The 57671-nt window shown below is 43.6% G+C and carries 56 protein-coding genes and 1 pseudogene; 30 read left to right on the top strand and 27 right to left on the bottom strand.

Features of this window, described 5'->3' with window-relative positions; translation table 11 throughout:
• The first annotated feature begins 101 nt into the window (after positions 1-101).
• The 3 genes from LNL84_RS09500 (at position 102) to LNL84_RS09490 (ending at position 2062) form a co-directional block, all read left to right on the top strand.
• A complete protein-coding gene (locus LNL84_RS09500; RefSeq protein WP_244357002.1) occupies positions 102-620 on the top strand; it encodes an NUDIX hydrolase in 519 nt (172 codons plus the stop codon).
• Positions 621-628: 8 nt separating this feature from the next.
• Positions 629-1633: a low-specificity L-threonine aldolase gene (gene ltaE, locus LNL84_RS09495; protein ID WP_244357001.1), complete on the top strand. Its 1005-nt coding sequence runs from the start codon at positions 629-631 to the stop codon at positions 1631-1633.
• Positions 1634-1795: 162 nt separating this feature from the next.
• Positions 1796-2062, top strand: coding sequence for a c-type cytochrome (locus tag LNL84_RS09490; RefSeq protein ID WP_244357138.1), 267 nt, complete (start codon positions 1796-1798; stop codon positions 2060-2062).
• Positions 2063-2074: 12 nt separating this feature from the next.
• On the opposite strand, the gene LNL84_RS09485 is transcribed toward LNL84_RS09490, so the two are convergent.
• Both LNL84_RS09485 and LNL84_RS09480 read right to left on the bottom strand, forming a co-directional pair.
• Positions 2075-3352: a DEAD/DEAH box helicase gene (locus LNL84_RS09485; RefSeq protein WP_244357000.1), complete on the bottom strand. Its 1278-nt coding sequence runs from the start codon at positions 3350-3352 to the stop codon at positions 2075-2077.
• A 71-nt stretch (positions 3353-3423) separates the two neighbouring features.
• Positions 3424-4011, bottom strand: a complete 588-nt coding sequence (locus LNL84_RS09480; protein ID WP_244356999.1) for an acyl carrier protein phosphodiesterase — start codon at positions 4009-4011, stop codon at positions 3424-3426.
• Between the two features lie 533 nt (positions 4012-4544).
• Between LNL84_RS09480 and LNL84_RS09475 the strand changes: the two genes are divergently transcribed.
• Both LNL84_RS09475 and LNL84_RS09470 read left to right on the top strand, forming a co-directional pair.
• Positions 4545-5777, top strand: coding sequence for an aromatic amino acid transport family protein (locus LNL84_RS09475; protein WP_244356998.1), 1233 nt, complete (start codon positions 4545-4547; stop codon positions 5775-5777).
• Positions 5778-5972: 195 nt separating this feature from the next.
• A complete protein-coding gene (locus tag LNL84_RS09470; RefSeq protein ID WP_244356997.1) occupies positions 5973-7409 on the top strand; it encodes a methyl-accepting chemotaxis protein in 1437 nt (478 codons plus the stop codon).
• Positions 7410-7775: 366 nt separating this feature from the next.
• On the opposite strand, the gene LNL84_RS09465 is transcribed toward LNL84_RS09470, so the two are convergent.
• Together LNL84_RS09465 and LNL84_RS09460 are read right to left on the bottom strand one after the other, a co-directional pair.
• Positions 7776-8468 (bottom strand): HAD-IA family hydrolase, encoded by a 693-nt coding sequence (locus LNL84_RS09465; RefSeq protein ID WP_244356996.1) that lies wholly within the window; start codon positions 8466-8468, stop codon positions 7776-7778.
• A 120-nt stretch (positions 8469-8588) separates the two neighbouring features.
• Entirely contained in the window at positions 8589-9107 is a 519-nt protein-coding gene (locus LNL84_RS09460) for a hypothetical protein (RefSeq protein WP_244356995.1), read from the bottom strand.
• Between the two features lie 75 nt (positions 9108-9182).
• Here LNL84_RS09460 and LNL84_RS09455 point away from each other — a divergent pair, with 75 nt between their 5' ends.
• From LNL84_RS09455 to LNL84_RS09445, 3 genes are all read left to right on the top strand, one after another.
• Positions 9183-9650, top strand: a complete 468-nt coding sequence (locus tag LNL84_RS09455) for a CreA family protein (RefSeq protein WP_244356994.1) — start codon at positions 9183-9185, stop codon at positions 9648-9650.
• 104 nt (positions 9651-9754) lie between these two features.
• Complete coding sequence (locus LNL84_RS09450) at positions 9755-11059, top strand: inosine/guanosine kinase (RefSeq protein WP_244356993.1); 1305 nt, start codon at positions 9755-9757, stop codon at positions 11057-11059.
• 173 nt (positions 11060-11232) lie between these two features.
• The gene (locus tag LNL84_RS09445) at positions 11233-12981 is read left to right on the top strand and encodes a formate--tetrahydrofolate ligase (protein WP_244356992.1); all 1749 of its coding nucleotides are present in this window, start codon (positions 11233-11235) and stop codon (positions 12979-12981) included.
• Positions 12982-13085: 104 nt separating this feature from the next.
• Here the strand turns inward: LNL84_RS09445 and LNL84_RS09440 are convergent, their stop codons facing one another.
• Positions 13086-13706, bottom strand: coding sequence for an OmpA family protein (locus tag LNL84_RS09440; RefSeq protein WP_244356991.1), 621 nt, complete (start codon positions 13704-13706; stop codon positions 13086-13088).
• A gap of 167 nt (positions 13707-13873) precedes the next feature.
• On the opposite strand from LNL84_RS09440, the gene LNL84_RS09435 reads away from it, so the two are divergent.
• Positions 13874-14497 (top strand): thioredoxin domain-containing protein, encoded by a 624-nt coding sequence (locus LNL84_RS09435; RefSeq protein ID WP_244356990.1) that lies wholly within the window; start codon positions 13874-13876, stop codon positions 14495-14497.
• 14 nt (positions 14498-14511) lie between these two features.
• A complete protein-coding gene (gene bamJ / locus LNL84_RS09430) occupies positions 14512-14985 on the top strand; it encodes a BamJ family beta-barrel-assembly machinery protein (protein ID WP_244356989.1) in 474 nt (157 codons plus the stop codon).
• A 31-nt stretch (positions 14986-15016) separates the two neighbouring features.
• Here the strand turns inward: bamJ and LNL84_RS09425 are convergent, their stop codons facing one another.
• Positions 15017-15613: a beta-phosphoglucomutase family hydrolase gene (locus LNL84_RS09425; RefSeq protein ID WP_244356988.1), complete on the bottom strand. Its 597-nt coding sequence runs from the start codon at positions 15611-15613 to the stop codon at positions 15017-15019.
• A 129-nt stretch (positions 15614-15742) separates the two neighbouring features.
• Here LNL84_RS09425 and LNL84_RS09420 point away from each other — a divergent pair.
• Positions 15743-15970 (top strand): annotated as a pseudogene (locus LNL84_RS09420) (methyl-accepting chemotaxis protein); the annotation flags it as partial.
• Positions 15971-15997: 27 nt separating this feature from the next.
• Here the strand turns inward: LNL84_RS09420 and helD are convergent.
• Complete coding sequence (helD, locus tag LNL84_RS09415; protein ID WP_244356987.1) at positions 15998-18073, bottom strand: DNA helicase IV; 2076 nt, start codon at positions 18071-18073, stop codon at positions 15998-16000.
• A gap of 109 nt (positions 18074-18182) precedes the next feature.
• Here helD and yccS point away from each other — a divergent pair, with 109 nt between their 5' ends.
• The 3 genes from yccS (at position 18183) to LNL84_RS09400 (ending at position 22239) form a co-directional block, all read left to right on the top strand.
• A complete protein-coding gene (gene yccS, locus LNL84_RS09410) occupies positions 18183-20366 on the top strand; it encodes a YccS family putative transporter (RefSeq protein WP_244356985.1) in 2184 nt (727 codons plus the stop codon).
• 185 nt (positions 20367-20551) lie between these two features.
• On the top strand, positions 20552-20767 hold the full coding sequence (locus LNL84_RS09405) for a hypothetical protein (protein ID WP_244357144.1): 216 nt from the start codon (positions 20552-20554) through the stop codon (positions 20765-20767).
• Between the two features lie 212 nt (positions 20768-20979).
• Entirely contained in the window at positions 20980-22239 is a 1260-nt protein-coding gene (locus tag LNL84_RS09400; RefSeq protein ID WP_244356984.1) for a hydroxymethylglutaryl-CoA reductase, read from the top strand.
• A gap of 91 nt (positions 22240-22330) precedes the next feature.
• On the opposite strand, the gene luxQ is transcribed toward LNL84_RS09400, so the two are convergent.
• The 5 genes from luxQ to LNL84_RS09375 form a co-directional block, all read right to left on the bottom strand.
• A complete protein-coding gene (gene luxQ, locus LNL84_RS09395; protein ID WP_244357137.1) occupies positions 22331-24901 on the bottom strand; it encodes a quorum-sensing autoinducer 2 sensor kinase/phosphatase LuxQ in 2571 nt (856 codons plus the stop codon).
• Between the two features lie 2 nt (positions 24902-24903).
• Positions 24904-26007 carry a substrate-binding domain-containing protein gene (locus LNL84_RS09390; RefSeq protein ID WP_244356983.1) on the bottom strand — a complete coding sequence of 368 codons (1104 nt, stop codon included), beginning with the start codon at positions 26005-26007 and terminating at the stop codon, positions 24904-24906.
• Positions 26008-26080: 73 nt separating this feature from the next.
• A complete protein-coding gene (locus tag LNL84_RS09385; protein WP_244356981.1) occupies positions 26081-26356 on the bottom strand; it encodes a GIY-YIG nuclease family protein in 276 nt (91 codons plus the stop codon).
• 88 nt (positions 26357-26444) lie between these two features.
• Complete coding sequence (locus LNL84_RS09380; protein ID WP_244356979.1) at positions 26445-27104, bottom strand: YceH family protein; 660 nt, start codon at positions 27102-27104, stop codon at positions 26445-26447.
• 61 nt (positions 27105-27165) lie between these two features.
• Positions 27166-27372 (bottom strand): hypothetical protein, encoded by a 207-nt coding sequence (locus LNL84_RS09375; protein WP_244356978.1) that lies wholly within the window; start codon positions 27370-27372, stop codon positions 27166-27168.
• A 185-nt stretch (positions 27373-27557) separates the two neighbouring features.
• On the opposite strand from LNL84_RS09375, the gene LNL84_RS09370 reads away from it, so the two are divergent.
• Both LNL84_RS09370 and LNL84_RS09365 read left to right on the top strand, forming a co-directional pair.
• The gene (locus LNL84_RS09370; protein ID WP_341829456.1) at positions 27558-27875 is read left to right on the top strand and encodes a DUF496 family protein; all 318 of its coding nucleotides are present in this window, start codon (positions 27558-27560) and stop codon (positions 27873-27875) included.
• Positions 27876-28119: 244 nt separating this feature from the next.
• Entirely contained in the window at positions 28120-28374 is a 255-nt protein-coding gene (locus LNL84_RS09365) for a YgjV family protein (RefSeq protein WP_244356975.1), read from the top strand.
• A 113-nt stretch (positions 28375-28487) separates the two neighbouring features.
• Here the strand turns inward: LNL84_RS09365 and LNL84_RS09360 are convergent, their stop codons facing one another.
• Together LNL84_RS09360 and LNL84_RS09355 are read right to left on the bottom strand one after the other, a co-directional pair.
• Positions 28488-28637 (bottom strand): hypothetical protein, encoded by a 150-nt coding sequence (locus LNL84_RS09360; protein ID WP_244356973.1) that lies wholly within the window; start codon positions 28635-28637, stop codon positions 28488-28490.
• Positions 28638-28808: 171 nt separating this feature from the next.
• Positions 28809-29717, bottom strand: coding sequence for an aldo/keto reductase (locus tag LNL84_RS09355; protein WP_244356971.1), 909 nt, complete (start codon positions 29715-29717; stop codon positions 28809-28811).
• 509 nt (positions 29718-30226) lie between these two features.
• On the opposite strand from LNL84_RS09355, the gene LNL84_RS09350 reads away from it, so the two are divergent.
• Positions 30227-31432 carry a porin gene (locus LNL84_RS09350; RefSeq protein WP_244356970.1) on the top strand — a complete coding sequence of 402 codons (1206 nt, stop codon included), beginning with the start codon at positions 30227-30229 and terminating at the stop codon, positions 31430-31432.
• A 393-nt stretch (positions 31433-31825) separates the two neighbouring features.
• Here LNL84_RS09350 and LNL84_RS09345 read toward each other — a convergent pair whose 3' ends face one another.
• Complete coding sequence (locus tag LNL84_RS09345; protein WP_244356969.1) at positions 31826-32458, bottom strand: hypothetical protein; 633 nt, start codon at positions 32456-32458, stop codon at positions 31826-31828.
• Positions 32459-32567: 109 nt separating this feature from the next.
• Between LNL84_RS09345 and LNL84_RS09340 the strand changes: the two genes are divergently transcribed.
• Entirely contained in the window at positions 32568-33461 is an 894-nt protein-coding gene (locus LNL84_RS09340; RefSeq protein ID WP_244356968.1) for a hypothetical protein, read from the top strand.
• Between the two features lie 94 nt (positions 33462-33555).
• Here the strand turns inward: LNL84_RS09340 and LNL84_RS09335 are convergent, their stop codons facing one another.
• Positions 33556-34440, bottom strand: a complete 885-nt coding sequence (locus LNL84_RS09335; protein ID WP_244356967.1) for a LysR substrate-binding domain-containing protein — start codon at positions 34438-34440, stop codon at positions 33556-33558.
• A 90-nt stretch (positions 34441-34530) separates the two neighbouring features.
• Here LNL84_RS09335 and LNL84_RS09330 point away from each other — a divergent pair, with 90 nt between their 5' ends.
• Positions 34531-35388 carry a DMT family transporter gene (locus LNL84_RS09330; RefSeq protein WP_244356966.1) on the top strand — a complete coding sequence of 286 codons (858 nt, stop codon included), beginning with the start codon at positions 34531-34533 and terminating at the stop codon, positions 35386-35388.
• Between the two features lie 576 nt (positions 35389-35964).
• On the opposite strand, the gene LNL84_RS09325 is transcribed toward LNL84_RS09330, so the two are convergent.
• Complete coding sequence (locus LNL84_RS09325) at positions 35965-37221, bottom strand: OmpP1/FadL family transporter (RefSeq protein WP_244356965.1); 1257 nt, start codon at positions 37219-37221, stop codon at positions 35965-35967.
• A gap of 446 nt (positions 37222-37667) precedes the next feature.
• On the opposite strand from LNL84_RS09325, the gene LNL84_RS09320 reads away from it, so the two are divergent.
• A complete protein-coding gene (locus tag LNL84_RS09320) occupies positions 37668-38165 on the top strand; it encodes a hypothetical protein (RefSeq protein ID WP_244356964.1) in 498 nt (165 codons plus the stop codon).
• A 72-nt stretch (positions 38166-38237) separates the two neighbouring features.
• Here the strand turns inward: LNL84_RS09320 and LNL84_RS09315 are convergent, their stop codons facing one another.
• The gene (locus tag LNL84_RS09315) at positions 38238-38732 is read right to left on the bottom strand and encodes a peptidylprolyl isomerase (RefSeq protein ID WP_244356963.1); all 495 of its coding nucleotides are present in this window, start codon (positions 38730-38732) and stop codon (positions 38238-38240) included.
• A 441-nt stretch (positions 38733-39173) separates the two neighbouring features.
• Here LNL84_RS09315 and LNL84_RS09310 point away from each other — a divergent pair, with 441 nt between their 5' ends.
• The 10 genes from LNL84_RS09310 (at position 39174) to LNL84_RS09265 (ending at position 48235) form a co-directional block, all read left to right on the top strand.
• Entirely contained in the window at positions 39174-39521 is a 348-nt protein-coding gene (locus tag LNL84_RS09310) for a phasin family protein (RefSeq protein ID WP_244356962.1), read from the top strand.
• A gap of 65 nt (positions 39522-39586) precedes the next feature.
• Positions 39587-41347, top strand: a complete 1761-nt coding sequence (phaC, locus tag LNL84_RS09305; protein ID WP_244356961.1) for a class I poly(R)-hydroxyalkanoic acid synthase — start codon at positions 39587-39589, stop codon at positions 41345-41347.
• Positions 41337-41732, top strand: coding sequence for a MaoC family dehydratase (locus LNL84_RS09300; protein ID WP_244356960.1), 396 nt, complete (start codon positions 41337-41339; stop codon positions 41730-41732). Before phaC ends, LNL84_RS09300 begins: the two co-directional genes overlap by 11 nt.
• A 272-nt stretch (positions 41733-42004) precedes the next feature.
• Positions 42005-43021, top strand: a complete 1017-nt coding sequence (locus LNL84_RS09295) for a TRAP transporter substrate-binding protein (protein ID WP_244356959.1) — start codon at positions 42005-42007, stop codon at positions 43019-43021.
• A gap of 52 nt (positions 43022-43073) precedes the next feature.
• Positions 43074-43622: a TRAP transporter small permease subunit gene (locus tag LNL84_RS09290; protein ID WP_244356958.1), complete on the top strand. Its 549-nt coding sequence runs from the start codon at positions 43074-43076 to the stop codon at positions 43620-43622.
• Positions 43622-44935, top strand: a complete 1314-nt coding sequence (locus tag LNL84_RS09285) for a TRAP transporter large permease (protein ID WP_244356957.1) — start codon at positions 43622-43624, stop codon at positions 44933-44935. Before LNL84_RS09290 ends, LNL84_RS09285 begins: the two co-directional genes overlap by 1 nt.
• A 2-nt stretch (positions 44936-44937) precedes the next feature.
• Positions 44938-45471, top strand: a complete 534-nt coding sequence (locus tag LNL84_RS09280) for a gluconokinase (protein WP_244356956.1) — start codon at positions 44938-44940, stop codon at positions 45469-45471.
• A 188-nt stretch (positions 45472-45659) separates the two neighbouring features.
• A complete protein-coding gene (locus LNL84_RS09275; protein WP_244356955.1) occupies positions 45660-46832 on the top strand; it encodes an MFS transporter in 1173 nt (390 codons plus the stop codon).
• Between the two features lie 181 nt (positions 46833-47013).
• Positions 47014-47175 carry a hypothetical protein gene (locus LNL84_RS09270; RefSeq protein ID WP_244356954.1) on the top strand — a complete coding sequence of 54 codons (162 nt, stop codon included), beginning with the start codon at positions 47014-47016 and terminating at the stop codon, positions 47173-47175.
• A 412-nt stretch (positions 47176-47587) separates the two neighbouring features.
• Positions 47588-48235 (top strand): MarC family NAAT transporter, encoded by a 648-nt coding sequence (locus LNL84_RS09265; protein WP_244356953.1) that lies wholly within the window; start codon positions 47588-47590, stop codon positions 48233-48235.
• 91 nt (positions 48236-48326) lie between these two features.
• Here the strand turns inward: LNL84_RS09265 and LNL84_RS09260 are convergent, their stop codons facing one another.
• The 9 genes from LNL84_RS09260 to LNL84_RS09220 are packed head-to-tail and all read right to left on the bottom strand — an operon-like array spanning position 48327 to position 57489.
• On the bottom strand, positions 48327-49562 hold the full coding sequence (locus LNL84_RS09260; RefSeq protein ID WP_244356952.1) for a BatD family protein: 1236 nt from the start codon (positions 49560-49562) through the stop codon (positions 48327-48329).
• Positions 49563-51185: a vWA domain-containing protein gene (locus LNL84_RS09255; protein WP_244356951.1), complete on the bottom strand. Its 1623-nt coding sequence runs from the start codon at positions 51183-51185 to the stop codon at positions 49563-49565. It abuts the gene before it with no gap.
• Positions 51182-52201, bottom strand: a complete 1020-nt coding sequence (locus LNL84_RS09250) for a VWA domain-containing protein (RefSeq protein ID WP_244356950.1) — start codon at positions 52199-52201, stop codon at positions 51182-51184. Before LNL84_RS09250 ends, LNL84_RS09255 begins: the two co-directional genes overlap by 4 nt.
• Before the next feature lie 8 nt (positions 52202-52209).
• Complete coding sequence (locus LNL84_RS09245; RefSeq protein WP_244356949.1) at positions 52210-52686, bottom strand: DUF4381 domain-containing protein; 477 nt, start codon at positions 52684-52686, stop codon at positions 52210-52212.
• A complete protein-coding gene (locus LNL84_RS09240; protein ID WP_244356948.1) occupies positions 52673-53623 on the bottom strand; it encodes a DUF58 domain-containing protein in 951 nt (316 codons plus the stop codon). The genes LNL84_RS09245 and LNL84_RS09240 overlap by 14 nt, the downstream gene beginning before the upstream one ends.
• Positions 53624-53629: 6 nt before the next feature.
• On the bottom strand, positions 53630-54640 hold the full coding sequence (locus tag LNL84_RS09235; RefSeq protein ID WP_244356947.1) for an AAA family ATPase: 1011 nt from the start codon (positions 54638-54640) through the stop codon (positions 53630-53632).
• Positions 54641-54644: 4 nt separating this feature from the next.
• Positions 54645-55646 (bottom strand): tetratricopeptide repeat protein, encoded by a 1002-nt coding sequence (locus LNL84_RS09230; RefSeq protein WP_244356946.1) that lies wholly within the window; start codon positions 55644-55646, stop codon positions 54645-54647.
• Positions 55643-56173, bottom strand: coding sequence for a hypothetical protein (locus LNL84_RS09225; RefSeq protein WP_244356945.1), 531 nt, complete (start codon positions 56171-56173; stop codon positions 55643-55645). The genes LNL84_RS09230 and LNL84_RS09225 overlap by 4 nt, the downstream gene beginning before the upstream one ends.
• 11 nt (positions 56174-56184) lie before the next feature.
• Entirely contained in the window at positions 56185-57489 is a 1305-nt protein-coding gene (locus LNL84_RS09220; RefSeq protein ID WP_244356944.1) for an anaerobic sulfatase maturase, read from the bottom strand.
• Between the last annotated feature and the right edge of the window lie 182 nt (positions 57490-57671).

The raw sequence follows: 57671 nt of genomic DNA, 5'->3' as shown, positions 1-57671 counted from the left end.
TAATACCGCGATAGCACCAACAGGCCTATAAGCATTACTACAGAATAAAGCGATAACAGCGCAACGCTATTGCCAGCATGCGCTTGATTAAGGAAAGCCCAATGTCATCACGACAGATACACCAATGGAAAAATATCGCTTTAACCGAGCAAGACATCACACTTCCAAACGGAAAGTCCATTTGTCACACCACGATCCAGCATCCCGGCGCAGCCGTCATATTACCAATCGATCCCAATGGTAATATCGTCTTGATTAATCAGTTTCGCCCTTCTTTACAAAAGTGGCTTATCGAGTTGCCTGCCGGCACCATTGAGCCCAACGAGTCTCCGATGTCTTGTGCACAAAGAGAGCTTATTGAGGAAACTGGATTTCAAGCCAAAGAGTTTATTTCACTTGGCCAGGTTACCCCGTTAGCGGGTTTTTGTGATGAGATACAACATCTCTTTATCGCTAAACAACTAACAACAAACCAGCAGTTAGACTGTGACGAAGATGAAATCATAGAAGTAGTGACAATGTCACGCAATGAACTAGAACAACAAATTATTGACGGCAACATCAGCGACGCCAAAACAATTGCGTGCTTGAGCAAAGCCAAACTGTGCGGATATATATAGGAGTTTATATGGATTTTCGTTCTGACACCGTGACCCAACCAACCCAAGCGATGAGAGAAGCAATGGCCACTGCCATTGTGGGTGATGACGTTTACGGAGATGATCCGACAGTCAACGATTTAGAGGTCTGGGCCGCAGAGCGACACGGATTTGAAGACGCTTTGTTCACCACATCGGGCACGCAAGCCAACTTATTAGGCTTAATGGCTCACTGTGAACGTGGTGACGAATATCTTTGTGGTCAACAGGCGCACAATTACAAATATGAGGCGGGTGGCGCGGCAGTGCTCGGCTCGATCCAACCGCAGCCGATAGAAAATAATCCAGATGGCACAATCGACTTTGCCAAATTAAAAGCAGCCATTAAAGAGGACGACTGTCATTTTGCTCGTACTCGATTACTGAGTCTGGAAAATACAATTGGCGGTAAAGTGTTACCAATGAACTATCTCGCACAAGCACGCCAGTTTGTTGATGAACATGGTTTATCCCTGCATCTCGATGGCGCAAGAGTTTATAATGCCGCGGTTGCCCTCAACGTTGATGTAAAGGAAATAGCTAACTATTTCGACTCGATGACCATTTGTCTTTCAAAAGGCCTCGCAGCGCCTGTCGGCTCATTGTTGTTAGGTTCACGTGAGTATATTGCTAAAGCACGCCGTTTACGCAAAATGGTCGGTGGTGGAATGCGTCAAGCGGGCATTTTGGCTGCAGCGGGTAAACTGGCACTCACCGAACAAGTATCACAGTTGGCAGTGGATCATGACAATGCAGAGCATCTTGCGAATCAGCTAGCTCAGTTACCTGGTTTTAGCGTTGTTATTGAGCAAGTCCATACCAATATCGTTTTCGCGTCGGCCAACGACGATATCGATATTGCACACATCTCAAACCAATTAGCAAAAGAAGGCATCACTATGCCTTCCAATAACTCAATGCGATTTGTTACGCACAAAGACATCACCAAGTCAGACATTGATCGCTTTATAAGCAGGCTCAAAACTTTTTTGTAGATTGATTTGACCGGCATCGCAAAAACACAACACGATTGCTTGAGCTTCCCCTAAGGGGAAGCTTTATGTTGTTTCTTTAATTGCAATTGGGCGAACGAGATGCGAGCGACCATCAAATATACAGCGCTGTTTTTTTTACTATCCCTAACAGCTCCGCAATCAATGGCAACTGGAATTGGTAACGCCGAGCTTGGAAAGATGAAAGCACCGAGTTGTGTCTTTTGCCACACTGTTAACTCAGAAGATACACAAGATCATTATCCAATTTTAAATGGCCAGGATACGGGCTACTTGTTCAATTCGATGCAGGCGTATAAAAAAGGAGACCGTATTGGTCCCCTTGCAGAAATGATGCGTGCTCAGCTTCAGAATCTCAACGATGACGATATGAGAGACGTCGCTGCGTTTTACTCAGAGCTTAGCAAATAGCCACTATTTGCATTAGCGAGAGCGCCTTTGACCACGCTGGGCGTGAATTTTCATCTTCGCTTTCATTCTTCGCTTCTCTGACGAACGACTTTGCCTTCCAGGTGCTTTGTCTGGCTCTATTTCAGAAATTGCACTCGGTTCAAAGCCCGCGAGCCACTCCTGAGGAAGTCGCGTATCTAATAAACGTTCTATTGCCTCTAAAAGATAGTGTTCATCATGGCTCATCAATGACACAGCAAGCCCCGAATGACCAGCTCTGCCCGTACGTCCGATTCGATGTACATAGTCTTCGGCCTTGAAAGGCATCTCGTAATTGACAACCTGTTCGAGCTGTTGGATATCTAAGCCACGAGCAGCAACGTCGGTTGCGATAAGAGCGCGTACTTTGCCCGTTTTAAAGTCATCCAGTGCTTTTTGCCTCGCACCCTGGCTTTTATCCCCATTTATAGAGGCCGCTTTAATCCCGTCTAACTTTAGCTCTTTTGCTAGTGCATCACTGCCCTGCTTTGTTTTGGTAAACACAAGTACTTGTTGCCAGTTTCTTGAGCCAATAAGATAAGCAAGCAGTTGGCTCTTTCGCTTCTTATCTACAGGGTAAATAATCTGCTTTACTGTATCTGCCGATGAGTTTTGAGGCGAAGCCTGAACTTCTTTAGGCTCATTCATGATCGCATAAGCCATTTTTTTAATACGGGGTTCAAACGTCGCTGAAAACAACATGGTTTGGCGATTGTCACTAACTCGTTTAAGTATGCGTTTAATGTCAGGCATGAATCCCATATCAAGCATACGGTCAGCCTCATCAAACACCAAAAACTCGCATTTATTAAGCGCGATATTACCGACAAACAAATGGTCTAGAAGTCGACCCGGCGTCGCAACAAGAATATCTGTTCCGCCTCTTAGATTGCGAGTTTGCACATTCATACTAGTACCGCCATAAGCAACATCGACTTTGACACCTGTCTCTTTGGCAATACCAGTCAAACTGTCGAAAACCTGCTGTGCCAATTCTCTAGTCGGTGTTAGCACCAAACATCTCACATGCTTAGTTTGCTCGTTGCGTGCTAAAGGAGAGCTCAGTAATTTCTGAACAATCGGTAAACCAAAGGCCGCTGTTTTCCCCGTCCCGGTTTGAGCTCCTGCCAATACATCACTTTGTGCCATGATCGGCGGAATCGCTAATGTCTGAACTGGCGTTGGCGTCGTATAACCAAGTTGCTCTATATTTTTTAGGATTTGCTCATCAAAACCAAATTGTTGAAATGAGTGGGGGGTATTTTCTGACATTACTAAGACTCAGGAATAAAACAGGTCGCAGAGTTTAGCAGAAAAGCAACAAACAGGGATACCGTTATCCGCTACTTGTCCTTGGGGCTATATGACGAAGCCGCATGGAGTAGTTCTGGATAGAATTGGGCAAATAGGTCATAAAAACAAGAATAGTGCTTTTTAAGGTCAACAGCGCAAGTCGCTAACGGAGCCATTCTTAAACTGCGTGTCGACATTCTTTCTAGAGCATAGAGCACAGTATCAAAGTCCCTATAGGACTCTAACCAATGCTGTTGCCACATTTTTTCACTGACCAGTTGAAAGCGTTGAGGGACCTCAACCGAACTCTGTTGGACACGAGTCTTAGCTAAGTGGCAAAATTCAGCGAGTTCTTTATCATGGTAGTGCTGCCACGAATCTGCTAAACAGTGGTCCCAAAACATATCAAGTGCGATAAATGCATAGCGACGACGCTCAGATGCAAACTGACTTTTGCAATGCCGCATGACATCATGTGAGTCGGTATAACTGTCGACAAAGCGATGCATTAAGATCCCACTAGCAACATCGTGTGGATATTTGTCGTATGGGTTACCTTTTACGAAATCCCCGAGCAAGTTTCCCAGTAGGTCACTTTGACAATGCTCGGCAATATGCAGATGGGCAAGAAAATTCATTCAGGCTAAAGACCACAAGTAAGACTGTATGGTAAGAGTATACTGGCTATTTAACGATTGCTCTAACGTACCTTTCTAGTCAGCCGCCTATTGTTCTTCAATGTAGTCAAGCTGCTCACTATAATCGGAAAGATCAAAGCCGATCTCCATTGCATCTAACCACTCTAGCATTTCATCATCATTTCGCTTATCCATAACCTATCCTTCTGGTTTGTAAAAACATATTTTTCATGCACGATATTTAAACAGTAACTGTATATGAGACTCAACGTCACCCCTATCTTTTTGTTGCCAAAATTAGCACAACATCATTGTTAAACGTTTGCGTCTTCACTGTCCGCAATCCAAAATTAAAACCGTAAACTTTAATAAACACCGTATTACATTAAAGTTTACAAATCAATTGCCAGACGAAGTTATCCACTGCATAATTAGCAAATAATTAGCCTTTAACTCTACAAAGACATCAATACACCAAGATTCTTTGCTAGTAAGTAAAGGTTACCACTCAAGTTGTAAAGTAAGTTATACATATGAATTCTAAAGTTATTGGTAGCACTTTGATCATCGCTGGTACCACCATCGGTGCAGGTATGCTGGCACTTCCTCTAGCCTCTGCTGGCATTGGTTTTATCCCCTCTCTTACCATCATGATCGCACTATGGGCCATGATGGCCTATACCGCGCTATTAATGATTGAATTACACCAACACGCTTCACCTAAAGCGACACTTCATACTATCGCGACTCAAATCCTTGGAACCAAAGGAAAATGGATCGCAAGTATCGCAATGCTGTTTCTGTTTTACGCGCTGTGCGCTGCCTACATTGCCGGTGGTGGTGGCCAATTTACGGAGCGATTAGAAAGCCTTGCTAATATTAAGCTAGATCAAGCGTGGGGCACGACGCTGTTTACCGTTGTTATTGCGCTTACTGTCACCATAGGCACACACGCCGTAGATAAGCTCAACCGCGTGTTATTCACCGTGAAGCTATTAGCCATGGCATCGGTATTGTTTGTACTAGCTCCTAGTGTTTCCCAACCAAACTTACTCAGCATGCCGATTCAACAAGGCTTGATTGTCGCTTCTATCCCAGTGATTTTTACTTCATTTGGATTTCATGGGAGTATCCCAGCGATTGTTAACTACCTTGACGGTGATACCCGTTCATTACGAAAAGCCATCATCATTGGGTCAAGTATCCCATTGGGAATCTATGTCCTTTGGCAAATTGTCACTCTGGGAGTCGTGCCACAACAGCACATGATTGACAGTGCTGGTTTATCTTCTTTGATCTCATTGTTGAGTAACACTGTACACAAACAACACCTCAGTAATGTTATAGGGGTTTTTGCTGACCTAGCACTTGTGACATCATTTCTAGGTGTCAGTCTTGGCTTATTTGAATTTCTTAAAGACCTTACTAAACGAAAAAGTACTCTAAATGAAGACTCAGAAGTCAGCCTGTCGTTTTCAACTCGCGTGGTTGCTGCTTTAATCACCTTCATTCCGCCGCTGTGCTTCGCACTTTTTTACCCACAAGGATTTATTATGGCTTTAGGGTACGCTGCTATCGCTTTAGCCGTACTTGCCGTTTTTTTACCTACGATCATGGTGAGAAAAGTTCGCAAGCAGCACTTAGAAGGCCAGTACTACCAAGTAAAGGGCGGTACAACCGCATTGGTTACTACTTTTACTCTAGGTGGATTAATCGTTACAGCTCAATTACTTATCACATTCAATTTCCTTCCCTCCCTAGGCTAATTAGGACAATTGCGTGACCCAAGTCACGCAATTGGTGAAATCATCTCAAATAGTTTCACTTTCAGTCGATACTACGGTCACAAGTAGAGCAGCTCAAAGAGGTTGCTAGAGCCATTGAGCATCACTCATCGATGCTCAAGCTTTTAAACATTCATTGCGATATCAGATTGCCACCGTAGTAAAAATGGAGAGTCTATGAGAGAAGTTAAATTTAGGACTATCGACAGTATCTTTATAAAGATGTCGATCAGCGACAAAGTCTGGGTGTTATTTATCCTATTTGTGCTGGCCTTATCCACATCTGCCGTTGGCCGATATCATTCCGAAATCAACGCCATAGAGCGTAATGCAATCACACAATCTCAAACTCGACTCAATGCCTTTTTAGAACTTGCCCAGTCGACAAACAACTATGCTACTTTAAAGAAGTTTGGTGTTTCTGAATCGCAAAGCAATACCAACCTCATTAATGATGGCCAAGTCGTTGTTAGTACTAAAGCAACTAATGGCCGAACATACCGGTTATCGTCAGATTTCTCCGCCAGTATCAACGAACTGAAAGCTCGGGCACTAAAGACTCTGCTACTGACCTCTTTATGGGTCCTTCCTTTTGCAGTGTTTTGTTATTGGCTAGCAACATTTCTCGGTGGCGCTCTTTGGACACTCTTCAATACGACAAAGAAAATTGCTGAAGGCGATTTGTCTTCACGTCTAAATTTTGTGGCTGGTCGTGATGAGTTTGGAACCATTGGCTGCGCGCTTGATGATGCAATGGACACTCTGACAGAGCTTATCTCTGTTGTTAAAACATCCGCTACGACGCTTGAAGAGACCTCGATCTCCTTTCAACAAGAAATTGCGCAGAGTACCGCACAAATTGGTCGTCAAGATTCTTCTTTAGATTCGGTTGCAACTGCGATGGAAGAAATGACGGCATCAGCGCAAGAAGTATCGAGTATTTCTAATCAATCAACTCAAAAAGTCGAAGACGATAGCAAACAGGTAGAAACCAGTTATCTGGGCGTTAAGCAAGCCATTGGGCAGATACGAGAACTCTCAGATTACATCGAACAAGCATCAAGTTCTGTCGCAACACTCAACGAAAATGCGACTCAAATTAATGAGGTGATTACCACCATAAACGCAATTTCTGAACAAACTAACCTACTTGCTCTTAACGCAGCGATCGAAGCGGCGCGCGCTGGAGAACAAGGACGTGGTTTTGCGGTAGTTGCAGACGAAGTGAGAACGCTCGCTAGCAGGACACAAGCCGCTACCGTTGAAATCCAAGCGATGATCGAAGGATTGCAATCAGAAAGTAAAAGTATTGCATCGATTACCGAACAGACGGTTCTCCAAGCCGAGTCAAGCAGCCAATTAATTTCTCAAATTGGTCAGAACGTCAACGCAATCTCTGAGTCTTCTAGAGCCGTCAAAGAAATGAGCATTCACATTTCAACATCTGCAAACGAACAAAGCGCTGTTGCTAATAGTATTGCCGCTGAATTAAGTGACATTCGTGGTCAGTCTTCTGCTATACGAGATGCGGCCCAAAACAGTGAACAAGGTGTCACCAATATCGCCAACGCGACTCGTAGTCTAGGGGAAGTGTTGAGTCGCTACAAACTCTAATGTCAGAAAAGGCAGCAGCGGACGCCTACCGCTGCTTTTTTGTTTTAATTCGTTGGCGTTAGTGGGCGAGCCATTCGAAATAGTCGGCAATAGTTAGAGTTGAGTCGCATTAAGACTTTTGTATCAACCTTTTTACAAACCGAAGTCCGACAAAAACGCTATCATTATCAACTGATGAGTGAATACTCAATACAATCCGAGCATAGGATCTTTTAATGACAAGTAAGAAATCAACTGTCGAGGCCACACCCTCATGCCCAGAATGTGACGATCATGAATATCTTCTCTCTGATGATGGCGAAACGTTCTTATGTTGTGCGTGTGGTTTCCATACCAGTGAGTACTCAAAATTCATTGCCTTTGAGCTTACTCTTCGCTTTCATTCAGTAAAACGCCCCCACAACGAGCACTTACTTCACTAATATAGTGCCCTACATCATCGAGTGAACTACAGACCACACACAACTCACTCTCTGGTATCTCTTTGTTTAGCGTAAAATGTACCGTTCTAATACCAACGTTAAGTCCCATTTCGACACCTTTTTTGGTGTCATCAACATAAATACATTCGTCGGGAACAAATCCTAAGATCATTATCGCGTACTTGAGTAAATCAGGCTCTGGCTTCCAACTATTCGCATCAAAGGCAGAAACAATTTTTCCTCTAAATTTATCCAGTAGCCCGACCATAGAAAGTAAAGATTCTGTTTTGGAGGTCGGACCGTTTGTTACCAACGCATACTCTATACCCTGTTTCGTCAACGAATCTAGTAACGACGAAGCACCTGGCATTGGTTTTAGGTAATGGGCGAATAAATGTGCCGTTTCATTTCGATAGATTGGCTCTAACATATCTAGAGAGACCTGACAGCCTGAGAATGACTTATAGTGACTGAGTATGTCAGCCACTTTTCCACCCACAAACTGCCTCTGAACCTCATCAAACTCTAATTCGATTCCGACCTGTTTGAAGGTATTAACAACCGCTCTGCAACATAGCTTTTCACTGTCAATTAGAGTGCCGTCACAATCAAAAATTACGCAATTAATCAAACCCATACTCACTAACACTATTTCACTTATGAAATTGGAATATAGAGCACTCTTGCATAACGTTAGTAGACACAAGTGGGAATTTAACGAATTAACGATGGTAAATGATCAAAACTTACGAGGTGGTCACCGTTTTTCCACCCATATCGTCGAATTATCAGGCAGTGCCAAATGACTCAGCAAAGAGTTGATAACATCATTCTCATTACATTGAGGCAAGAGCTTGGACTTATTGGACAACACAATGTCAGACAGTAAAACATCGTTGTCTTGTGATGATATTATCGCAGCAGCGCAGGGCGTGTTTTCGCAAAAACCCAGATAGAGCTGATGAGCCGGTTCTAAGATAATTTGAGTCAGAAATTCGACGATCAGTTGCTGATGCTCTTCGATAGGCCAGCGTTCAGACTGAAGCATAGCAAACATAATGGTCAATCGATGAAAATCGACTAAATACCAATCCTCAACCAGCGTTGCAGCATCACCAAGATCACCCAGAGAATACTTCTCGATATACGCTTGACTCAGAGATGATTCATAAAGAGCCTTTCCCTTTAAGCTCTCTGCAGTTGGAAATTTCACTTCGACTTGTTGAGCCAGCCACTTGTTTTTTCTTTCGAATAGAGCCCATCCGGCGTCATTCATAGTAATTCCTGTTCGATCTTTGTCTAAAGCTTAGTTATTGTATAGATAATTCGCCTAAAAAAGGATTCGCGACATATGTTGAAAAAGCTCTTGATTGTCCCTGTTATCGCACTTTCAGTCAGTGCCTGTGGAGATAAGGAAGTGGGAGATGTTTCACTTGGCATGTTTACATTAAAAGACATTAAACTCAACACCCTTACTGATCCAATCGTCACTGGTGTCACCTGCCACATTGCCAGTATTGAAGCCGACTTAAGTTTTTCAGATCCCAGCGATAGTTCAATATCCTGTCGTCAAACTGGCGAAATTACCCCCGAGATGATCGCTCAGGTTGACAAGTCAAAATCGGGCGAAGTGGTATTCAAAAAATCAAAAAGCGTTTTCTTTAAATCGATGAAAGTTCGTCGTATCTATGATCCGGATAACCAAACACTAATGTACCTATCCTATTCTACAAAGGAAACATCAGGAAGCTTTAAGCATAGCCTTTCGACTGTGCCATTGTGGGGAACACAAGCATACAGTGTGTCAACCCAACCGTAGTGTCATTGGAGTTTAAACGAGCTTTCATTTTTATGTAATAAAATGAAAGCTCACTTCAAATATTGTGATATTATGCGGGAAATTTTCATCCCTTAGTCCTAGTCATGAAATTTCCCGGTCAACGTAAATCGAAACACTATTTCCCCACTAGCACCAAAGATCCAGTGCTTCACCAAGCGCGATCTCTGCCTAGACTCCATAGACCCACCATCGTCGGCGTAGGTCAAACGATTGTCGACATTGAAGCGCGTGTAGATGACGACTTCTTAGATCGCCATTCTTTGAGTAAAGGACACTCACTGGTTTTAGAGGAAAGTAAAGCTGATGCGCTCTATAAAGAGCTTGTTGAAAAGCAACTTATCAGCCACCAATTCCCTGGGGATACCGTTGGCAATACGCTTCATAACTACTCAGTACTCGCAGACAGCAAATCTGTCCTATTGGGTGTTATGTCGAAAAACATCGAAGTTGGTTCATACGGCTATCGATACTTATGCCGAACCTCTTCTAGAATGAACCTTAACCATCTTCAAACTGTAGATGGTCCAATCGGCCGCTGTTATACGCTGATCACCGAAGATGGCGAACGTACGTTTGCGATCAATGAAGGTGACATGAACAAGCTGTTTCCTGAAAGCATTCCAGAGACCGTATTTGATAAAGCGGCAGCCCTTGTTGTTTCATCTTACCTGATGCGCGGACAGCCCGAAGATCCAATGCCAAAGGCCGTAGCTCGCGCTGTTGACATTGCCAAACAAAAAGGCGTTCCGGTCGTGCTCACCCTTGGCACCAAATGGGTAATCGAAGGTAACGAATCTTTTTGGCAAAATTACATAAAAGACAACATTACTGTTGTTGCTATGAACGAAGAAGAAGGTCAAGCCTTAACAGGGGAAAGTGACCCAATTCTGGCTGCCGATAAAGCATTAGAGTGGGTTGATCTCGTTCTGTGTACAGCAGGGCCTGAAGGTCTATACATGGCAGGTTATTGCGATAACGTTGCGTTACGTGAAACCACTCACGACCTGTTATCCGGCAATATCGGCAATTTCAATCAATATGAATTTAGCCGCTCCATGCGCAAAGCTGACTGTAACGAACCAATCAAAGTATATTCACACATTGGTCCTTACTTGGGCGGCCCGCTTGAAATCAAAAATACTAATGGCGCTGGTGATGGTGCACTGTCAGCATTACTTCATGATATGGCAGCGAATGCTTTCCACCACAAAAACGTACCACTTTCGGATAAACACGATTTACCTTGCCTGACTTACTCGTCGCTATCACAAATATGTAAATATGCAAACCGCGTTAGCTACGAAGTCTTGACCCAGCATTCCCCTAGGCTTTCTAGAGCGCTACCAGAACGCGAAGAGAGCTTAGAAGAAACTTACTGGGATAGATAACATGAAAAGAGGACCAAATGGTCTTCTTTTTTTATCAACGATAACTGCCTATTGACAGCTAACACATCAACAGTAAAGATAACCACACTTTTAACTTTACAAAGTGGATTTAACTAGTATTATCTCGACGCAAACGATTACCTTACTACTTCCATGGCAATAAGGGCTGTTTAATGCTATCCGATATAGAAATTTGTCGTGCCACTTATCTACAACCTATCACGCACATAGCACGTGATGCCGGCCTCCTAAACGAAGAGTATCACCCTCAAGGAAAGTACAAAGCCAAGATTAGCCTGAAAGCCATTGAGCGCTTAAGAGATCAAAAAAGTGGCAAACTTATTGTCGTGACGGCCATTACTCCGACTCCATTGGGTGAAGGGAAAACAGTGACCACCATCGGGCTTTCTCAGGGCCTCAAAAAACTCAACCAATCCGTTATGGCGTGTATTCGCCAACCGTCAATGGGTCCGATTTTCGGAGTTAAAGGCGGCGCGGCGGGGGGTGGTTTTTCACAAGTCGCTCCGATGGAAGAGCTAAACCTGCACTTAACTGGCGATATCCACGCCGTTACCGCTGCGCATAATCTTGCCGCTGCTGCTATCGACGCAAGGATCTATCACGAACAACGTCAAGGTTATGATGCCTTTGAAAAACGCACTGGATTAAAGGCGCTAAGAATCGACAATCAACAAGTCGTATGGAAGCGTGTTATGGATCACAATGATCGCGCTCTCCGTATGGTTTCCGTTGGTCAAAATGAGCCAAATAAGACGATTAACGGCTACGAACGTGAGGATGGTTTTGATATCTCTGCCGCTTCTGAGTTGATGGCCATCCTTGCGTTGTCCAAAGACCTTAAGGACCTAAGGCAGCGCATTGGAAAAATTGTACTCGCTTATGGTTTAAACGGATTGCCGATTACCACTGAAGATCTTCAAGTTGCTGGTGCAATGGCTGTTAGCATGAAAGAGGCTATCGAGCCAACTATGATGCAAACTCTTGAAGGCGTACCGACGCTTATTCATGCCGGACCTTTTGCCAACATCGCTCATGGTAATTCATCGATTATTGCTGACAGTATTGCAACAAAACTCTGCGACTACACAGTCACTGAAGGTGGATTTGGTTCTGATATGGGCTTTGAAAAAGCTTGTAACATTAAAGCCTCTGCCACAGATACTAAACCAGACTGTGCTGTTATTGTGGCAACTTTGCGCGGCCTAAAGGTCAATTCAGGTCTCTACGATTTGAAACCTGGAGCCGCCATACCTGACAGCCTTTTCGAGCCAGATAACGACGCGCTATTGGCAGGCTTTGAAAACCTAAAGTGGCACATTAATAATGTGGCCAAATACGGTGTACCAGCAGTTGTCGCTATCAATCGCTTCCCCCAAGATTCACAGCAAGAACTTGAGCTATTACAACAATGGGTTAACGAATTGGAGTTGCCGTGTGGCGTTGCAATAAGCGAAAGTTTTGCCAAAGGCGGTGAAGGTGCAATGGAACTTGGAAAGCAGGTCATAGAAGCTTGTCAGTTACCAAGTTGTTTCAAACCATTGTATTCCCTTGACCAGTCCATTGAAGAAAAGCTGATGGCTGTGACAGAAGTGGGGTATGGCGCGGCAAATGTCACCTTGTCTTATCAAGCTCAAAAGCAGCTTAAGCTATATGAAAAGCATGGTTTAAACCACCTTGCTGTCTGCCTCGCCAAAACACCACTTTCTATCTCTACGGACGGCAGCGTAAAAGGTGCTCCTAAAGGTTTTGAGGTCAATATTAGAGAGCTACGCTTATGTGCAGGTGCTGGATTCATCTATGCCTTGTGTGGCAACGTTATGACCATGCCAGGTTTACCTGATATACCGGCTTTCATGGCACTTGATTTAGATGACGACGGTAATATTGTGGGCTTGAGCTAAGTTGCTCTTGAGCTAAGTTGTTCTTGAGCTAAACGGCTATCGAAAGCTAAATACTAGTAAGGCGACCAATGGTCGCCTTACTTATGTCTTGTTCATTCTTTTATCTACTTTTCAACAATCAGCATTAATTCAACTCGTCGATTACACGCTTTGCCAAAGTGAGTTTTATTGGTGCACGCTGGCACCCACTCTCCATACCCTCTGGTGTAGATAGTTTGACTCGGTACCTGAGTTTGAACCAATGCCTGTTTAACCCTTTTAGCTCGTTTTTCTGACAGAGAGTCGTTAAGTTTTACATTTCCAGTGTTATCGGTATGACCACCAATCACCACATCAATACCTTCTTGCTTGGATAAGAAGTATCCCAATTGGCTAAGCCATTGCGCCGACTGAGAAGAGACTTTGGACGAGGCTGTATTAAAGTGAATTTTGTGCTTTAGGCGGATCATCACGTAATCACCCGGCAATAACTCGTAATCCAACCCATTGGCGAGTAGGTAAGACTCCAGTGAATCGTAGGAACGAGTTCGATATTGGCCATGAGGACCTTCTACACGAGCAGTGTCACTAACGGTATCTCCCCATTCAGGATATAAAACATCAGATTCTGAACGAGGAGCTGTTTCCAGCATAGACCCGAAAACCCCCGTTGAAACCGAGGAGTTTGAGCTGCATCCAGCCAAGGCGAGAACAACAACCGCAAACACTAACCTTTGGATAAACATCTAACTCTCTCCACATAAATCACGACTAATATTTATATCGGAACAATCAAGGAAAACTTTAGTCCGTTTTAGTTATCTGTGACAACCGTAAGCGTAAGAGAGTACTTGTACTCATTCATAGTAAAACGTTACACTCAAACCCTACTTCATCCACCCTATTGATTAAAATGCTTAAAAAACTTTTTTCTGTTTTAACTGTTCTTATTGCCGTTATCACTCTTTCAGCATGCAGCGAGTCAAATGAGCCAATCGAAGGCAAACAATACAAAACTCTGACGGTAAACCTTAGTACACACAAGCTTCCACCAGTTGTTGAAGTATTTTCTCTTGGGTGTGGTCACTGCCGTAACTTAGAATCTGTACTTCCTAATATCGAAAGTCTTATTAATGATAAAATTGGCAAAGTTCATGTCACCTTTAATGAGAGTGCTCAAATCAGCGCCATGATTTTCTACGCGGCGGCAATGCAGTCTGATGACGGCGCTGTGCCCCCAGTAATGAAAGTTAAGTTGTTCGAACTCATGCAAAACCATGAGCTGAGCGGTGCAGATAAAAAAAACCAGCTTGATGCTCTATTTCTTGAAAACGCTATGACAAGCCCATACGATTTGAACGATCAGCAACAAAAAGCGTTGTTTGGCTATATGAAAACGGCTGAGTCTGTTTCTGTTGATGCGCAAATCGATTCTGTACCGACTTTTATCATTAACGGCAAATATCAGGTGCTCCTTCCTGGACACGACAATGTTGACGATATTGCCAAAACAATTAACTACCTAAAAAATAAATAATACGGAGATAAACAGTGTCTAAAGTTCTGTTCCCACTCATTGTCGTTATCCTAGCTGGATTTTTGATTTATCGTACTTGGAATAATCACAAATTGAGCGATGAAAACTTTGCTAAAGGGCAAGCGTTTTTAACAGAAAATGGTCAACGTGAAGGCGTCATTACCACTGAGTCGGGTCTTCAATATGAAGTTCTTCACTCTGGGAACGGCGAGGTAAAACCAACACCTAACAACCGCGTCAAAGTTCACTACCATGGAACGTTGATTGATGGCACCGTATTTGATAGCTCTGTGGAACGCAACCAACCGATCACTTTTGGTGTTACTCAGGTTATTAAAGGATGGCAAGAAGGTCTTCAATATATGGTTGTTGGTGACAAAATTCGTTTATACGTCCCTAGCCCATTAGGTTATGGTAAAAGTGCTTCAGGGCCGATCCCACCCTCATCTGTCCTCATTTTCGATGTCGAACTTATCGGTATTGAATAAGACAAAAAGGTCGCTTCGGCGACCTTTTTCTTTAACTTACTGGGTGAAATTTCAGCTCATTATTCGTTACCAAATAACAGTCCATTCCCGCTGCATGTGCCGCTCTCAATCCAAGTTGCGTATCTTCAAACACCACACAAGACTCAGGTTTTACAGCCATAAGCGCCGCTGCTTTCAAAAAGGTATCTGGAAAAGGTTTGTGATTATCGACTTCATTCGCAGTGACTATCGCCTGGAAATCATCGACGATCCCGGCTTTCTTTAATAAGTCCATCGCCGACAGCCGCTGACTACCAGTACCAATCGCCATTGGTTTGATTCCCGTATACCGCTTAAATACATCGAAAGTGACAGCAATAGGGTTCGCTTGCGCAGAAAGCTGTGCAAAAAACGCCATTTTGCGCTTTGAAACCGCTAAGCAATCTAGCTCTATTGCATAACGCTTAGAGACTTCGTGCGCTATCTTGGGGCTAGGCATTCCGCCAAGAGAATGCAGCCATTCCTTGTCGAACGGAAAATCAAAATATTCTGCTGTCTTTTGCCAAGCCTCTACATGGTTTGGCATGGTATCAAGTAATGTTCCATCCATATCAAAAATAATGGCCTGGTACCGCGAAAGCTCTAACAATGGTTATCTCCTATCGAGAGTGAAGCACATATTATACCCGGTATTGGGTTGACTCGTGATTTTTTAGTTTGAAAGCTGTAATGCTCAAGGTAAAGGGAGGCTTGATTCTTCCATGCAGCTCTTCACAGCATTTTAGAGGATATGGAAGAAATCCAGGCAAATTCAGAGCGCATAGCTTCGGCTATCGAAGAGCAAGGTATTGTGATGAATCAAGTCAGCGAGTCAATCACTGAGCTCAACGACCTCTCTAATAAAAACATGTCAGGTGCAGAGACGTGTTTAAATGAAGTTGATAAAGTCTCTTCGCAAGCAAAGCAAATGCAACTGGCGGTATCCATTTACCGAATTAGCGAATAGCAAGCTCAGTTGTTGTTGAAGCCAGTATTAACTGGCTTCTTTTTTTTGGAGCACTCTTGGGTGCTCCATCATTTCTTTTACAAACTCTGATGGAGTAGTTGAGTACATCACCCAAGCTTTTCTTTTTGCTCTGGTCAATGCGACATAAAATAACCGACGTTCCTCAGCGTATGGGAATGTATCGGTGGTTTTTGTTAAGGCGTCACTTAGGTGGATGTTTTTCTTTTGACCTGGAAATTGCCCTTCATCGACATGAACGATAAACACGTAGTCTGCTTCTTTTCCTTTACTACCATGACAGGTCATAAAGCTGATTTGTAACTGGCCAAAACGTTGGCACCAATCAGAAATTAGCTCGGGGCAATGGTAATGATTTCGCCCCAAAATCAATACACTCACCGCTTTCGTTGTTTTACGGTTCAGTTCGTCTAAGCACTTTTCTAGGTTACCCATAGGTTCAACAATAACTGACTTTTGTTTTACCTCTTTATAACTGTCTAAGACTTTCTCTAATTGATTTGGGTTCTTTTGAATAAAGTCGTTAGCAACCTGTGCCAGCTGGCTGTTGAATCGATAGGTAGTCTCTAAGTTATGAACGACAGCATTGGGGAAACGGCGATCAAAACGGGTCGTTAGATCGACATTTGAACCTGTAAATTGATAGATAGATTGCCAATCGTCGCCTACCGCAAACAACGTCGGTGTTTCTTCTAGTTTGCACTGTTCGCATAAAGACTGAACCAACGCTAAACGATCTGGGGAAATATCCTGATACTCATCGACCATGATAAACTTCCAGCCGCCTTTAAATCGATTGTTCTTAATATACTTGGTCGCCTGTTGAATCATGGTTGTAAAGTCAACGTGCTTTTGCTCTTTAAGTTGCTTTTGCCACGCTTGATAACATGGCCACGTCAACATCAATTCACTATTGAGGCGCGAATAATCCTGTTCACCGACGATCAGCTCTTGAATGTCTTTTTTGCTCATTGAACTTGAAATAAGTTGGTCAAGTTGCTTTTCTAACCAGGCGATTAGTTTCGGGTTCTCTGTTTGACTACCCAGTTCATCATCGCCTTTTAAATACGCTATGGGCCATTTTGATAAATGTTTTTGCCAGCGTTTGAAGTTGGTGGGAGTCATCCAATGACGTTTTAACCAATCAATACACCAAGCGGTTTTTAAACGCTCTTCTGTGGCTAGTGGCGAGATAACGATAGGATCTTTTGAAACGTCGCGCAGCACATTCAAGCCAAGCTGATGGAAGGTTAATACTTGTATTTTTTCTGCTACTTGCCCAAATTTGCTTTCTAATCGAGCGCGCATTTCAGCGGCTGCATCTCGACCAAATGCAAGCATTAATATCTCTTCTGGCTGAGCTAGATGACTTTGGATTAAATAAGACACACGCGTAATCAAAACACTGGTTTTGCCACTTCCCGCCCCTGCCAATACTAGGTTGTGGTCATTGTTTAGCAATACTGCATTCTGCTGCGATAAGTTAAGAGGGGAGGACTCTGATTGAGAGAAAAGCACTTGCCAATTCTCTCTTTCTCGTGACACCCATTGATGATTTCTTTGTTCTAACGTTCTAGCGGGATTATCAATCCAAGGAATTAATGCTTCAATTCTATCTGGCATGCGTCTTTTTGCCTCACATAGAGACATACTCATATCCGTGAATTGCTTTTCGACCAATTGACGCCATGCCTGAACCTTTGAATAAGGTAAATATCTAGGTAATTGAATCAGCCTATGCAAATCCTCTTCCCACTTAGGGAGGAAAGTCTTTAACAAGGTGCATTGCTCTGTATGCCAAAGTTGGTAACAATGCACCGCTTGCCTAGCGAATCGCTTAGCTTCTGGCCATGGCAGACCTTGAACCACCCAAACTGTCTGTCTGCCCTCTTCTTCGTGACTAAGCACCCTAAGTTCAGACCAAACTAAGCCACGTTTCACGGCTATTTTCCCATTCCAAATACTAAAGGGGATCCTAACAACCGAGTTTGCTGACGCTAACTCTAAGGTTTCTTCATCAATGCAAATTGAACGATATTCATGCTGGGTAAATAACTGAGCAAGTTCGCTCGCACATAATTGCATAAAAGAATAATCCTTAATTATTGAGTGTGGAATCAGTCTACTTTATCTTCTTCTGAATACCAGCTAACTTTCTGTTATAATTTCGTTTTTAATTCGTATGCTGATTACTGTGTCTATCTTTCGTCAAATTCGCCTTCAATGGGCAAACCGAGCCTTTAACTACAGCGTCTTAATTTTAATCACTTTGCTGGGTGTTGTACTGCCAGCATGGTATCTGCAGCAGCATCAATGGATTACTCCTTTGATCCTTGGCGTTATCGCAGCCGCATTAGCCGAAACCGACGATAGCCTCGTTGGCCGTATCAAAGCCATAATATTGACCATGATTTGTTTTGCCACGGCGGCTTTTTCTATTGAAATATTGTTCAATCTACCCTGGTTCTTTGCGCTTGGTCTTTTTGTTTCTACGTTCGCATTCATTATGCTAGGTGCTCTTGGTCCTCGCTATGCCAGTATTGCCTTTGGTTCATTACTCATTGCCATCTATACCATGCTGGGTGCTCACAATAGTATTGATATCTGGGCCCAACCGATACTGCTTCTGAGTGGAGCTGCATGGTACTACCTGGTTTCAATGATCTGGAATATCTTCTGGCCATTACAACCAGTCCAACAAAGCCTTGCAAATGTATTCAATCAAATAGCGAGTTATTTGGAAGTTAAACAAGATCTATTCCACCCAAAGATAGATCTGGCACCACAGCCCTACCGTCTTAGTGAGGCCTCAGCGAACGGTAAAACCGTTGATGCGCTCAATGGTTGTAAGGCAACCTTACTTAATCGGTCAAAAAAAGGGCATATAGATGGGCCAAGTGATCGATTTCTGAAAATTTACTTCATTGCTCAAGACATACACGAGCGCGTTAGCTCTAGTCACTATCGCTACCAAGAGCTAGCAACACATTTATCGCGATCTGATGTGTTATTTCGCTTTAAGCATGTATTAGAGTCACAGGCACAAGCATGCCGCGACATCGCTCTTTCAATCCAACTCGGCTACCCCTTTGTGAATAGCGACAATACTCTTAAAGGACTTGTTGAACTTCAAGATTCACTCGATCATCTTGAGAAAAATGCAACCGCAGAAACGAAACCGTTACTCGCCCAGTTAAATTACCTATTTAATAACTTGTCGACGGTAGAAAAAATGCTCGACAACGTTAACAATCCCGACATCAACGAGCTTGAAGAAAGCGCTCTTGATGATACCAATCCACATACCGTTAAAGCGATGTGGCTTAAGATCAAAAGTAATTTCTCGCCAAACTCTATTTTGTTTCGTCATGCTATTAGACTCGCCATAGCTCTGACTCTTGGCTATGGCATTATCCAGGTGTTTGACATAGACCGCGGCTATTGGATTTTGCTAACGACCCTTTTTGTCTGCCAGCCCAATTATAGTGCGACAAGACAAAAGCTTTACGGGCGTATCGCGGGCACCATCGTAGGCTTGCTCATCGGTGTTCCGATACTGACAATGTTCCCAACTCAAGCTAGCCAGCTGTTTTTTATTGTCTTGTCTGGTGTCATGTTTTTCGCCTTCAGAATCAATAATTACGGTTATGCCACTGGTTTTATTACTGTTTTGGTTTTACTGTGCTTTCATCAACTGGGCGAAGGATACGACGTTGTCCTGCCCCGATTAACCGACACGATTATTGGTTGTGTTATTGCCGTTGCTGCTGTGTACTTTATTTACCCAGACTGGCAATCGAAAAAACTGTATCGAGTGATGGCAACTGCCATCGGCCATAACCGCCACTATCTAGCGCAAATCATTGGTCAATATCGAATAGGGAAAAGAGACGACCTAAACTATCGGATCGCTCGACGAAATGCTCACAACAGTGACGCTAGTTTAGCCAACGCCATATCCAATATGTTAGCAGAGCCAGGGCGCTATCGTGGCGCAACGGAAGAGAGCTTTCGGTTTTTGACTCTTAACCACGCACTTTTGAGCTACATCTCTGCATTAGGTGCCCACAGGCAGCGACTCAAAGACGAATCTATTCACCTGTTAGTGATTGATGCACATAGAACTATCAATAGTCACCTAGACACACTTGAGCAACAGTTATTGGGGCAATGTGACAATTGTAACTTTGCTACGATTGAACAACTTAATCTTGCTAAGCGCCTATCCGAGTGGAGAGATGAAGATGAAGGCTCTGCCCGAATGGTGCTACAGCAACTTCACCTCGTATATCGAATGTTACCTGAATTGCACTCTCTAGCGAATCAGTTGTCCGTTCGGACGAATTTGATCGAAAGCACTGCGTCAAAGTTAAATTAATATACAACTAAACAATGGTTCAATAACTTACTGAACCATATATGAAATCCGCCAAAATACTCCTAAATAGGTGCTTTTTGGCGGCTACTCCTTACAAAACAATCGATATCTACTAACATTTCTCGGACAAATCCCCGCCGGTTTACCACTACATTTACGCTACCTATTGACGCAATGAAACACCGATGAACGGAATTCACACTGTTTTAGTTCAAGAAAAATTACAAGGTGACCGTACTATGTCTCAACAACAATTTGAACAACTTAGACAACAGATCAATTTACTGACGCCACAGCAACTAAAAGCCCTGCAAGGCGAAATTTCGGACAAACTCGTTCCAGCACAACAGACTATGTTGACTGACGAGGAGCTTTCTGTAATTTCAAAACTGTTTTCTTAAGCAAAGCATCAAAATACACTCTCAGTACCGCTGCCTCCAAAATTAAAGTAAGTGCAATGTGCAATAAATTGTGTATTTATGTAAATGAGTTTTAAAAAAAACCAACAAAAACAATATATAAGAAACCAAACTGGTTGTACCCCTCTTAGTTTTTCTTGAATCTCTTTTGTGTAGTTGTAGAATCGGCGTCTAATTTGCCAAGTTAAGCCATCATGCCAAAGTTAAATCTACATAAACGTGACTACGTGTCTCAGCTCGGAAACGAGGTGACCCCTGAGCAAATGAATGAGCTTATTGCACCAAAACATCGTGCGATAACGCAGAGAGTCAACCGAAGCCCCTACCTCACTGAGAAAAATGTAGATTATCGTTGGCAAAAGCTCGCCTGCCCTGACTCCAAGCTCGAATTGCTTGATCCTCATACTCAGCAACAAATGAGTGTTTACGATAAAAATATCGAATACTTTATTGGTACAGTGAAATTGCCAGTTGGTATCGCTGGGCCTCTTAGAGTGAATGGCTTATTCGCACAAGGCGATTACCCTATTCCTTTAGCTACGACCGAAGCGGCTCTGGTTGCATCCTACCATCGTGGTTCATCGCTCATTACCGCTTGCGGTGGAGCGAGTGCAATGCTGCTCAATGAAGGTGTTACTCGCACACCCGGTTTTGCTTTTCGTAATCTTGCCGAAGCTGGTCAGTTTGTGGCTTGGGTCGTGACCCAATTCGACGAGCTTAAAAGGCTCGCCGAAACAACCACGTCTCACGGAAAGCTCACTGACATCAACGTGAATATTGAGGGAAATCATGTCTACCTGGTTTTCGAATATTTAACTGGTGATGCTTCTGGGCAAAACATGGTCACCATTGCGACAAACGTTGCATTTGAATACATCCTCGAAAATACTCCAATTGAACCTCATTATGCATTTCTCGACGGCAACTTATCTGGCGATAAGAAAGCAAATTCGCAAACACTAAGAAGCGTAAGAGGGAAAAAAGTCACTGCAGAAGTCATTATTCCAGTGGACTTGGTCGAAAAATACCTACACACTACGCCTGAACGTATGATGCAGTTCGGTCAAATGACGACGGTTGGTGGAGCATTAAGTGGCACTATCGGTATTAATGCTCACTATGCCAATGCGCTGGCTGCTCTCTATATTGCCTGTGGTCAAGATGCTGCTTGTGTTGCGGAGTCAGCGATAGGCATGACTCGAATGGAAGTAACTGAAAATGGAGAGCTTTATGCCAGTGTTACGCTACCAAATCTGATGGTTGGTACCGTCGGTGGCGGAACTGGTTTACCAAGCCAAAAAGCATGTCTCGATCTGCTAGGCTTACACGGTAATGGTCAGTCCCAAGCGTTAGCGGAAGTCGTCGCAGCCTTGTGTTTGGCCGGCGAACTTTCGATTGTGGGCGCATTCTGTGCCGGGCATTTTTCGCGAGCACATCACAAGCTGGCTCGTTAAATTTTAACGCATAGTCGTCATTAGTAGGTAACGATATTATTGTTACCTACCTGTTTCATTTATCTTTTCTCTTTCTGGCCAACTGCGGTGATTATTTATAGTCATTACGCTTAAAGTGCACGAGTGCTTCATTTAACGTTTTCTCTTTGATCGGCTTAACGATCACATATTTTGCGCCAGCTTCTATAAAAGCGATGCGCGTAGACTCAAGATTATCCGCTGTACATGCATAAATCGGCGTACTAAGCGCCAAATCTTCACAGATCTGCCTGGTGACATCTATACCTGACATTGAGGGTAACTGATTATCCATTAATATCAGGTCAAAGCGTTGCGATTTAAGCAGTTCCAACGCCTCTTGCCCATCTTTGGCCCACACAACCAACATACCGTACTTTTCGCAAAATGCTTTAGCAATAAACGCGTTGGTATGGTTATCCTCTACCAGAAGAACATTGACTTGGTTGTCAAATAAACTGAAGTCGATTTCCGGCTCAGATAAGGTTTGCGTCAAGCTAGAAGCGTGGCGTTCTACTGGAATATTGACGGTAAATGTTGTTCCTTTACCGACTTCACTTTCCAGAAAGATTTTGCCTTTAAGTATTGTCACCAAATGCTTCACTATCGCGAGCCCTAGTCCACTACCACCATACTCACGAATAGACGTTGCTTCAGATTGAACAAATGGGTCAAAGATACGTTGCTTTTGATCATCAGAAATACCAATACCTGTATCTCGTACAGCGACCACGAGTTGAGAAATGTGTCGTGAATTTCCTTCTCGCAATTCAAAGTGGATACGTACCGTACCATGGTGAGTAAACTTAATCGCGTTACTAACAAGGTTAAATAATATTTGATTGACACGAACTTGATCGGTATAAATAGTCGCTTCGTCTTCTAGAGTATTCACGACTTCCAGTGTAATGCCTTTTTCAATGCAAAGAGGTTTGTAAATACCTTCCAACGCGTTGACCAATTCTTCAAATTTAAAAGTATGAAGCTCAACATCAAAGTTACCATTTTCTATTTTCGAGAAATCTAAAATGTCATTGAGCACGGCCAGTAAATGTTCCCCACTATTACAAAGAACATCTATTTTATCTTGCTGACTTTTGTCTTTTGAAGTGCGTTTTAACAGTTGAGAAATGCCCAAAATCCCGTTCAAAGGCGTTCGGATCTCGTGACTCATTCTTGCAAGGAAATCAGCGCGAGCCTTAGCTGACTCTTCTGCCTCTTGTCTCGCGAGTAAACTCTGCTTTTCAGCATCAACTAACGTCGTAATATCAAGTCCTTGAACCAATACAATCGTCTGCCCCGATTTGACATCAATTGAAGACAAGTTCCATCGATAGACTCGGCGACCAATCGGGACGTTTATGCCTGTTAACGTAGCCCCTTTACTTGCCATAAAAACATGGGGTTTGATTTGCAGCAGGAAGTTTTCGAATGTGCTGTTATCCGAAGAATCTAATCGGTAAGGCTCTAACTCAAGTGCTTTACGAGCCGCAGGGTTTATTTTTATGAGTGCCGCATCTTCGGAGCAAACAAGCAGTGGTGACAATGAAAAGTTAAAGAGATCCTGAAATTGCTTTTCCTGCTCAAATAAGCGAGTAAAGGTATCACTTAATGTCTGACCAATATGGTCAAATTCTTGAATGTTCGAACCATCAAATTCCGTATATGTCCCTTTATCTCCCGCAACTTTGGTATAGAGCATCAGTTTCGATAGCTCACTTGTTACTTTGTTATCTAACCAACGTCTTGTTATGTACGATAGTATTGAGATGACTAAAAGTGTAAAGCCTAACCAAAACAGATAGTTATTTCGAAGTGTTAAAACGTTTGGGTTTTGTTGAACTGACAAAAAAGTCAACGCTTTTGGGTCTGAGCCTACCGAGAGATCGGTGTGGCTAATCAAAATTTTGTTTAGATCTTGTATGTTAGTTTGGTCACGGTTTAATATGCTTTCCGCGCTGTACTTGTCATCGATTGTGACCGTACTGCCGATAATTTGCTTATCTATAACAAGCAGGATGTCATCGCTATTACTGCCCAGTGCCATGCTTGAAAGTAACCCAGTATTATCACTTAACACTATTCCAACAAACAAAAAGCCAAGCACTTCACCGCTCTCACTGTCAATAACAGGCGTTCGCCTTACCAAGACGTGCATTAAACCAAGTTGAGACGGTGTTTTAATAATGCTCCATTGGCTATTTGCATTGGCTTTATTTGCGATATTCGCCAATGAAAGCTCATCAATTCCATAAAAAAGGGCATTACCATCGTTCCACAACATGTCTTTAAGGTGAAAGATAAATCGAAAATCAGGTGAATGGACTGGCTCTTGGTTATCTTCTCTTAGGAAAAAGAAGTCTAGTGTTTGATCGTCTCGGTTTATGAAGTACTGCTCGACAGAGTCACTTTGTGCATTACTGTCTTGTAAGATTTGCAACGAGGCGAGTCGATAATTAAAGTAGTTTCTAACAAGACTGCTGGTTTGCTTTGACGTTCTAAGTACCTCTTCTTGAACAATTTTGCTGCTCAAATGATAGCTTTGCAGTAAAACGCCAACGGTGAAGACACCTATAACCCAAATTACCGTACCAGTAATTAGCGTGGCGAGTGATTTCCGATTTGATGGTCGCTTTATGGTCATCATTAGCGATCTGAGTAACGAAATGCTCGTGCTTTTAGTCTGTCGATTTTTTTAGGGTCATCTTGTTTTGTGATCAATTCGAATTTACCTGAAAAAACCAACGGAACAGACTTCCCTTCCAAATCCCATTTTATAGCATCAGCCATCGCTACTCCTGTATCATCGTTCATACGCATAATCGTGACATCTAGGTCACCACGTTGAATCGCCTCCAATTCCGCTGAGCCCCCCCCCCAACCATTGAGAACAATGTCTGTTTTGTCGAGTTCTTTCAAGGCATCAGATGCCCCAAGGGCGACATCGGTTGCGCACGCGTAAATAAACTTAAGATTGTCATTTTGCGTAACACCACGCAAGGCAGCTTTGTAACCAGAATCTCGATCGGCTTTAGTGTAAAAGGAAGACGTCAGCTTGTATTCTTCATTTTTGCTCATCGCCTGAATAAACGTGTCGCCCCGAGCATCGCTGACATACCCTTCAGAAAAGTAGAGAACCGAGTAGTCGCTACCCTTTGGTACTGTTCGTTTGTAATAGTCAGCTAATAGCTCGCTTCCTTGAATATGATCAAAGCCAACATAGAGGAAGGGGTTTCGTTGATGAGTATTCTTCAGAGGCGTAGTAATGTTTTGCAAAATCAACTTGGTCTCTGTTGCATTCAAGACATGTTCGATGAACTTACGATGGCGGGTGGAATCTAAGGTAAAGATTAAGTAATCGGACTCGCTTCTTATGGCTTCCATCAAGGATAAGCTCTGCTGCCTGATATCGATATTGGGCCGAGTAAAGACTTCATTGATCTCATACTCAATACCTAACTCTAATAAACGAATTTCGAACGCTTTGACGTTTCTCACCCAGTAATCAGAGATCTGATGCCCTGGGTATATAATCGAGATAGAAATCGGTTTGCTTTGCAACTGTGCCATCGGCTCAGGTGGCGCTTGTACTGACGTTGTGAGTTTTTCAGTCAGGCTTTTCTGTTCAGGATGCTGGTTCAAAAAGTCTTGATATTGCCAGTAGCCCGGCAGAAATTCCACAGACATCGCACTACTACTAAAGGTAGCTGCCAGAAATGCAAGACTGGTCGCGGTCCATATTTTTTTCATTACTTATTCTTATAAAGTCGCTTTTTAATAATTCTATACAAGTTAAAAGAAATCAGCCAGACAGACCCACATGTTATTGTAAAATAAATGGCTTTTGAGACTCAACTAGCGACTCTTTTCGCTTTTTTGTTAGCTTTTTAATTGCCATTTCCATCTTCAATGCTTCGCTCTTAGAGTTAGCACCTTGAGACCACACGAGACTCAGCGGACCTTTACCACGTAACGCTTTCGCACCGGTACCTGATTGATGTTGTTTTAATCGGCGCTGTAGGTCATTAGTGACTCCACAATACAAGCTACTCGCATTAGTGCGTATCAAGTAGACAAACCAATCTTTTGTTTCGGCCATACAACGCTCGAAAATTATGGAGTGAAATTTTTCACTTTAGGTAGAGCTGCCTTACCAAATATTCACTTTAGTAAGGCAAAGACTAAAGTCAGTTTATGAGCTCATCGATGATAACTCGCAGCTCACTCACTTCTTGCCTGAGAGCTGAGAGCTCGCTTTCTAGCGCATCAATTCGACTACTGGATGCTGGCGCTGGACTCACCCCTCCAGACGATGCCACCATAGCGTCTACGTCGACATCTCCACAAAATAGGTGCGCGTACCTTGACTCACGTTTACCCACTTCGCGCGGTAATTTCACCACTAATGCGCCACTTTCTCGACTAGACATCCTATCCAAAATAGCTTCCACTTCTTTGACATCTGTGAAGTTCGCCAATCTATTGGTACGAGTGCGAATTTCGCCTGGGGTCTGAGGTCCACGCAATAGTAAAACACACACAATACCGCGCTCTTGTTCCGACAGTTGCAGATCACCAAATTCGGTATTACAGAACCGATGTTGATACTTTGCCACTCGACTATTGAAACTACTTTCATCACTGACTAAACGACGAGATATTAGCTCCTGAACCGTATCCTGAACTTCGGCATCACTGAGGGAAAGTACTGGTTCACGATTGCTTTTTTGATTACAAGCTGTCGTTAGGCTATTGAGAGTTAAAGGGTAGTGATCGGGAGTTGTGACTTCTTTCTCGATAAGGCAGCCAATCACTCTTGCTTCATTTGATGATAATTCTATATTCATTGTTAATTCCTTCTTACCCTTTGCACGTAGCATTGGTAATTTCTATAGACACTAATTAGTGCTAGTGCTCTGCTAATTCTGGTATACGGAGTCGCTTCCCATCTTGTGTCATCACTATTACTTTCGCGCGATTCAGTTCTATATCCGTTATTTGTGATCGTTTACGCTCAGCGACATAAGCCTTTTGTAAGCGTTGATATCGATGTTCAGGTTCGGTATCTGACATTGTATTTTCAGTATCTTCCGCATTGTCGTAATGCTTAGACATGGTATGCACTGCTAATATGAATTCATGGATGAAATCATAGCTTCTATTGGACTACAAAGACAATCGCTAGAAGTCTGAATGAGCATTAAGTAGCCAATAGCCTACATCGATTGATCTAAAGACTGTTATCACAGCAATTGTTATGTTTTAATCAACGAAACTCACTTGTTAAAGCTAGGAAAGGTATTATGAGTAGCGTATTTGAAATCGTGTCTCAAGCACGTCGTAAGAATAAGTTGAAACGCGAATTGCAGGATAATGAGAAAAAAGTTCGTGATAACCGCAAGCGTGTCGATCTTCTAGAAAACCTGCTTGACTATATCAAGTCAGATATGACTCATGACGAAATCGTAACCATCATTAAAAATATGAAAGCAGATTACGAAGACCGTGTTGACGATCACATCATCAAGAGTGCTGAAATTTCAAAAGTTCGCCGCGATATCAGCCGTCGAATTCGCGAGCTAACAGAAGAAGATAAGCAGCAACAAGGCAAAAAATAACTTCAAGCCATTACAAAAAACCGCTTTAAAAGCGGTTTTTTTTTAATCAATTTTCATAAAAACGTTTGCGTAATCGCTAACCCTCCTGTTTCATTAAATTTAGACTTCCATCACACTAATCACCTTGATATAGTTGCCGCACAAACACAGCAACACCAATCGAGGCACGGAGCTTCCTCATAAATCTCATGAAGAGAAGAATTGGTACCAGCACATCGCCTGGCAAATTTTAGAGGAACAAGATATGGAATTTAATATGGTAGAAATCTTAGGCTACGCAGCTTCAATCATGGTCGCTATCTCACTAACAATGAAAGATATCGTTAAACTTCGTGTGTTGAATTTTGTTGGCTGTGGCTTGTTCACCGCTTACGGCTTGGCCATTGACTCTATGCCTGTTGTCATCACTAATGGCTTTATCGCTTGTGTTAACGTGTACTTCTTATTGAAAATGCAACAAGAAAAAAAGCAAGACAAATTGGCTAGAGCAAGTGCATAAGTTCTAAAGAATTTGAAAGAGAGCTCTGATTATTATCAGGGCTTTTTTTATAATTAAAGAAAGGGATAGAGCTCAGATGCACGTCCATGTATGCATCAATGCTTATGTTAGTACTAGATCCAAACCAACCCGGCAAGCAGTAAAGGCAGTCCTAAAATCGAAGCCATTTTCATAAATGACATTGTTTCGCGGGCTAATGTTTTATGCTTTCTATCGATACGTTGGAAGGTTTCAGCGCTCCCTACGGTAGACGTAGTATTCATGATTACTCTTTATAAAAAATATGCTGCAGAATTTGCGCCGCAATTATGCTTTATAAGGATAGACCCAGCAACCTATATACTGGGTTTATTGGAAAAAAAGCACCTCAGTGAAAGATGCTAATTGCTTTATCAAATTTGGTGGCGAAACCAAACTGGAATTGCCTCGACAACCTAGGCAACACCATGCCCTTTGGATGCAACCCAGACTCTGTACCATTGCTCGCGTGTTAGTTCTAAACCTAGTGAATCAACCGCAGCCTTAACGCGATCAATCTTACCAGAACCTACAATGGCGAGTGGGTTAGATGGCAATCGTCGAACCCAAGCATAAATAACTTGATCGATGCTTTTTGCTCCTAGCTCTTGGCGAATAGACTCTAACTCTGTTCTAACGCGCAAAGCCTGCGGCGAAGTACCATTAAAAATCTCTCCGCCTGCCAACGTTGACCATGCCATTGGCGACGTGCGTAGCAATTGCATTTGGTCGAGTGTACCGTCGTGTATCACCTCAAAGTTAAGGGGATTGATTTCGACTTGGTTAGTGACTAATGGCTTACTTAAGCGTGATTGAAGTAAATCAAACTGACGAGGTGTAAAGTTAGATACACCAAAGTGTTTCACCTTACCAACTTTATGTAACTCAGTAAAAGCTTCTGCGACTTCATCTGCATCCATCAGTGCATCCGGTCTATGAATAAGTAGCACATCAATTTCATCTATATTTAAGCGTGCAAGTGAATTATTAACGGATTCATAAATATGGTGAGAACTTGTGTCATAGTGATTCACCTTACGCTGCGGAAACTTATCGCTGCAAAGGTTGATATCGCACTTAGTGACGATTTGGATATCATCTCGAACACTTTTATCCAGTGCCAGCGCTTCACCAAACAACTGCTCACATTCATAGTTTCCATAGATATCGGCATGATCGACCGTCGTAATGCCAAGGTCGATGTGTTGTTTGAGAAACGTAAGGCGCTCTTGCGGTGTCATTCCCCAATCGGCTAATCGCCAATAGCCCTGTACTAGTTCAGAAAAATCAGGGCCGTTTGGCGCAATCGTTACTTTAGCAACCATTGGTTGTCTCCTTATCAATGTCTTGTGACATCCTAAGCTTGTTGGTCAATGCCCACAATAGGTGGCCTCACAAAAATGGCTCACAGTGACTAAGGTAATCTTAACTGCTAGGTTTTTCACCATTTAACGTTCCAAATACGATTTTAACTCAAGATAAGATATGCAATAAAACCCACATAAAGGGTCGATAGTCGAACCCATCAATTATCACACGAACCAAATGGAAGGTTTTTTCAATCTTTATTCTATTTGATTTAATTGTACTTGACGCCCAGAACCATAGGGATAATAAATACTCAACAATTCATCGGTCCAATTATTGTGACCTAGATTAAACACTTGTTTGAATAAATTATTTTAAACTAATGACAATCGGCTAAAAGATAAAAGCAGTGGTATGCAAATAGCCGTAGCAGAGTTCACCCCTACGAATCTTGTTCGTTTGCTTTAATTCATCTCGCGTTGAATTAACAATCAGCAATAATGGAATATATAAAAGGAATAATAATATGAAAGGTCTATTTAAACTTTCAACTCTAGCAGTGAGTTTATTTGCAGCATCACAAGTCAGTGCAATTGAATTATATAATGCAGAAGGTACATCAGTTAATATGTACGGCGCGATTGCGGCGCACGTAAGTAAGTACGACTATGATAAAAGCTCTGTTATCGGTAGCGATTACGGTTTAGGCTACAACAGCGATGCGACACTTATTGAAGATCCAGGATCATGGCTTGGCTTTGATATTAAACACCAATTTGGCAAGGTTTATGGTGTTGCTAAAGTCGAGTGGGATGTCGATTTTGATACTGCAACAGACCTATATGACCGTCAGGCTTTAACAGCTCGTCAGACATACGCTGGTTTTGGTCATGACGATTTTGGTACTGTGACCATCGGTCGTCAAGAAAGCCCATACATGAAAGCAGACAAAGGCTACTACGCTTATTGGGTGGGTGGCTTTAACATGATGCAATCTGACGAGTTAGGTAGCCGTCGCACTGCAAACACCGTTGTATGGCAGAACGATTTTGACAACCTGTACGTCGGCTTGCAATATCAAGCTAAGCGCACTGCAAATGACTATATTTTCTTTGGGGGTAATGGTCTCAACTATGGCGGTTTATTAGCCGTTACAGAGCCTGTCACTATTGATGGTGGTTTTGGTGGCTCTGTTGCCTACACTGTGGAAAGCACTGGCACCTACGTTGTTGCAGCATACAACCAGGCCAATGACATTAATGGTAGTTTTGTTGACTTTTTAGGTAATCTCATAGAGACAACAGCAACAGACGCTGAGGTTAAGCAGTACGCGGTAGCTCTTGAGCAACATCTGATGGAAGGCGGCCTTTCTTTATCTGCACGTTTCGAGCAATTCTTTGCTAAAGACGGCGCAGATGCATTTGACGCTAAAACCACAACCTTTGGCTTTGGTGCAAACCTTTACGTTTCCGAAACAGTTCGTGTCTACGGTGGTTACGAAATGGCTGAAGAAACTAATGAAGTCACAGGCGATGTTAAATCAGAAACTCAGCAGTTTAACCTTGGTGCGGCATGGGCTCCGGTTCCGTGGGGTGAAGTGTACCTAGAGGGTTATAACGATGACGTTAAACTTAATGAAAGCTACACATTTGATAGCGAAGGAAACATTACTGACTTGGGTGGCGCATCTAAAGGCACTCACGTCTTCCTAGGCGCGGCGGTATTCTTCTAAACCCCACTCCTATCTCCCCCGAGCTTCGGTTCGGGGGAAAATTACTTCTAACTCGCACTCGTCCCTTCTTTAATAACATTCGTCCAAAGACATTTATTGTTTGAATAGTGAACACCAATCATTTAAAACAATAATGACGCTTGGAAATTAAATAACCTTGTCGATTTAAAACTAATTAAACAACCTGTCCACTCGCACATAAATTAAACACAACTCGAACAATTAAAGCTCTATTAATGACATCTCCCAACCAAGTATTATTTGCCTTAATTAAGACTCTTACGTCTATTTAACTAACTCAAGCCAAAATTCAGGCTAATCACCTAATCAACCTCGTTTAAAACAAGAAGTCTTAGGCCATGTACTCAACACCGCTAAATATCCAAATGTCGCTCAAAGCTTTACGCTTCCATTCATGGTCATCATAAGAAAACCACTAAAGGCGGCATTGTTAATGGTGAGCGATGGGTCAACCTGTTGTTTCATCTGTTGGAACTGCCTACGATACTCGACATAAAAAGCGTAACTGGGTGCTGGTTTATAGACCAAATTTTCTAGTTCAAAGAACTGAATCACACCTTTAGCCGTCGTTGGCTTAATGAATACTTCATCTGAGGGTTTGACATAATTTGGGATAATGGTCATCAGCGCCCACTTTGCCAACTTAGCGGGTTTTAACAGATCGAGCATTGTATTAAAGCCATACTCCTGATCGCCATAAAGAAAGTCTTTTAAACCATACGCAAGTCCTTCTCGTTCGTCATGTGTCATTGCGTTAACATAATCACGAAACTTAGGCTTTTCAAACAAAGAAACCATCGACGAACGACTCACTGTTTTTATCATGTCTTCTGCGACCTGCTGCGGTTTTACAAACGCATCCTGACAGAACATTGCTTGTGCTTGTTCAACTCGTTGAGTCATTTTGTGCTTTTTACCAAGTTTTTCCATGTCAGGATGTAAAAATCCGCCTGGGTAGAGCAACAGAAACTCTTTTTCAGCCGCGCGTAGTCTTGATAACTTCATCACTAACTCCTTACTCTTTCTATGGCTTATGAGTGAGATCACAACAAGCCTCTATTATTTTACATAGAGTTATCATGTGTACAAATAACAAACAACAAGGAAGGGACTTATGTACGACTTACAAAAAGAGTATGACCAGTTTGGCCCTTGGCTAGTCGAGATAAAATCAGCACAAGACATTCCTCCTCAATTTGAAGATCAATCAGGTTTGCTTGATGACGCTCTTTTTGCTTTCAAAACTCCTGTTCATCAAGAGCGACGCAACCTCAAACCTGGGATGCTGCTCTATTCACAAATCGTCATCATTCAAAACGAATTTATCATTCACCTATCGATGAAAGGGGAAAAAATCCACGCCAACAAAATGTGGTTCAAAGACGTCTTACTGCTAACTCACGGCGGTGACTTATTGGATAACTACATTGGTTTGCAATCAAACCAAGGGGAGATGATCATTCGTTACAACCTGGTCTCTCAAGACATTGCAAGTCGCGCGATTCAAGTTTTACGGCATCATATTGCCACGCGAGAAAAAGCCCCATTTACGGCTGAAACTGCAAATGATGCTCTAAAAAACAGTGACTTATATAGCTACTTCTCTGGAACCGAGCATTGCATAGATCCCATCGTAATTCTCGCAGGTCAAAAAGAAATGAAGTTGACCGAGAAAAAGCGTTCTGGCTTGCTCGATCTCCAATACAGTTTCACCGAATATCACCTTCTTGATTCGATGGTGATGTGTGATGGTGTCGACTTAATCATTGCCAACAGGGGAAAAAGCATCATTGACGTTAAAGATGCCAACTATAAATTTGGTCATACTTTTATTCGTCTCAACGCCATTCAAGATGTCCGGATCGAACCTAACTTGAATTTTCCTGAGCTTAATAACGTCGTTTTCAAAATCGATTTGTGTGAATTTACCCTTGCCGTCGACAAACATTTCACTCTAACACCAATATCCACAGTGCTCGATTCAATTCAACAAGTCGAAGATGCCTAATGGCTATCGAGCTATCGAGCTATCGAGCTATCGAGCTATCGAGCTATCGAGCTATTCTAAATTCAAGCATCTAGCCCAAGGTTAGATGTTTTTTTTAATAACATAATTGCTGAAGCCATTGACTTAGTTTGATGATATCTGGGTTCTTTGCTCTACTCTTTTTGTAGGTGAAGTAAAAACTGTCGCCTGTTTCAAAACCGTGCAACGGAAGTCTGACAAGATCCTGATCGCTGTTCTTTTCATTAAGCATGTATTGGTCAACAAACGTAATGCCCTGATCATATCTAGCCGCTTCGGTCGCTAAAAGTATGTGGCTGAAATGCTGAACATCCACATGACTTGGTAATGTATAGCCTCCGGCTAAACACCAACTTTTCCAATCTTGCCCCGGTGTTCCATAAACCGAAACCGATGACAATAATGGATAGTTCCACAACGCTTCTGGCATCGTTTTGTCTTGCAACTCACGCCAGATTTTGTAACTGCATACTGGATAAAGACATTCACGATAAAGAAAGTCTACTTGGTATTTGTTACTAGGCTCTCGAACGGTGATAAAGCAGTCACCTACACTATCTGTAAGCTCTGGGTCTTGTGCCACCATGTTTAATGTCAACTCAATCTCAGGGTGGCGACGGCGAAATTCGTTTAAGTTCGGAATAAGCCAGTTGACCGCCATTGAACTATAAATGGCTAAACGGAGCACGCCTTTGTCCCCTTCGCGTACCCTTTCACTTGCCATAGATATGCTGGATATTGCAGGGCCAATTTCCTCCAGATACTGCTCACCGATTGCAGACAATGACAACTTAGGGCCTTGTCGAATAAACAATGGCTCCCCCAAATATTCTTCTAACAGTCGTACTTGGTGGCTAATTGCACTTTGAGTGACATTCAGTTCTGTTGCGGCTAACGAAAAACTATTATTACGGGCGACAGATTCAAAGCAATGAACCGCTCGCAGTGGTGGCATTTTCATTATCTAAAAATCTCATACTAAAAAAATAAATATCATTTTACGTCATCGTAATACAGCCCTATCCTGCCGTAAAGTTTTAAGGAGGCGAAAATGAAAGTCAGTTCAGTTAGTGTTGCAATGGGTTTACTGGTGATTGGTAACATCGTCGCCGTGTTCTCTGATGCATTGATTAAAACCGTGGGTAACGATGTTGCAGTATTTCAATTTGTCTTTTTTAGGCAGCTATCTGCAGTGCTCATTCTCATTCCGTTTTGCTGGAACTCAAAAACAGAAAGTCTCGTTGCTGGTTTGAAATGGCATGCTGTTCGTGCGCATATATGGCTGCTAGGTGCCATTTTCATGATCTTCGCCATCTCGTCTATGCCTTTGGCTACCGCCAATGCGATTTTTTATGCTGCGCCATTGATCATGCTACCGCTAGCAACCCTGTTGTTTAAAGAGCAACTCAGTAAACCGTCGATCATGGCAGCTATTATGGGATTTGTTGGTGTTTTGGTGATTATTCGCCCCGATCAGTTCGACTGGGCTGCCATCTCTGCACTCATTGTTGCTGTGACATTGGCAGTAAATAATCTATTGATTCGAAAGATCCCTAGATCTCAGACCGTGGCGCAAACATTGCTTCTCACGAATCTCACCGGTATTCCAGCGTCATTCGCATTGGCCTTATGGGAAGGAAAACCTTGGGACTGGAGTGCTTTTGGCACCGCCGCGGTGTCTTCTATGTTCATCATGATCTACGCGGCGACATGTGTTGTGGCTTATCGTGCGGTTGATAGTAATAAAATTGCCAGCGCCGAATACAGTGGCTTGATTGGAGCCGTTGTTGTGGGAATTGCGTTCTTTGGAGAGATGCCTGATGCCTTTATGCTAATTGGTACTCTAATGATTATTATCCCAATTATTTGGCTGACCAAAAAAGAAGCGAGTAGCGTAGAAACAAGCTAGAGGTGTCGGGGCTTTGTCTATAAGCCCCTTTTCATTTCCAACATGTAAAGTAACGTATTTACATCTTAATAGGTTAACATACTATTAAAATAACAATCGAAATAATAAATACTGCAATTTATAATATATTTCACCCAGTTAAAAAATGTAATATTTTATTTATTTCATTATAAACACATTAACCTTACCATTAGTAACACTTAGTTACTCATTTCTAGCCCTCTAAAACTAGGACTTGATTAAATATATTATTAAAATGGTGTTTGGTACGGATATGGATTACCACCATTCCGCTTACCATCTGAATGACGATCCCTATATGTAAAATACTCTCTACTCAAATTTTCAGCATAAGGGAAAGAACTACTACAAACCTTGGAGTTACATAAGTGACTGAATCTGTTTTACTTGCTATCACACTAAGCACTCTTTTCGGTGCGATCATTGGCTCTCTACTCACATGGGTAGCATTTACTGTCGGGCGTGAAGCGTAATTGTTTCTGTAACGACACATTTAATAAAATAAAGCCCACTATAAGAAGTGGGCTTTATTGTATTCGCATAGAATCTTTATTACTAAAAGGTAAAGTTTGCACCTAAATAGTGTATTCTTCCGTCAAATCTACCATCTAAGTGAAGTCTATTAATATCAACATTGCCTAAGTCTGTATATTGATAGAACAGATCTACCCCCGTATCATTCCACATTGTAGAAAGTCCAACAGAGTATCGATATTGCTCGCCAACAGGTAGGTCTACCCACTGTTTAGATGGGTCATCTTGCGGTGAAGTTTCATATGAGAAGCCCGCTTTCAGTCGCCAATCTGCATTGAGGCGATAATCAGCGCCGATGGCAAAATGCCATACGTCACTCCACTCACGATCAATACTCATATCTGGTTCGATACGACCATTGGCACTGCTAAGTGACAAGGCCGTATTGTCCAAGTGACTCCAGCGGTGAAATTGAATACTTGTTAGTAAATTTAGATCCTGTGTTGCTGAAAAGCTGGCACTAAAATCTACGATATCAGGAACAACCACGCCAGTCGTAACCTTATTGATGCCTAAATCAGGGTGTGGTATCAAGCCCTGCGCATCCAAATCGAACTTGTGGACCAATTTCGAACGATAGCTCAGTCCTAGCGCCCATTGCTTGTTCGGTTGATACATCGCCCCTAAATTATAACCATAAGCCCAATCCGAACCTGATTCTGTCGAAATCATTGCGGTGTTCTGTTCGAGTGATGCCCAATTCAATTGCGCGCCAATGCCCACAGACCACTGCTCATCAATTTGAAAAGACATCGAAGGGTTCACTTGAACCGCCATTAGTGAAATGTTGTCCAGCAAGGCTGCTCCTGCCCATTGATCGCCGTACTCGATGCTAGAACCGCCAACAACGCCAAGCCCGAGGCCGAAGTGGACCCCTTGATTGACCTCTGTTACATGAAAGACACCAAGTGTAGGCATTACTGTATGGCCATTAGCGTTTCCATTGGCGTTATTGTCTTGATAGTCCAGCTCTAGATCAAACACCATCGCATTGATCGTTGTTTTACTTTGGCCCATATGCGACATCGTCGCCGGATTAGCCCACATGGCTGCTGCTGATTCGGTGTAAACACCGTCTCCTGCGCCCGCTGTACCCGCATTGGCGACAACGGCTTCCTGTAATAGAAACCCACTTGCTTGTGCCTGGGTTATGCCAAAGGCAGTGATAACCACCAACGACAAAAGAAGTTTTTTGAAACGTATAGGGGAAGGTAAATTTGCAATGGTACTTGTTTGAATGGTGGGGATATTGTTATTTTCGGGCTTAGATAGTTTCATATGAATCACGTAAGTATCGTCCAAGTCATTAAGTCTTTTCACCTCCTTGAATCGACAATGGTTAATCCATTTTAAGCAAAATAAACAGGTAATTTGGAATAGCGAATATTCCATAAAAGACTGGCTAATTTAAACCTACCAGACAATAAGTCGACATTTCGGTAGTGGCCACACGCTTTAGTATTGACCCTATGAATTACACACAAAATCAATATGATACCAAGAACTATCACCGCTACGATTGATTGCTGACTATTAATTAAACACCTTCAAGACAAACCAATAGATTTACCTGTGTTGTTGGAGGATACCCAATAGAAGACAAGTCAAGATGGATGAATCAAGCGAGAACTCTCTATACAATTCGCGACCCTTTTTTTGTCTATCTCGTCATTTCATCATGATGGGGAGACATGGTTGTCAATAAACATTGAGATTTCATAACAATGAACGCGATATTCAACTCTGCACACCTTACTAAAACTCTCATGCTTACTGTATGGATCGTCACTGGTACAGTGATCCTTCAAAAGCTTGGCGTACACGATAAGTGGCCAGCTTTTCTAGCACTTATTTTCTTCTTTGAAGCGAAATTTGATCTGAGCAAACTTAAAAACATTTTTGGCGCTGGTGTAGTCGGTATTTTGATGGGTATGCTGATCCCAACGGTACTTGGCGCTCTGACACCTGTCGTTGGTGGTGAAAACGCATTCTACATCTACGTAGCTGGTGTTGTATTAATCACTATCGGCATGGGTCCTGTTGCTCACTGGGCATTTAGTTACATCACTTTTGCTTACGTTGTAATGTGTATCCTACATGCTAAAGAAGTGACTGCTCACGGCTTTACATGGATGACCGTTCTGGCACTTGGCGGTGCAATGTACATCGTTGGTGTGACTCTGATTGCTAAATATCTAGAGCGCAAAGCAGTTACTGCTTAATTACCGCGCAAACAATCAAAAAAGGACCTATTAACAGGTCCTTTTATTGTCTAATATATCTTCCAAAGTTGATCAATCAACAATCGTTGTACTCTCTATTACGATGCTTTCAACTGGCACATCATCAAATTCACCCACTGTGTGGGTCTTCGTTTCGGCAATTCGTGACACAACATCCATTCCCGTAACCACTTGTCCAAACACAGCATATCCCCAACCTGAATTGGTCGCTTCTGTGTAGTCTAATGAAGGATTATCCGTTAGATTGATAAAAAACTCGCTGGTTGCAGAGTGCGGCGCTTCAGTTCGCGCCATTGCAATCGAACCAAGTACATTCTTAAGACCACGATTAGCCTCATTGACAATAGGAGCATGGGTCGACTTTTCATTCATAGCGCTGTCGTAGCCCCCAGCTTGCACGATAAAGTTATCAATCACTCTATGAAAAATGGTTCCTCGGTAAAAATCTTCTTGGCAATACTTTAGAAAATTTCGCGAACTCACTGGCGCTTTTTCTTTGTTTAGTTCAATGTAAATTTCACCTACATTGGTCTTCATTACTATCATTCAACAGCACTCACTTTTAGTTTTCACGAAGTATAAGTTATCTATTATAAAACAATAGCCGTTTTCGTCACCGCTAGTTTGAACTCGTTATTTCTTCTTACTTTCAATTACACAAACCTTACCGAACATACATTCAATCCGTGAACAAAATCACAATAATGAAACTTTATTAACCTTGCTTCATATAGTGTATAAAACATCGCCCCACCACGCTTTTACTTCTATCCCCCTTTATTACATAAGATTAATGCCTAATCACACCTTCGTTTTAAACAAAATGGCAACAAGATCACACTTAAATGGAAAATATATTTAACAAATAACTAATGACAACCACAAAAAGTTTTTACAAAATAGCTTTATTCAAACGCACGTTTGAATGCTCCATAACTAAGTATTACCCCCAAACGCGAAGACAATAAGAAAGTAAAGGATATCAACATGCAAAACCAAGAATCTTTCCAAGCATTTACATCACAAGTTCAATCTGTACTAAACCCGTTTGCTAGCTTGAGCCAACTTGTTGCTAAAAATGTCGAAACACTGTCAAAAATGCAGCTTGAAACTTTGACTGCTTACACTGAGTTGAGCAACGAAAATCTGCAAAGCCTGGTTAACGTTAAACAGCCACAGGACATCATGGCACATGGCAGCAAGCAACTTGAAATCATCAGCAAAGTAAGCCAGCAGCTTGTAGAAGACGGTCAGAAGCTGGCTCAAATTGGCAATGACTTTAAAGCAGCTGCAGACGAGATCTCTGCATCTACGATCAAGCCTGCTAAAGGCTAATTAATGATTGGCGGCGCTGTTAGCCGCCATTTCTTTAATCCGTTGTGTAAAACAGGAATATGTTGATGGATAGCAGACACCCATTTCAAGATTTACTTAGCAACTATTTCCAAGTGGGTCAGACTTGGATGGACAATTTTCAAACCCCGACTCAATCGACAATATGCAAGTCACAATTCGATGATTGGTCTAAAATGGCACAATCATTCACAAACAACCCTAGTGATTTGCTGAGCCAACAAATGAACTGGTGGAACCAGCAAGTCCAATTATTTAATGATTGTATTCTAAGTTCAGCTCAAAGCGACATCAACGAGCGAGATCCACGCTTTAGAGATGAAAGTTGGAGCAATAATGCCCTTTATCGCTATATTAAAGAAAGCTATAAACTAGCAAGCGACAACATTCTATCCACGATTAGCAATCATTCAGAAATGGATGAGCAAGCCAAAGAGCGACTTGAATTCTTTGCGCGACAGTTCATTAACGCAATGTCACCAAGCAACTTCGTGACCACGAATCCTGAGGTCATGAAGCTGACGTTAGAATCTAATGGTCAAAACCTGATTAAGGGATTCGAACAGCTACAAAAAGACATGAATAGTAGCGTGGATATGCTCAATATCAGAATGACTGATACTGACGCATTTAAGCTAGGTGAAAATATAGCGGTAACGCCAGGCAAAGTGGTATTTAAAAATCACCTATTCGAACTTATTCAATATCAGCCGACCACCGAACAAGTCTATAAACGTCCACTGATGATTGTGCCACCATTCGTCAATAAATATTACATCATGGACCTTAGCCAAAAACGCTCATTTGTGAAATGGCTGGTTGATCAAGGTCACACAGTATTCATGGTATCTTGGGTAAATCCTGATGCTAGTTATAGTGACACCGATTTTGGAACCTACGTCACTGAGGGTCTTATCCCAGCACTTGATGCTATCGAAGCTGAAACTGGCGAAAGAGAAGTCAATGGCTTAGGTTATTGTATCGGCGGAACGCTATTGACAACCACAATGGCTTATCTGGCGGGTAAACGTCGCAAACAACGCATTAAATCGGCCACACTACTGACCACAATTCTAGACTTTAGCCAGCCTGGCGAGCTTGGCGTATTTATTAATGATCCAATGATCAGTGCCATCGAAACGCAAAATAACGCTAAAGGTTATATCGATGGACGTCAGATGGCCGTTTCATTCAGTTTACTACGCGAAAACAGCCTATATTGGAACTATTACGTTACCAACTATTTAAAAGGCGAAAGCCCTATCGCATTCGATTTACTTCATTGGAATTGTGACAATACCAATGTACCCGCTCAGTGCCATAATCAAATGCTTAGACAATTCTACCTTGAAAACAGACTAAGCCAGCCAGGTGAGTTTGTTGTAGATGGCGTTACCATCGACCTGAGCAAGGTTAAATCACCAGTCTACTTTCTATCAGCAATAGAAGATCATATTGCGCTTTGGAAGGGTACTTACAAAGGTAACCAGTTGATCAGTGGTAAATCGACATTTGTTTTAGCCGAAAGCGGACACATAGCTGGGCCTATGAATCATGCCAATTCAACTAAATATGGCTACTGGACCAATGAAAACACTTCGACTGAAGCGGATGAATGGCTGGAAAATGCTGACAAGCACACCGGGTCTTGGTGGCCTCATCTTCAAACTTGGTTAGACGAGCGTAATTTCTCTGAAAAACTAGAAGCTAAAGCACTAGAAGGCGAACTTGACGCCCCTGGCACCTATGTAAAACAGCGAATTGAAGAAGTACTATCAGAAGAGAAGGAGTCAAAAGATGTCGCTTAGCCTTGGACAAAAAGCCAGCCTTTCCAAATGTCTGGACAAAGCCGCCGTAGAACAATTTGCCTCTCTTGCCGAAGACTATAACCCAGTTCATCTCGATGAGAACTTTGCCGCTGCGACCCCTTTTGAAGTCCCTATAGTGCATGGCATGTTGGGCGCGAGTTTAGTCTCCGGTCTGTTAGCTTCGAAGGTTCCTGGGCCTGGTGCTATCTATCTTGGACAAACTCTTAAGTTCACTTGTCCAATACGCGTTGGAGAAACCGTTACGGCATCTGTAGAGGTGATCAACATACGCGAAGATAAACCAATTGCGACTTTAAAAACTGAAGTTGTAACCGAGCAAGGAGTTACCGCTATTATTGGTGAAGCAACAGTAATGCTTCCTTAATTTCCCTGCCTAATTTAGCGATTAGGTTTTTCTACCATTTCGGGCGATATTGAGCCGTCGCCCTTTTTTTATCCTTCAACACCTCATCATTCTACCTCAATTAAAAACATCATCTTCTAAACACTTTCGTCACAACTATTAATAAACCTCTCACCAATATAACAAACTGTGATATTTATCACTGCGCCTTCCTAGGGTTACCCGTAACATCAATAGTTACCGGTAACATTGAAACTCTACCTACACACACCATCAACATGGACGACTAAAAAATGAGAAAACAAACTATAAATCTCATCACTCTTTCTATCGCTGGGCTCCTTTCTGCTTCTGCGTTTGCCGCTGACTACAAATTGAAAATTCAATCATCTGATCCTTCTGGTGATCTTAACTTTAAAGTTCAGCAACAGTGGGCTGAGCGTGTTGAATCGATGTCCAACGGACGCATCGACATTGACTTACTTCCAGTAGGCTCTGTGGTCAAACACACTGAAACTCTTGGCGCCATCAAGATGGGAATCATTGATGGTCACATTACTGCAACGGGATACTTCTCTGGTAAGGATCCTGCTTTCGGTCTAATCGGTAATATGGTTGGTGCTTGGTCAGATACCACTCAACTACTTCAATACATGAACTACGGTGGCGGTAATGAGTTAATGACTGAACTTTACGCTCCATACGGCGTTAAATTTGTTGGTGCTTCAACGACAGGTGTCGAATCATTCGTTTCAAAAGTACCTCTAAACGGTGTTGATGACCTCAAAGGGCTGAAACTCCGCGCACCTGAAGGTCTCGTTCAGCAAGTTTTTGCCGCGGCAGGTGCCACGCCAGTCAATTTGCCGGGCTCTGAAGTATTTACGGGGTTGAGTAAAGGCGTCATTGACGCGGCTGACTACACCGTGTTTTCGACTAACCAATCAGCAGGTATGAACGATATTGCGACTCACCCAGTTCAGCCAGGCTTCCACTCGCTACCTTTGATTGATGTTTCTGTTAGCCAGAAGAAGTGGGACAAGATGCCAGAGGATCTGCAAACCATTCTTACCATGTCTGTTCGTGACTTGTCTTACGACATTACGACTAAGCTAAAAATGGCAGACAACGAAGCAGTAGCAAAAGCTAATCAGAACCCGAATATCACGATTCATAATTGGTCCGATGTAGAGCGTAAGAAGTTCCGTGAAATCGCAAAAACACAGTGGAAGGTCTTTGCAGAACGCTCACCAAATGCTGAGAAAGTTTACAACTCTGTAACCACATTCCTAGAAGAAAACAGCTTACTTTAATCTTTGTAGTACATGCGGAGGGCTCGGCCTCCGCATTGATTAGGACATCCGTATGGGCAACAAATCTCCGATTCAAACTCCTAAAGACGATGAACCAAAAACTTTTCTAGACAAATTAGTTGTTAAAGTCAGCCATTTTCTGAGTCTGTTCTTCCTTTTCACCGTCATAATTTCATTTTATGAAGTCGTTATGCGATACGTATTTAATGCACCTACAACATGGGTTCATGAAACCGCCTCATTTGTTGGTGGATCGCTTTTTATTGTTGGTGGTATCTATGCCTTTGCAACAAACAAGCACGTTCGCGTGGTGCTAATTTACGATTCGGTTTCACCGCAAACCCGTAAATACCTCAATATTGTTCATCATATTTTTGGTCTCGCGTTCTCAGGTATGCTCGCTTATGCCGCGTATCAGTTATCTCATGAGGCCTGGTTTACGCCATGGGGAGATCTTCGCTTAGAAACCTCTGGCTCAGTGCTTAATGCCCCATACCCCGCGCTATTAAAAGGGCTTATCTTCCTTTGTTTGTGCATTCTTGTAGCACAGTTTATTTTGCACCTCATCCACGAAATTACTCACCTAAGGAAAAGAAAGTAATGTTTGATTTATCTTCTCTAGGGATAGCGTGGGGCAGCCTACTCATGCTTGCGATGATGGTGGGGTTACTACTCACTGGTATGCAACTGGCTTTTGTCACCGGCTTTGTCGCTATCTTTTTTACTTATACCTGGTTCGGTGTTGATGCTCTGCCTCTTATCGCAAGTCGTACATACAGCTTTGCATCAGGTTATGTTTTTCTCGCCGTTCCAATGTTCGTGCTTATGGCAGCACTTTTAGACAGGTCCGGAATAGCCCGAGACCTATTTGATGCAATGAAGGTTGTTGGTCGTAAAGTCCGTGGTGGTGTCGCTGTTCAAACCTTGCTTGTTGCTGTGCTTCTTGCGTCAATGTCAGGAGTCATTGGTGGAGAGACTGTACTGCTGGGTATTTTGGCTCTACCACAAATGCTACGACTGGGTTATAACCGAAAACTGGCCATCGGCACGACCTGTGCCGGCGGAGCATTGGGGACTATGCTTCCTCCTAGTATCGTCTTGATCATTTACGGTATGACTGCCAGCGTGTCTATTGGTGATCTTTTCAAAGCCTCATTTTTACCGGCCTTCTTGCTAGCCGCTTGCTACATTGGCTATGTACTCATTGTGTGTAAACTGAATCCAGATTACGCTCCGATACCAAGCGATGAGGAACTCGAACAAAACGATGTAAGTTATTTTAAGGCGCTCTTTTTCCCTCTTCTTTCCGTTGCGGTCGTATTGGGCAGTATCTATACAGGTGTCGCCTCCGTAACAGAAGCTTCAGCACTTGGTGTTGTTGGAATCATGATTAGTGCTTTAATTCGCGGCGAACTCAATTGGCTAATGCTTAAAGAAAGTGCCATTGCCACCATGCGTACTTGTGGAATGATCATGTGGATTGGTATTGGCGCAAGTGCGCTGGTGGGCATCTACAACCTAATGGGTGGTATTGATTTCGTAGAAGAAACCATCTTATCACTCAGCGGTGGTAACGCCTTAACAACCCTCATCATCATGATGGTCATCCTACTGGTTTTGGGAATGTTTCTTGATTGGGTTGGTGTTGCATTGCTCACTATGCCTATATTTGTACCCATCGTCATTAATCTTGGATACGACCCAATTTGGTTTGGTGTGGTTTTTTGTCTTAACATGCAAGTGTCATTTTTGTCGCCTCCATTCGGTCCAGCAGCCTTCTATCTTAAGTCCGTTGCACCCAAAGACATTAGCCTTGGAGAGATTTTTTCATCACTACTGCCATTCATCGCTTTACAAGTATTCGTGTTGAGCCTTGTAATAGCGTTCCCGCAACTTGCCATGTGGTGGAAATGATGATGACAAATGTTACAGACAATTCTTCTGCTCTAAACACTAAAGAGAACAAAACCGTGAAGATGGTCGTTATGGGTGTTTCGGGATGTGGAAAAACGTCCGTTGGTCTAGCGCTTGCAGATAGGCTTACTATACCCTTTTATGATGGTGATGAATTTCACCCTGTCGAAAACGTTGAAAAAATGCGCCGTGGACAGCCGTTAAATGACGAAGACCGCCAAGGCTGGCTTGAAACGCTGAGTCAACTGATCAACGACAATCAAGATGCGGTGGTCGCCTGTTCTGCATTAAAACCTAGCTACAGAGAGATACTCGCACAAAATAACCCAAACCTTGTATTTGTCTACCTCAAGGGGGATTTTGATCTGATCTGGAGCCGCCTGCAGAAACGTGAAAATCACTATTTTCATGGGCAGGATATGCTAAAGAGCCAGTTTTCGACTTTATTTGAACCCGATTTACAAGAGGCTGTGCATATCGATATATCTCAATCCATTAATGATATTGTCGACGAAATAGTCCACTCACTAGGGTAAAAGTTTCTCCTATATTAACCAATGACGGCTGCAACGCCGTCATTTTTTATGTGACTAACTAACCGTGCTTTCTTTTCTCTCTCAGTGATTTATCATAGCCCTCAACCATCAGCGACATTGACTGTTATTATTAACCCATAATGTGCCTATCTCGCTGTATACAATCAATATTACTAAGAACCTTTTATATGAAGTCATTACCCTGGAACGCCTGGATCCTAGCTTGCGTTCAACCGTTTGTGCTGTCTGTTGGCGCACTCAATGTTTTCCTCGGCGGTATCGTAGGTGCCGAACTTCATAGCAACCCCACGTTTTCGACACTGCCTGTGACCACGCTGATTATTGGTGTCTCGCTTAACATTTTCCCCGCTGCTAAGATTCAATCTCACGTCGGCCGAAAAAATGCGTTCGTAACCGCTGCCATTATCAGTAGTCTTGCTGCCTTTGCTGCTGCTTGGGCGATTAGCCAAAATCATTTCTGGGGTTTTGCTGGAGCCACATTTATTCTCGGCACACAATTATCATACGTTGGGCAATTTCGCTTTGCTGCCATAGAAAGCTGCAACAGCGCAACGCAACACGCTAGTGTTGTCAGCCTAGTTCTGGTGGGCGGAATAGCAGCGGCATGGGTGGGTCCTGAATTACTTGTTTGGGGACGAGCTCTAAAGCTATTTTCATCCGATTACGCTAATGCCTATGCCGCGTTAGCAATAATGGAGCTGATCGGTGCGGCCATCCTTTTGGTTGCACTTAAACCCATACACACCCCAACAACATCCGAGCAAGCTGGCGAAGCCAGGTCAAACAAGGCTCTGTTTTCCCAACCATTACTTTGGTTAGCTATAGGATCAGGTCTAACCGCTTATGCCGTAATGGCTTTTCTTATGACGGCCACTCCGCTTTCAATGTCAGATCATGGTCACGATATTCATAGCGCCAAATGGGTCATTCAAAGCCATGTCATGGCGATGTATTTACCTTCACTGGTCACCCCTTTGATCATCAAGCGCATCGGCATTTACAGACTAACGTATTTAGGTTGCATGATCATGCTTGCTTGTATTGTCATAGCGCTAGTTGGGCATTCAGTTCATCACTACTGGTGGGCACTTGTGCTTCTAGGGATAGGTTGGAATTTCCTGTTTATTGGCGGAACAACATTGCTACCACGGACGTATCAGCCTAGTGAGCGATTCAAAGTTCAAGCCGTTAATGATTTCTCTATCACGGCCTTTCAAGCGTCTGGTTCTTTGACTGCTGGTATTGTGTTATTTACGCAAGGATGGACATGGATGTTGTTGGCGTCTATTTGGCCACTGTTCGTTCTCTTTCTGCTTAACCTTGTTGTCAAAAAACGATAATACACTCAAAAATAGGTACCTTGTGGCGCTGGTTCCAATGTACAACGCAGCGCCTTACCGAGTTCAGCGCTTGAACTTCAATCTAATAATGTAATTTAACAACACAATAAACTTGATATAGCTCACAAAACAGCTAAAATACGGCCTCGAAAAGAAAATAAATTACACACAGGTAGTATAAATGAACTCTGCACTCGTTTCATATTTAGACCAAGATACCGAAAACAGCACTCAGAAAGTGGGCAAACCAGTATCCATACTTGTGGAAGTTGCGGCTATCGCTTTAATGTTTATCGCAACGTCTGCCGTCATTCTTCTATTAAGTCTCACCTGGGTTGCATAATAAGTTAAGAACCATGACTAGAGCGATATAACAATATCGTTTTAGTCGCCCTCTTTTTGTTTCCGTTTTCTTAGCTCACTCTTTCTACTGATTTTTTATCGCCAGCTATCTTCTCCTGCCCTGCGAACTTTTGTGACAATACCAGCTAAGACTGATCAAATAACATCGTTATCAGTTGGTGCTACAAAATTGAATTTCTCTAATTCATAGTCAGATTTTCTTTAAAACATCACACTTCCGATTCATTCATTTATACGGGTTTGAAAACCGCGATTTCTTGGTGCTCATAAGCAAATACGCAACGAAATCGACGCACACCCATTGAATGATTGTTAACCAGATCGGCCTCATCTAGCTTCGTCTCATCGATAGTGGCCACTTAAAAACCGCATTCTAATCAGAAGATAATACTATGCAAATCGAAGTTATTTTATCCGTCGCATCGCTGACCATTCTCGGTTTGGTACCAATGGTAAATCCACCTATGGCAGCATCTTTACTACTGGGATTAAGTAAAGGACAAAGTAAAAGCTATATTAATCAGCAAGCAAAGCTCGTGAGCTTTTTTTTGTTCATAGCTCTTACGGTGACGTTTTTTATCGGGGCGTCTATTCTCGACCTATTTAGTATTTCTATGCCAAGTCTTAGACTTGGTGGGGGACTCATTATCGGGGCTATTGGATTTAAAATGCTATTTCCTGCCCCAGTCACCGACATTCCAGTAGGAAAACAAGAATCAATCGCGTTTGTTCCCCTGACCATTCCTAGCATGTGCGGGCCAGGTACGATGGCGTTAATTATTAGCGGTGCGGTCGAAATTGCCTCTCTTTCTGACGATATTGACCGAGCCAGTGTATACACAGGAACGGTAATCGGCTTTGCTGGCGTTTCACTTATCGCCTTGTTTGTATTAAGCATGGCTTACCCAATGTTAAGACTTCTAGGCAAAAGTGGTATCGATGCATTTACCCGTATCATGGGGTTCATTCTTGTTTGTATGGGGGTGCAATTCGGGATTCACGGTATCATTGAAATCGTTCAGGAAATACAAGCCATGTAGCATTAAAGGCGCTAGAACAGGATGTTGAAACCATATGAGTCTTGGAAAGTAACCGGCGGTTACTTAAAGTATGCTTTTGGCATCCATCACATCAGTTGTCTTTAATAGAACCACTTGCCATTATCCACATAATCAGCCACTGCCATCTGCACAATGTACAGGATTCTTTCGTATCCCCCGAGTACCGGTGAGCCGTTAGTTGAGTTACACACCTTTGATAATGTCGGTCGCAACTTCCGTTAATCAGTTGATTACAGCCCTTTTTGAGCAATTTTCGTAATAGCAGATTTTCCAGTTTGATTTCATCTATCGCGGACAGCGCAAGAACAAACTGCCAGCACAGAGGTAATCTTTGCTCCTTTTGGGCCTTTTTATATCTGCGCCATGAGTAATAGCATGTAACAATAGCGAGGCATAAAGCAGCTAATCCACCACAAAACCAAAGCCAGTACGCTCGAAGATAGCTGTTAAACGTGTGCTCGATGATAACGGTTCGTTCACTCAAGTAGTGTCGCATCATCGTCAGCGTTTCTGGATTCCATTGATAAAGCTCCAGCCTTGGGATCACAAACTGCCCTGGTCGTTCGAATACATAAGTGATCCGTTGTTTCCATGTTGCCGCGTACTCTCCACGATTGGCGTGATCTCGTTTCTCGGTCGTCTCAACATACCTTTGATATCCTTGCTCACTAACTGGCTCAGTCGAGAGTTCGGGTATCAACATGATGGTGTTATCCTGCACATCCAGACTCACCGAACGCTGAAGCGCATCTCCTACTTTCATTTCATCCGAATTCGATGACACCTGTGACCAGTGTTGTGTCAAATTGACAGAGGGGCTGACCAACCATAAGTTATCCGGATTCATCTGTGCCGACGGCTTATTCACCTTAATTTTGACGGGGCGCGTGACGAGGTAGCCCTCTATGTTAGCGTTGTCACCTTTCACCTGCATTTGAACCGTAATACTGGGAACAATAATCTCACCAGTCGCCAGCGGATACACAATCACTTCCCACTGCTGTACGGCATAGGTTTTTCCATGCCGGCGCTGAGTCGCGTTCAGCGCAAAGGTACTCCGGTTCGCTATCAATGCGTCATCTACATCGAAATAATGTACTTTGGTGCCTTTGGTAAACCAGGTATCGGTGGCAACTTCAATGGTGAGTGTTACCTGCTGATGGAGTGATACGTTCTTGTCCTGAGAAACAAAAGCGTTTACTGAAACCCGCCCTTGTTGCTGTAATAACCTCATATCATTTGCGAACGATGACACCGATGTGGTGACCAATAGAATAAGGAAAAACATGAGACTCACATTGGTCATCTAATTTGCCTCCTGACCCCGTATAACGGGCTTCTGTGTGGCCAATCCCAATTCCAGTTGTCGCTGAAACTTGAGTGCCAAAAATACACTTAGGTCACTGCCGACACGCTTCATCCACTTTTTATGAGCCTCAGCGCTTGCCAGCAATTCTTCCGCAGAGAGTTTCTCTTCTTTAAGTAGGGATGGATCCAGTTCTTGTGTCACACCATCCGCCGTTTCAGGTTGCTCACCCAACTCTTGGCTGCTCTCCATTTCACCACTGCTCTGCTGTCCCTCTGAAAACTCGTTGATATGCTTGATGATCGCTTCCATCAACTCAAGATTATGTGATGCGGTCTTATTACCGGGAACGTTATCTAGGATCTCTCTATATAACCGACGCGCAGCCATATATTCACGCTGATGAGCCAAGGCCGCCGCAGCCCCTAACTGAGCTTCAACGGTGTCCACCCTCAGGTAGTATTGCTGTGCGCTTTGATAGTCTCCGGCAAAGTAATAGGCTGTCGCTTTCCAATAGGGCTCTTGAAACACTTTTGCAGCCTTATCGTATTGCTGTTGATTGAACAGCCGCTGACCCTGCTGGTCTTTAGTTAACCAAATATCTGCCCAACTCATTGATTTGGCGTAGGTGTTCGGGCTGTAACCTGCCCCACCTACTAGCACGATGACTATGATCCACTGCACTATCCAGCCACGACGGAACCAGAGCAAGTACAGCAACATCAATGGCGCCAGCAAAACGTATCCGGAGTCATACCAAGGTTCATTCTCTGCGCCGGTAAATTTGGCATGCTGCGCAATTGACGAAGCAAGCACATCAACATCACTGTGATCGACGGTAAATGGTATCCATTTCCCCGACACCTCTCGTGCTAGTGACGACAGTCTTTGCTCTTCTAGAGGAAACTTGGCTTTCGACTGGGTTTGTCCAACTCCCCAGATCAGCAATTGATGTTCATAGGTAGAGAAATACCGTTGAAACGCTGCCATTGCGGCATCACTCAAACCATCGGTTACCAATAACACAGAGCCTGAAGAGCTTGCTGTTGCCAACGCGGACTCTATCGGTGAAAGTGCATATTCCGCAAACTTACCCTCCCTTGGCATCATCTCGGGTTTTATTGCATTGAGAAGGGGTTCCAACACGGCAAGATCCATGGTGGGTGGCATGGCCAGATGGGCACTGCCAGCAAAGACGACCAGTGACACTTTTCCTCGGTTTCGCAACTCAAGCAGTTGCAAAACCTTTTGTTTGGCAATAAACAGACGACTTGGAGCAACATCGGTTTGTCGCATGGAGCTTGATACATCCAGCACCACTACCAGCGGTGCCGCCTCTTCGGCAAATGGAGAGGCCTGTCGATACCAGCTTGGCCCGGCAGCAATGACTGTTGCTATCACAGCAACCACAATCAGTCCCTTCAAAGGCAGATTGTTACGCCATGTCGCTTCATTAACCAACAACGCTTGTCTGAGGTGCTCGGGCAGTCGTTTCTTCCACACTGTTGCCTGCTCCTCTCTTCGCCAACGCCAGTAAATCAAAGCGGACAAAGGCAACAGCAGCAGTAACCAATACGGTCTTAAGAAATGAAACTGCTCGATGAATAACTCACTGTTTATCATCCATCACTCCTAACGCTGTCCGTTTTAAGATGACGCCAGTTCGCATTGCTTAAAAAACGATAAAGCATAAATAACAAGTGGTTGAGCAGTGCCAATAGCACCGGTAAATAATGTAGGCTGGTTTTCGGCTGATAGGTAAAGCTCTTGTACAGCTTGGGCTCTAACTCAGAGATAGTCCGGTAGATCTTGGTAAGATCATCAGGCGACATCGCCAAGAACGCCTTGCCCCCGGTGAGCACCGCCATCTGTTCCATGGTTTCAAAATCGATTGCCTGATCCCCCGATGTATTTGGGCTGCCCATCGCCACCATATACAGTCGAATCCCATACGCTTTCGCGACCTTTGCCGCATCAATAGGAGGCACAAGGCTGTTGGTATCATTACCGTCGGTCAGAACAATCAGCACCTTGTCTGCAGAAGTCTGATGCGTGTTGTCTTGGTAAGTCTTGATCGCCAACCCTACAGCATCACCCAAATGGGTACTCTCTCCGGCCATACCCACGCCAGCTTGATTCAATAAGATCAGCCAGGCTTGGTGGTCCGCGGTAAAAGGAGACTGGAGATAAGCCGCATCACCAAACAAAATCAGCCCGAGTCGGTCACCGTCGCGTTGCTCGCTAAAGCGAGTCAGTACCGATTTCGCCGCCGCCAGTCTTGATTGAGACTTTCCTGAACGGTCAATAAAGTCTGTTTCCGACATCGAGCCCGACAGATCCACCACCAGCATCAGGTCACGTCCACTCAATTGATGGGTTTGTGGTGCAGCTAACCACATCGGTTTGGAGGCCGCGAACACCAACATTAACCAAGTCCCCAACAATGATACCCTCTGCCATCGACCAGGCTTAAGGCTAATAGAACCTTGAGTCGCGCTAATGTTTAAAGCTGAGACCAAACGACTAAAAAAAGGGACGGAAAGAGCCTCTCGTTTTGTTTGATAGTCAGGAACCCAGCGGTAAATTAGAAAAGGCAAAGGAAGCAACAATAACAACCATGGATTTTCCAGTTCGAACATCTCACCTCCTAGCAATGGTTTTTGATCCAATCACACACTAAGGACTCAAGCTTCGACAGCTCTGCTGGTGTCCAATTTCCATTACCATTAGGGGTATAAAGGGCCAACTGCCACTTGTGACCAATCGCATTCGAGAAGCCCGGTTCGGAGATCTTAGTGCTTAAAAATGTCAGCCACGGTTCTCCATGCAAAGAAGCCACCGTAGAATAGGGATAGCGATGACAGGCCACTTGTTTCAATACGCTATTCAGGGCGTTCAAATAAGTGCCAGCATGGTTCTTGGATAACGCAGCGATCGCTCTAAGCGCCATTCTCCTGTACCGATTTGTGTGATAACCGTGTACTAATCTGATGAGCCATATCGAACTCGTGGTCAGCAATAAGACAAAAACCAGTTTCCAGCCAATCGTCTCAGGAAAAAACGCAATGGCTTCAGGCATGACAGGGTCGATAAGATCGTTAAGCAGGATATTATTTTTTGACATAATGCCCTCCATGTAGCTGTTCTTTGAGCTGGGGTAAGTGATCACCAGAAGTATCAAGTTCAACGTAAGGTATGCCCATCGACTGCAGGCGCGCTTTAATCTCCCCTCGATGTTTCTGCCAGTGTGAATTGTAGTTGGCAATCTTAGCCGCAAAACCCGAATCCACGGCTACTTGGTATTCTCCATCACTAAAACAGAGCGTTTCATCAACCAGCAGCGACTGTTCCATTGGGTCCTGAACAGCAATGCACATCAGGTCATTGTGCCTTTTTAACTGAGCCACCCGCCTGATACTCTGAGAATCGAACTTAGAGAAGTCACTAATCATTACGATAAGCGCACCTTTGGGGTGTTGAAGTGACATACGGCGCAGTGCGTGATTTAAGTGGTGACTATACGAGGCCATTTTTCTAGTGCCAGCCATCTTTGCTAAACTTAGACTTTGCGCTTCCAGTGTACGAAACACATTGAGCAGTTGACCTTGAGTCCGTTTTGGTGGAAACCATGTCGTTGAATTATCGCCAAAAACCAGAGCGCCAACACGATCGCCCTGCCCTAATACCTGCCAGCTGCATGCCGCCAGGACGTGGGCGGCAACCACCGATTTCATTGTGTCCATAGTCGAGAAAAACATATGACGACTCTGATCAATGCAGAACAGCACAGAGCGATCTTTCTCTTCCTGAAATATCCGGATGTGAGGTTGGTCAGTTTTCATCGTCACCAACCAGTCCATATTACGAACATCATCACCGGGCTGATATTGGCGAAACTCCTCAAAATCCAGTCCCCTGCCTCGAAACCCGGACAAGCGCCCACCAGCAAGACGGCTTGCGATGTGATTAGAGGGAGGCAAAGTTAGCGAGCCCAAACATCGCTTAGTTGACATCAAATCGCTGACGCTGACAGCGATTCTGGGATCAATAGGATTTGTCATCAGATATTAACCCAGCGGCACCTGAAGCAGCAGCTCATCCACCACGTCGTCTGCCCTGATGCCATCGGAAATTGTGTCAAAGCTTAAGATCAGGCGGTGGCCCAAGATGAAAGGCGCAACCGCTCTGACGTCATCCGGAGAAACAAAGTCTCGACCTGAAATAAACGCGTGTGCCCGACTGCAACGGTCTAGTGCGATCGATGCTCTGGGACTGACCCCAACATCTATCCAGTTGACCAGTTCACTGTGTTTGTACAGTTCTGGGCACCGTGTTGCGATAACAATATCCACTAGATACCGATCGATAACATCAGATACGTACACATTTTTAACCGCCTCCCTTGCTTCAAGCAAAGTATCAATGGAATAACGCTCGTGCCACTGAGGGAACTTTGGGTCACGGTCTTGTGGCAGCGTTTCCTCTTCACCAGCTTTATCTTCTTCTCGGACAAGACGAATAATATCCATTTCCGCCTCAGCTCTCGGGTAGTCAACGGATACCTTCATAATGAATCGATCCATCTGTGCTTCTGGCAACGGATACGTCCCCTCTTGTTCAATGGGGTTTTGAGTAGCTAACACCATGAATGGCTGAGGCAATAACTTCGACTCACCCGCAACGGTTACTGTACCTTCCGCCATTGCCTCTAGCAAAGCCGCCTGTACTTTCGCAGGGGAACGGTTGATCTCATCAGCCAGTACGATTGAGCTAAAAATCGGGCCAGGCTGAAACGAAAGTTTTTGCTCCTCGTGCTGATAGATTTGTGTTCCTGTAATGTCTGAAGGCAGCAAGTCCGGGGTAAACTGAACCCGGCTGAATGCCAGATCCAGGGCATCCGCCAATGTCTTCACCGCACGAGTCTTAGCCGTACCCGGTAGTCCTTCCAGTAGAATATGACCGCCGGTCAAAAGGGCGATAATCATCGATTTGGTTACATGCTGTTGACCGACAATGTTGCTGTTGATCTGATCGATGAGTTCAACAAAAGGCAAGTGCGAAACGTTATTTATAGTCATTGTTTTAATTGATGTTCCGGATGTTGGAATATTTTCTCGTCAGCGAAGTGATTGCTGATTCTGGATAATACTTGCTCAATTGAGACAAACAGTTTGTTGCCGCCTCTGCTACCACTAGCTTCGCCTCACAAAGGGAATACAGGTATTGAGGTGTCCCTTGCTGAACGTACGCTGTTTCAAACAGCGTTATTGCTTGTTTTGGTTCTGCTTCAAGGAGCATCAGTCCCAGCAAATACGCATAATGTGCGTTCCGAGGTTCAATTTTGTAGGCTTGGCGCATATGATCAATTGACTGACGACTCTGCTGAGCTCGCCAGTAGGTCAATGCTAAGCTGTGATGCAGTAAGGCACTGTCTGAATGAGCGGCTACCCCCTGCTCAAGAACATCCAATACCAAGGGCTGCCGGTTGGTATCCCTATAGAGTTCAGCCAAGGCGACCGCTACTCTTGGCTGCTCAAAAGATTGCCACTCTGACAGCAACAGTTGCTCTGACTCTTGATATTGCTGGCGCATTCGATACAGCCAGGCTTTTTCGAGTCGTCCATCTGATGTATCTTCAGAGGCGGCTATCTGCCTGTCAATGGCCGGGTCGAGCGCCCTGCGATAACTATCAGGAAGCTTTGACCAGAGAGGGGCTAACGCTCTGACCGCTCGGCTCTGGACTCTGTGTTCGGTATCATCAAGTAGTGGTGAAACCACATCCCACTTTGCTCTGCCTTGCCAACGCTGCGCGGCATCGATACTGGCGATCCTAAGCTCCGTGTGTTGCGATCGCGATGCTCTGCCAACAGCAATCAGTGCATTGGTTCCAGAATAATTGCCCAGCATTATCGTTGCGGCAACTCGCTGATTCAAAGGCAAAGAGTGATCCTGAGACATTTCAGAAAGCTGAGCTTCTCGCGTTCCTGCAGGACTTTCTATTGAATCGGAAGCAGCATGAGCCATGCCACTCAATAACATCAATAACATCATCCCGCTATGACGCAGCCAATTGGTCAACGTCATGATGACACGTCCTCATCACGTATCTGCTGATTAATCGCTTCCGCTTTTATCATCAGAGCATGAAGGAACATAACCTGCTCAGTGTTTGGCATGTCATGAAGACTCAGCCATTCGTTGACCGCCTGCAAGGTGTCCATATGGCGGGTGCCTGCGTCAGGGCCTTGTGGCAGATAGGCCAGATCGCGCAACGAGTCGACCAAGTCGGGGGATGCCATTTCGGGCATCACAAGAGTTCTCATCTGCTGACTATAGACCTGCTCCAGAACATCATGATTCCCCTTAGCAATTTGGTACTGGGTACGCTTTTCTTGATAAGGCTCACCGCATTCCGCATGTTTAGGTTGCTGTTGACAGAAGTTAAACTGCGTAGCGAAAGACGTATAACGGACACTCATATTCTCAAAGGCAACATCGATCATCTTTTCGACCTGCTTTGGAGGAAACCGTGCCTCTACATCCTGAGCCTGCACTTGAGAACCCAACACTGCCAACAAACTTGAGATCATCACTCTACGAACTTGGTTCATGTTTCTGGCTCCTATTTAAAACGGATTGTCATCGCATCCGCATTGATGCCTTTGTGAACCGGGTATCCCATGGTGGCAACGATCATCGAAATATAAGGGTCGATGTGAGTGAAGAACTGTTTCCAGCCACCGCACAGATAGTTAAGGCCACTTTCACCGCCTAGTGTCTTGATGAACCGGTTCTTAGGACACTCGCCAAAACAGGCAAATTGGTATTTACACTCACGGCACTGCTTGGGAAGAGTGCCTTCTTTGGCGTTTCCAAACTCTTGTTGCCCTTTGGAAAACTGGAGATCTTGCAACGCTGTATCGTTAATGTTGCCAAGCTTATACTCGGGGTAAACATAGTGATCACAAGCAAAGACATCGCCATTATGTTCAATTGCCAACCCTTTACCGCACATTGGAGCCAAAACACAAAGTGGGTTAACTCGTCCCATCCACGACTCAACACAAGCTTCAAAGTACGGCACGTTAACCTGACCGATGTCGTTCTCCAGCCATTCATCAAAAATGGTGCAAAGAAAGCCCCCCCATTGGCTCGCCGACACACACCAGGGCTCAACGATCGAATTCGGGTGGCTTGGTTCGGTTTCTGGCATACCCTGAAACAGCACTTCTGATTCAGGCCAGTGCTGAGGTGCGGTATCTCTGAATGATTTTGGTTCAACAATCGGGATAAATTGCATTTGAGGCGAACGTACCACATCACGCAAAAAGCGGTACACTTCCAGCGGATTAGCACCTGAAATATTATTAACGCAAGTCAGTGTGGCAAAGCTCACCTGATATTTGTGCAAGATCTCCACGCCCCTCATCGTCTGTTTAAACGTGCCTCTACCCGAACGGTTAGTGCGATAGGTGTTGTGGATCATTTCCGGACCATCCAGGCTCAGTCCGACCATGAATTTGTTTTTTCTGAGAAATTTGCCCCACTCATCATTGAGCAATGTGCCATTAGTCTGCAGATTGTTTTCTATTTTCACCCCTTTCGGGCGATATTTTTTTTGCAAACGAACAACGTCACGAAAGAAATTGACGCCAAGCAGCGTCGGTTCTCCGCCCTGCCAGTGAAACACAATCTCCGGGTAGTTTTGCTGTTCTATGTATGACTTGATGTAGTGTTCAAGCATATCTGGAGACATTTGACTGCTGCAGCCTTTCTCATGTCCCAACAGCTCTTCCTTACTAAGGTAATAGCAATACGAGCAATCAATATTGCATGCAGAACCAATCGGCTTGGTCATGATATTCATACGTTTAGCTGGCTCATTAAGGGGAAGAGTCTGGCCGAAGTGCTGTGTTTTTTGGGACATTTTGAAGCCTCGCGTTGGGGTCACGAACCGTGTGACTGGCGCTTCCTTGTGTTCATTGAATCGCTATTATCTCGCTACTTTTTTGTACCGTAATCGGTATTTTTACTGCTTTTTCGGGAACGATTGCCAAGTGTCATTAGCATCACGCTTTTTTCTGGCATTAAAAAAGCCCGCCTATGAAA

Origin of the sequence: Vibrio gelatinilyticus, from assembly GCF_022836845.1 — a bacterium.
Lineage (GTDB): Bacteria > Pseudomonadota > Gammaproteobacteria > Enterobacterales > Vibrionaceae > Vibrio > Vibrio gelatinilyticus.
This window is presented reverse-complemented; position numbering and strand designations above follow the sequence as displayed.

Excerpts from the sequence above, each read along its gene's own strand:
- LNL84_RS09275 (WP_244356955.1), top strand. The coding sequence starts at position 45,660 with ATGAAGTCATTACCCTGGAACGCCTGGATCCTAGCTTGCGTTCAACCG.
- LNL84_RS09485 (WP_244357000.1), bottom strand. The coding sequence starts at position 3,352 with ATGTCAGAAAATACCCCCCACTCATTTCAACAATTTGGTTTTGATGAG.
- LNL84_RS09400 (WP_244356984.1), top strand. The coding sequence starts at position 20,980 with ATGCCAAAGTTAAATCTACATAAACGTGACTACGTGTCTCAGCTCGGA.
- LNL84_RS09265 (WP_244356953.1), top strand. The coding sequence starts at position 47,588 with ATGCAAATCGAAGTTATTTTATCCGTCGCATCGCTGACCATTCTCGGT.
- LNL84_RS09450 (WP_244356993.1), top strand. The coding sequence starts at position 9,755 with ATGAAATTTCCCGGTCAACGTAAATCGAAACACTATTTCCCCACTAGC.
- LNL84_RS09355 (WP_244356971.1), bottom strand. The coding sequence starts at position 29,717 with ATGGTTGCTAAAGTAACGATTGCGCCAAACGGCCCTGATTTTTCTGAA.
- LNL84_RS09290 (WP_244356958.1), top strand. The coding sequence starts at position 43,074 with ATGGGCAACAAATCTCCGATTCAAACTCCTAAAGACGATGAACCAAAA.
- LNL84_RS09315 (WP_244356963.1), bottom strand. The coding sequence starts at position 38,732 with ATGATAGTAATGAAGACCAATGTAGGTGAAATTTACATTGAACTAAAC.
- LNL84_RS09470 (WP_244356997.1), top strand. The coding sequence starts at position 5,973 with ATGAGAGAAGTTAAATTTAGGACTATCGACAGTATCTTTATAAAGATG.
- LNL84_RS09350 (WP_244356970.1), top strand. The coding sequence starts at position 30,227 with ATGAAAGGTCTATTTAAACTTTCAACTCTAGCAGTGAGTTTATTTGCA.
- LNL84_RS09360 (WP_244356973.1), bottom strand. The coding sequence starts at position 28,637 with ATGAATACTACGTCTACCGTAGGGAGCGCTGAAACCTTCCAACGTATC.
- LNL84_RS09500 (WP_244357002.1), top strand. The coding sequence starts at position 102 with ATGTCATCACGACAGATACACCAATGGAAAAATATCGCTTTAACCGAG.
- helD (WP_244356987.1), bottom strand. The coding sequence starts at position 18,073 with ATGCAATTATGTGCGAGCGAACTTGCTCAGTTATTTACCCAGCATGAA.
- LNL84_RS09280 (WP_244356956.1), top strand. The coding sequence starts at position 44,938 with ATGACAAATGTTACAGACAATTCTTCTGCTCTAAACACTAAAGAGAAC.
- LNL84_RS09295 (WP_244356959.1), top strand. The coding sequence starts at position 42,005 with ATGAGAAAACAAACTATAAATCTCATCACTCTTTCTATCGCTGGGCTC.
- LNL84_RS09335 (WP_244356967.1), bottom strand. The coding sequence starts at position 34,440 with ATGAAAATGCCACCACTGCGAGCGGTTCATTGCTTTGAATCTGTCGCC.
- LNL84_RS09285 (WP_244356957.1), top strand. The coding sequence starts at position 43,622 with ATGTTTGATTTATCTTCTCTAGGGATAGCGTGGGGCAGCCTACTCATG.
- LNL84_RS09260 (WP_244356952.1), bottom strand. The coding sequence starts at position 49,562 with ATGACCAATGTGAGTCTCATGTTTTTCCTTATTCTATTGGTCACCACA.
- LNL84_RS09300 (WP_244356960.1), top strand. The coding sequence starts at position 41,337 with ATGTCGCTTAGCCTTGGACAAAAAGCCAGCCTTTCCAAATGTCTGGAC.
- LNL84_RS09475 (WP_244356998.1), top strand. The coding sequence starts at position 4,545 with ATGAATTCTAAAGTTATTGGTAGCACTTTGATCATCGCTGGTACCACC.
- LNL84_RS09230 (WP_244356946.1), bottom strand. The coding sequence starts at position 55,646 with ATGACGTTGACCAATTGGCTGCGTCATAGCGGGATGATGTTATTGATG.
- LNL84_RS09365 (WP_244356975.1), top strand. The coding sequence starts at position 28,120 with ATGGAATTTAATATGGTAGAAATCTTAGGCTACGCAGCTTCAATCATG.
- ltaE (WP_244357001.1), top strand. The coding sequence starts at position 629 with ATGGATTTTCGTTCTGACACCGTGACCCAACCAACCCAAGCGATGAGA.
- LNL84_RS09435 (WP_244356990.1), top strand. The coding sequence starts at position 13,874 with ATGCTTAAAAAACTTTTTTCTGTTTTAACTGTTCTTATTGCCGTTATC.
- LNL84_RS09490 (WP_244357138.1), top strand. The coding sequence starts at position 1,796 with ATGGCAACTGGAATTGGTAACGCCGAGCTTGGAAAGATGAAAGCACCG.
- phaC (WP_244356961.1), top strand. The coding sequence starts at position 39,587 with ATGGATAGCAGACACCCATTTCAAGATTTACTTAGCAACTATTTCCAA.
- LNL84_RS09375 (WP_244356978.1), bottom strand. The coding sequence starts at position 27,372 with ATGTCTAAGCATTACGACAATGCGGAAGATACTGAAAATACAATGTCA.
- LNL84_RS09250 (WP_244356950.1), bottom strand. The coding sequence starts at position 52,201 with ATGTTCGAACTGGAAAATCCATGGTTGTTATTGTTGCTTCCTTTGCCT.
- LNL84_RS09385 (WP_244356981.1), bottom strand. The coding sequence starts at position 26,356 with ATGGCCGAAACAAAAGATTGGTTTGTCTACTTGATACGCACTAATGCG.
- LNL84_RS09455 (WP_244356994.1), top strand. The coding sequence starts at position 9,183 with ATGTTGAAAAAGCTCTTGATTGTCCCTGTTATCGCACTTTCAGTCAGT.
- LNL84_RS09480 (WP_244356999.1), bottom strand. The coding sequence starts at position 4,011 with ATGAATTTTCTTGCCCATCTGCATATTGCCGAGCATTGTCAAAGTGAC.
- LNL84_RS09345 (WP_244356969.1), bottom strand. The coding sequence starts at position 32,458 with ATGAAGTTATCAAGACTACGCGCGGCTGAAAAAGAGTTTCTGTTGCTC.
- LNL84_RS09255 (WP_244356951.1), bottom strand. The coding sequence starts at position 51,185 with ATGATAAACAGTGAGTTATTCATCGAGCAGTTTCATTTCTTAAGACCG.
- LNL84_RS09390 (WP_244356983.1), bottom strand. The coding sequence starts at position 26,007 with ATGAAAAAAATATGGACCGCGACCAGTCTTGCATTTCTGGCAGCTACC.
- LNL84_RS09330 (WP_244356966.1), top strand. The coding sequence starts at position 34,531 with ATGAAAGTCAGTTCAGTTAGTGTTGCAATGGGTTTACTGGTGATTGGT.
- LNL84_RS09460 (WP_244356995.1), bottom strand. The coding sequence starts at position 9,107 with ATGAATGACGCCGGATGGGCTCTATTCGAAAGAAAAAACAAGTGGCTG.
- LNL84_RS09220 (WP_244356944.1), bottom strand. The coding sequence starts at position 57,489 with ATGTCCCAAAAAACACAGCACTTCGGCCAGACTCTTCCCCTTAATGAG.
- LNL84_RS09465 (WP_244356996.1), bottom strand. The coding sequence starts at position 8,468 with ATGGGTTTGATTAATTGCGTAATTTTTGATTGTGACGGCACTCTAATT.
- LNL84_RS09405 (WP_244357144.1), top strand. The coding sequence starts at position 20,552 with ATGAACGGAATTCACACTGTTTTAGTTCAAGAAAAATTACAAGGTGAC.
- luxQ (WP_244357137.1), bottom strand. The coding sequence starts at position 24,901 with ATGACCATAAAGCGACCATCAAATCGGAAATCACTCGCCACGCTAATT.
- LNL84_RS09445 (WP_244356992.1), top strand. The coding sequence starts at position 11,233 with ATGCTATCCGATATAGAAATTTGTCGTGCCACTTATCTACAACCTATC.
- LNL84_RS09225 (WP_244356945.1), bottom strand. The coding sequence starts at position 56,173 with ATGAACCAAGTTCGTAGAGTGATGATCTCAAGTTTGTTGGCAGTGTTG.
- LNL84_RS09380 (WP_244356979.1), bottom strand. The coding sequence starts at position 27,104 with ATGAATATAGAATTATCATCAAATGAAGCAAGAGTGATTGGCTGCCTT.
- LNL84_RS09240 (WP_244356948.1), bottom strand. The coding sequence starts at position 53,623 with ATGACAAATCCTATTGATCCCAGAATCGCTGTCAGCGTCAGCGATTTG.
- LNL84_RS09235 (WP_244356947.1), bottom strand. The coding sequence starts at position 54,640 with ATGACTATAAATAACGTTTCGCACTTGCCTTTTGTTGAACTCATCGAT.
- LNL84_RS09245 (WP_244356949.1), bottom strand. The coding sequence starts at position 52,686 with ATGTCAAAAAATAATATCCTGCTTAACGATCTTATCGACCCTGTCATG.
- LNL84_RS09440 (WP_244356991.1), bottom strand. The coding sequence starts at position 13,706 with ATGTTTATCCAAAGGTTAGTGTTTGCGGTTGTTGTTCTCGCCTTGGCT.
- LNL84_RS09325 (WP_244356965.1), bottom strand. The coding sequence starts at position 37,221 with ATGAAACTATCTAAGCCCGAAAATAACAATATCCCCACCATTCAAACA.
- LNL84_RS09340 (WP_244356968.1), top strand. The coding sequence starts at position 32,568 with ATGTACGACTTACAAAAAGAGTATGACCAGTTTGGCCCTTGGCTAGTC.
- LNL84_RS09270 (WP_244356954.1), top strand. The coding sequence starts at position 47,014 with ATGAACTCTGCACTCGTTTCATATTTAGACCAAGATACCGAAAACAGC.
- LNL84_RS09310 (WP_244356962.1), top strand. The coding sequence starts at position 39,174 with ATGCAAAACCAAGAATCTTTCCAAGCATTTACATCACAAGTTCAATCT.
- LNL84_RS09320 (WP_244356964.1), top strand. The coding sequence starts at position 37,668 with ATGAACGCGATATTCAACTCTGCACACCTTACTAAAACTCTCATGCTT.